Here is a 57,671-nt window from a genome sequence, read left to right as displayed (position 1 = left end):
GGGAACCGGCTGGGACGATCCCCGCCTGGCCGCTCTCGACATCCAATGGGCCGACCTGCGACCGGGACGATCCGTCGTCGACAAGCTCGACGCCGCCGGCAGAATCCACCGGCTGGTCACTGACGCGGAGATCCAGCGTGCGGCCGACACGCCTCCCGAGGGCACGCGCGCCGCCGTCCGGGGAACCGCCATCCGCCGTCACCGGCAGATCGTGGGGGCCTCCTGGACCTGCCTCCTCCTCGACGTGCCGGGCACCCCCGCCCTGGCGCGTCTGCGCCTGCCCGACGACGTGGTCGTCGACCCCGATGAGACGGCGACCATCCTGGAGGAAATTGGTCGCCGGGCAGAACCTGAGAGACACTGAGCCTCACAGTGCGCTCACCAGCGGTGCACCGCTGAGCAGGACGAGTGAAGGAGCAACGCATGACGCCGCAGCACGCCAGTCAGTCCCACGGGCAGGTCCGTCGCGATGGCGTCGAGACCACCTCAGCGGACACTGAGCAGCAGATCAGTGCCGGGAAGTTGTCGGCCGGGCAGACCAGTGAGGTCGACAGCATCCTCGATGAGATCGACTCGGTCATTGAGACCAACGCCGCGGCCTTCGTCCAGGGCTTCGTCCAGAAGGGCGGCCAGTGAGCATGAGCGGCTCACGGCCCTTGGCGCGGCGCATCATCGGGGTGGAGACCGAGTACGGCATCACCTGCGCCCCCACCACCGACGGCCCTCCTCCCATGGACGCCGACCACGCCGCTCGTGAGCTCTTCGAGCCCGTGGTCCAGCGCTCGCGCTCCTCGAACGTCTTCACTCGCGGGGGTGCTCGCCTCTACCTGGATGTGGGCTCCCACCCCGAGTTCGCCACCGCCGAGTGCGATCGCCTTGAAGACGTGCTCGCACAGGACCGCGCCGGTGAGCTCGTCATGGCCGATCTGGCCGAGCAGGCCAATGCGCGCCTGGCCGCAACGGGTGTTCCCGGGCGGATCCACCTGTTGAAGAACAACCGTGATGCCGAGGGCAACGGCTTCGGGTGCCACGAGAACTACCTCGTGCGCCGTCGTGGAGACTTCTGGAACGACGCGCGCACTCTCGTACCCCACCTGGTGACCCGGCAGATCCTCGTCGGCGCCGGCCACATCGCCGCAGATGGGGACAATCGGCGCGCCGCCGACGGGCTGAGGGGCTACGTCTTCTCCCAGCGGGCCGACCAGATGTGGGACGCCGTCTCTTCAGCCACGACCCGCGCCAGGCCGCTCATCAACACCCGGGACGAACCGCATGCCGATGCCGAGCGCTACCGGCGCATGCACGTCATCGTCGGGGACTCCAACATCGCTCAGGGCTCCACCCTGCTCAAGGTGGCGGCCATGGACCTGCTCCTGGACTACCTGGAGCACGGGGGAGAGCTCGGCGACCTGGCCCTGGCCGACCCCATGAAGGCCATCCGCGACACCTGCCACGACATGAGTGGAGGGGTACTCCTGGAACGGTCGGACGGGCGGACCATCACGCCGTTGGAGATGCAGGCAGAGCACCTCGGGCGTCTGCGCGACCACGTCGCGCAGGGCATCGAGATCACTGCTCTCCACGAAGCCGCACTGGACCTGTGGGAACGAGGGCTCCAGGCCCTGCGCCTGCAGCAGCCCGAGCTCGTGGACAAGGAGCTGGACTGGGCGGTCAAGCACCGGCTGCTGACCCGCTACTGCCAGCGGCACGACACCGATCTGACCGATCCCCGGGTGAGTCGCTTGGCCCTGGCCTATCACGACGTCTCTCCCGGTGGGGGACTGCGGCAGCGTCTGGAGGGCGCCGGCCTCCTGCGCCGATTCGTTGACGATGAGACCTGCCGCCGGGCGGTGGACACCCCGCCCGCGACCACGCGTGCACGCCTGCGGGGCGCGGTTGTCGCCAAGGCCGAGGACCTGCGCTGCGACGTGAGTGTCGACTGGGTGGGCATTCGACTCGACGACGGCGTCTGCTCACCTGTTACCCTGAGTGATCCCTTCTGCGCCGTGGACGAGCGCATCGATGCACTCCTGGAGAGCATGGAGCGTTCGGCAACCGATCCTCCCATCGGGGTGTGAACGGTGAGGCTCACGGCACTGGCAGGGCGACTGACGGAAGACGCAACATGAGTACTACCCCCTCCCCGGATCCCGAAGCGGGCATGCCCCTGACGCGGCGTCAGCGCCGTGCGCTCGAACGTGCTCAGCAGGCCCAGCGGGAGGCTGCGATCGGAGACCTGCCGGCACCTTCCCAGCCCGCTGTCCAGGCACGCCCGGCCGATACCGCCTCCCGCAGTGACCGACCCACAACCGGCACATCGGCGCCTCTCACAGTGCCGCAACCGCAGCCACAGCCGCAGTCCCGGCCTCAGTTCGAGCCTCACGTGCCGGGCAGCAGCCACGATCCTCGCAGCGAGTACATGCCGGCCGCACGAGCCGATCGACGCGATCGACGTGATCTCCCACATGGGACCGGGCACCGGCAGGACGAGGTGCTCGCCGAGGCCCGGGAGCCGGAACCGACGCCGCGTCCACGGACCCTGGGCGGCCCGCTGGGGCGTATGCCGCGGGGGCCCCTGGCGGTCGGCCTGATCGGTGTCGTCGTCCTTGCCATGATCCTGGTGCCGCTGGCTGTCAACAAGCTCGTCTCCGGAAGGAACGGAACGGGCGCCAGCACCGCGGCTCAGTCGACCGTGCTGGATGGCAACGCCCCCCTCAGCCAGCTGCTGACGGTCAGCGGGCGGGTCGGATCGGGGGTGGCCCCCTCCGTCGAGCTGAACGGCGACGCCTCCTTGTCAGCCCCCGGCTCGGTGCTGACCGACGTCGTCCAGACCGGGCAGGGGCGCGCTGTCTCCGCGGGGACGCCTGTGATCCTGCAGGTCTCTCAGTTCTCCGGTCTCAACGGGCGCAACACGACGGGTAACGAGGCGGGGTACAAGCTCTGGCAGGGTCTGCTCGGTCCCGAGGTGGGTGACTACATCAACGCGGCGGTCTCCGGCCAGCGCGAAGGCGCCCGCGTCGTTCTTCGCGAGCCGGCTGAGGAGGAGGACGGCTCCAGGACGACGAAGATCACTGTCGTCGACCTCCTGCCCACTACGGCAACGGGGGAGGCGAAGCAGCCGGCGGAAGGCACCCCCACCGTGACTGAGGGACCGGACGGCTCCATCACCGTCAGCAGCGCCGGACTTCCTGCACCGACTCGAGCCTCCACGGAGATCCTCATCAAGGGCACCGGCCCCCAGATCGGTTCCCAGGATCGGCTTATTGCTCGTACCACGATGGTCAGCTGGGCCTCGGGACAACCCCTCGACAAATCGACCTTCGGGCACCAGGAGCCGCCCAAGCAGCTCGACATGAGCAATGCGCTGGTGGGAGTCTCCCAGAACCTGGTTGACATCACGGTCGGCTCCCGGGTGGTCCTCTCGCTGCCCGCTGAGCAGGCGCAGGGGAAGGAACCAGTCGTCGTGGTGATCGACGTCCTGGCCAAGGACCCTGCTCAGCCTTCCGGAGCGTCCGGGGGTCGTGCGGGCAGTGAGTCGAGCGCCATTCCCGGCTCCTCCTTCGGCCCAACATCCAAGGAGCATTCATGAGCGTTGCCATCCGCATCATTCCCTGCCTGGACGTCAAGGACGGTCGGGTCGTCAAAGGTGTCAACTTCCAGGGCCTCAAGGACGCCGGAGACCCCGTGGAGCTGGCCTCCCGCTACTGCGCTCAGGGGGCCGATGAGATCACCTTCCTCGATGTCTCGGCCTCCCATGAGGGGCGTTCCACCATGTTGGACGTGGTCCGCCGTACTGCCGAACAGGTCTTCGTGCCCCTGACCGTCGGCGGGGGAGTGCGCTCAGTCGATGACGTGGACCAGCTGCTGCGGGCAGGGGCGGACAAAGTCGGTATCAACACCGCGGCCATCAACCGTCCCGAGCTGCTGACGGAGGTGGCGCGGCGTTTCGGCAACCAGGTGGTCGTCCTGTCCGTGGATGCGCGTCGGTGCCCCTCCGGCATCTCGACGGCCTCCGGCTTCGAGGTCACGACGCACGGAGGACGGACCTCCACCGGTGTCGATGCCGTCGCCTGGGCAGTGAGAGGAGCCGAGCTCGGCGCCGGGGAGATTCTCCTGAACTCCATGGATGCCGACGGGGTCACTCAAGGATTCGACACCGAGATGATCGACGCCGTTCGTCGACGGGTCCAGGTGCCACTCATCGCCTCCGGCGGCGCTGGACGCCCACAAGACTTCGTCACGGCAGCCGACCATGGTGCCGACGGTGTTCTGGCAGCCTCAGTGTTCCACTACGGAGTGATGACCATCGCTGAGGCCAAGAATGCTCTGCGAGATGCGGACCACCCGGTGCGTTAAAAAGTATGGGAGACTGACTGCGGTTGCGGTGCCGGCGTGGTGCCCCGCACCGACACCCTGATAGCGCCCGTGTGGCCGAGCCCAAGGAGAGTGCGTGAGCCACTTCTATTACAATGAGCCCAGTTACTCAAGTGGTGGGAATGGCTGGAGGAACCCAGACAGCGAGAAGAACTACTTGGGGAACTGGTCTCTTGGGCTGGGGATCGCAAGTATTTTCTGCTGCGGAATCATTTTTGGGGTCATCGCGATCGTTTTAGGGCTGCAGGCCCAGGCAGCGGCAGATCGAGGTGAGGCCACTAATCGGGGTGCGGGAACTGCTGGAATTGTCATAGGGGTCATTGGCTTCTGTGCTACCCTGATTTATCTATTCGTCAGGATGGGGGGTAGGTAAGGGACTTGGGTTCAGGTCGGGCGACAGAGCTGGGTCGGGTTGCTGCTGTAAAGCGGTTCGATTTGCGTGCAGCGTGAGGTCTGTTATACTTCAGCAACATACTGTCACTGTCAACATCACCGACCCCTATCTACATGGAGAGATGCTATGAGCAACATGGGCCCGTACCCCGACGGTCAGTACAATCAGCAGCCCGGAGGATATGTCCCTGGTGGATTCGGTCCTCGTCCTGATGAGAAGAACTCGCTGGGGGTCTGGTCCCTCTGCCTGGGGATCGTCAGCTTCTTCTGCTGTGGTCTCATCACTGGTATCCCTGCGATCATTGTGGGGTATCTGGGTATTCAGGCGGCCAACGAGGGGCGCGCCACCAACAAGGGCATGTCCATTGCCGGCATTGTGCTGTCGGTGGTTGGCACCGTGTTGGCGATCGTGCTCTACTTTACTGGTGTGACCGCGCAGCTCACGAGCGGATTCCAGTCCTAGGTCCTCGTCTGTCGTCTTCGCTCCGCTGCGCGTGGGCTCCACTGGTTCCCTGCACAGCGGAGCGAAGGCGTACGGGGGCGGGATCGGCCGGGCTGATGGGGTGTTCTCCCCCTTGAGGTGAGGTCGTCCTCGGGGTGTGATGTGGATGCCCGCATGGGCCGTGTCCTGAGTGTCGCTTTCGAGAAGGAATAATGAGTGAGTTGAATCCTTACCCGGCGGATCCTTATCGTCAAGGGGTCGCCGGCACCCCTTATCCTTCTGACTCCGATGTTGCCGTCCAGTCCGCTTCGGGCGTGTCGTCGGCCCAGAACGGTTACTACAGTGCGGATGATCTTGGCGATCAGTCGCGCCCCTTCCCGGCTGTATCGGGAGGCCAGATGGTCCCTTATCCGGGGGGTGGTCAGCAACCGTACAGCCAGGCCTACGGGCAGCCCTACAGTCAGCAGTACCCTTATCCGTCCCCTTCTTATGGCCCGTATCCGCCATATGGTCAGGGCGTGTACTGGGGGGCGTTTTACGATCCACGTCGGCATGAGGCCAACGCCCTCGGTGGGTGGGCGCTCGGGCTCGGTATTGCGAGCATCTTTGGCAACTGCGCGTCCCTCGGTATGATCTTGGGCATTCCGGCGATCGTCGTCGGAGTCCTAGGAATGCGCGCCGCCAAAGAAGGGCGTGCCTCGAACAAGGGACTGTCCATAGCCGGAGTGGTGACAGGGGCCATTGGCACTGTCATCAGCGCTCTCTACCTTATTCTGTTCTTGGTGATGTTGTCTCAATGAACTGTATGTCTGAAGACTGCTGCACGAATACCTCGACGAGACTCGAGCGCTCCGATGGGCGCGCGGGACACGGAAGACGGATCGGACTGGGCCTTCTGATGGTTCTGCCCTCCCTTCCCGGTGGTCTCATCGTGCTGCGCGCACTGACTCTGCCCCGCAGCGCTCCGGGGCTTCCCGACCTCTGCCCGCTTCACCGCACCACAGGGCTGTGGTGTCCGCTGTGCGGAGGCACTCGTGCTACTCGTGAGCTCATGCACGGCGACCTGTGGGCCGCCCTGGGGTACAACCCCTTCGCGCTCGCACTGGAGGCGGTGGTCGTTCTTCTGGTGGCGCGCTGGTTGCTCGCATGGCTCCGAGGCCAGCGGCGGCCGCTCGTCACCGGTAGGGAGGGGATCCTTCTCGGGGTGGCGCTGGCCGTTTTCGCGGTGGTGCGCAACCTGCCAGGCATGTGGGTCTACTTCGGCCCTCTGCTCGGTCCTCCGGGCTGAGCAGCACCCGGCGTGCATAATGCGGTTGTGACTCTCGATTCCCAGATCTCTGCGCGCCTGAAGCGCAACGCGGACGGCCTGGTCTGCGCCGTCGTCCAGCAGCACGACTCACGTGAGGTCCTCATGGTGGGGTGGATGGACGATGAGGCGCTTCGGCGCACCCTGGAAGAGGGACGAGTGACCTTCTGGTCGCGGTCGCGGCGTGAGTACTGGCGCAAGGGTGATACGTCCGGACACGCGCAGTACGTCAAGTCCGTTCATCTGGACTGCGACGGCGACGCCCTCCTGATCGAGGTCGATCAGGTCGGAGCCGCCTGCCACACCGGTGAGCGCACCTGCTTCCTGGCCGGCGGTGATCTGGAAGCGCACGTGGGATCGCGACCCAGCTGACCGCTCCGCGGCCAGTACGGTTTGGCGATTTGCAACAGACGGCCTCGGGCCGTCACGATGGATACGAACAGGCGCCCCACCGGAGCGCCGGCAGGTGAGATCGGGGAGGTGTGCGATGACCTCGTTCGAGGCGATGGTGGCTGAGGCCAAGGCGGCCGCCGACCGTCGTGCTTCGCTGGTTCCCCTGACCCGCCTCAAAGAGGCCTCCCGCCTGGTTCCCGGTGCTATCAGCGCCCTGTCCAGCCTGCGCACCGATGACCGGGCGGTCACGGTGATCGCCGAGGTGAAGCGCTCCACAGCCACGTTCGCGGATCTCAGCGGCGTCGGGGATCCGGGGATGCTGGCCTGCTTCTACGCCGCCGGCGGCGCCGCCTGCGTCTCAGTGGTCACCGGGCCGAGCGCTACGCGAGGCTCCCTCAAGGACCTGGACGCCGTCAGGGCCTCAGTGGATCTTCCCGTCCTCGCCAACGACCTGGTGGTCACGCCCTACCAGGTGCACGAGGCCCGGGCTCACGGCGCCGATCTGCTCATGCTCGATGCCCGCCTCGAGACCCTGGTGCTCGAGGGACTCATCGAGAGGGTCCACTCCCTGGGGATGGGCGCCGTCGTCGAGGTCCGTACCCGCCGTGAGGCGCTGACCGCGGTCGATGCGGGGGCCTGCATCGTGGCCATCGACACCCGCGATCCCGACACCCTGGCCGTCGACTGCAGCCTGTTCGATCAGGTCACTGACGTTCTGCCGACGCAGGTCGTACGGATTGCGGCCGGAGGAGTCAGAGGTCCGCACGATGTCATGAGCTTCGCGCGCTGCGGGGCCGATGTCGTCCTCGTCGGTGAGGCCATCATCCGCTCCACCGACCCCCAGCAGTTCGTTGCCGAGCTGGTCGCCGCCGGCGCCCACCCGGCACTGATCCCCTCCGCCCACCGAGAGGTTCTCTGAGTGCCTGTCGCCACCCTTTCCGCCATGATGTCAACGATGCCCGCGATGCCAACGTTGTCGGCGATGTCGTTCACGGCCGCGCTGAGAGCGGGCATACCGAGCCCTTCCTCGGCCGTGTGGTACCTCGGCCCCATCCCGGTGCGGGCCTATGCGTTGTGCATCCTCACCGGAGTCTTCGTGGCCGTGTGGTGGTCGGACCGGCGCTACCGGGCCCGGGGAGGCCGACCGGAGCTGGTCCTCGACGTCGCCATCGTGGCCGTGCCGGCTGGAATCGTGGGAGCTCGTCTCTACCACGTGGTCACCTCGCCCGACGACTACTTCGGCCCCAACGGCGACCTGGCCCGTATCCCACAGACATGGCAGGGGGGCCTGGGCATCTGGGGAGGTATCGCCGGCGGGGTCCTGGCCGGGGTGCTTCTTCTGCGCCATCGTGACCTGCGGGTGGCTCCGCTGGCCGATGCCGTCGCCCCGACGCTGCTGATCGCTCAGGCGATCGGTCGACTGGGGAACTGGTTCAACCAGGAGCTCTACGGCGCCCCGACGACGCTGCCCTGGGGACTGCGGATCGACGACGCCCACCTGCCGGCGGGCTCCACCTACCCGCCCGGCACCCTGTTTCATCCGACCTTCCTCTATGAGGCCCTGTGGAACCTGGCCGGAGCGGTCCTCCTGGTGTGGATCGGCAGAAGGATGGTCGCCCGCAGCGGGGTCACAGGCGGCAGGCTGCTGTGGATCTACCTCATGGTCTACACCGCAGGCCGGGTGTGGATTGAGATGCTGCGCATCGACGAGGCCGAGACGGTCCTCGGCCTGCGACTGAACGTGTGGACCTCCATCGTCATCTTCCTCGTCGGCGCCATTGGACTGTTCCTCTCCTCGCGACGCCCCTTGAGCGACGCCATCGACAGGCCGGGGCACAGGGCGAGGAAGGACGGATCAGCGGCCGATGAGGGCGACTCCGCCGAGGACATCGCCGCCGAGCATGACTCGTCTGAGGACGCCTCACCCGCAGAACCTGCTGCCGCGGAGTCGGCCCGCCCGGACCAGGCGGATTCGTAGCGACCGAATCGGGGACCCGCCCGCCACTCCGGCGGGAGACAAGTGGGTGAGGATGGTCGCAACCTGACGACTGACGAGATTCCTCCTCGTGCGCAGGGCCCGGTGTCCCGTATTCTGAACCCATGCGTAGAGCCAAGATCGTATGTACCCTCGGACCCGCTACCGACTCTCCCGAGCAGGTGCAAGCGCTCGTGGACGCCGGCATGAACGTCGCGCGCATCAACCGCTCCCACGGTCGCGCCGAGGACCAGGAGGAGGTCATCGGCCGTATCCGTGAGGCCGCCGACGCTTCCGGCCGCGCCGTCGCCATCCTCGTCGACCTCCAGGGCCCCAAGATCCGCCTGGGGCGGTTCGTGGACGACCAGAAGGTCATGCTCAACAAGGGCGACGAGTTCACCATCACCATTGACGACGTCCTGGGCACCGTCAAGCGCGCCTCCACCACCTTCAAAGGACTTCCCGGCGACTGCCGCCCCGGTGACCGGCTCCTCATCGACGACGGCAACGTCGCGGTGCGCGTCGTGGCCGTCACCGACACCGACGTCGTCACCAAGGTCGAGGTGCCCGGCTACGTCTCCAACAACAAGGGCATCAACCTGCCCGGCGTCGCCGTCTCCGTGCCGGCCCTCAGCGAGAAGGACCGTGAGGACCTGCGCTGGGCCCTCAAGATCGGTGCCGACCTCATCGCCCTGTCCTTCGTGCGCGACGCCGATGACATCAAGGACGTCCACGAGATCATGGACGAGGTCGGCGTGCGCATCCCGGTCATCGCCAAGATCGAGAAGCCCCAGGCGGTGGAGAACCTCTTCGACATCGTCTCCACCTTCGACGGCATCATGGTGGCCCGTGGCGACCTCGGTGTGGAAATGCCCCTGGAGGCCGTCCCGCTGGTGCAGAAGCGGGCCATCGAGCTGGCCCGCCGCCAGGCCAAGCCGGTCATCGTGGCCACCCAGGTCCTGGAGTCCATGATCCAGAACCCGCGTCCCACACGGGCCGAGGCCTCCGACTGCGCCAACGCCATTCTCGACGGCGCCGACGCCGTCATGCTCTCCGGTGAGACCTCCGTGGGCGCCTACCCCATCGAGGCCGTGCGCACCATGGCCAGCATCATCGAGAACGTCGAGGAGCACGGAGGGGAGCGCATCCCCGGCCTGGGCTCCTACCCGCAGACGCGAGGTGGGGCACTGACCCGCGCCGCTGCGGAGATGGGCGAGCACCTCGACGTCACCTACCTGGTGACCTTCACCCAGTCCGGTGACACCGCCCGGCGCCTGTCTCGTCTGCGCTCGCCGCTTCCGCTGCTGGCCTTCACCCCGCTGCGTGAGACGCGCAACCAGCTCGCCGTCTCCTGGGGCGTGCAGTGCTACGAGGTGCCCGAGGTCCAGCACACTGACGAGATGGTGGCCCAGGTCGATGAGATCCTTCAGGACAAGCATCTGGCCCAGCCCGGGGACACCGTCGTCATCGTGGCCGGAATGCCTCCGGGCACGCCCGGCTCGACCAACTCGATCCGTGTCCACACCGTCGGTGAGACGGGCGACTACAAGGTCTGAGCACCGGTTCTGATCCGTCGAGGGGTCTCCCACCTATCACCGGGAGGCCCCTCGATCCGGTTCAGGGCGACGGGTTCCGGCATCTGCTTCCCGCTGATGAATCGGTGGGGGCAGGACACCGCAGAGTGGAGCTCTGCGGTCACAGCCTCATCGCCGTAGCCACCACTGGGGAGTCAGATCGGCAAGAGTCATGGTCTTCCCGGCAGCGAAGTCGATCATCACCTCGATGTCCCCGAACCGGCTCGGCATCAGCTGCGTCATCATTTCTCGACATGCTCCACACGGCGGACCGGTACGGCCGTCGCGCATGATCGTCAGAACCCGTCGAATCGCATCCTCACCGTTGGTCATCATGTTGAGGATCGCGTTGCGCTCGGCACAGATTCCCAGGGTGCAGGCGGTATCCACGCAGACGCCCGTATAGATTCTTCCCGAGGACGACTCCACTGCAGCTGCGACACCGCCCGCCTCGATGTACGAGGACACGTGACGAGGACGCTGAACAGCTTTGGCCGCTTCGTACAGTGAGGCCCACGTGGTGCCCAAGGTGCTCTCCATCTGACTGGTCTGTCCTGAGGTGGGGCTGGGTAGGGACTTGTTGGTACCTCCGGTGGGACTCGAACCCACAACACTCCGATTTTGAGTCGGATGCCTCTGCCAATTGGGCTACGGAGGCACGCCGTCCGCTCTGCGGGGGCGCTAACAGCGAGATCATACTAGGATCACAGCCGTGAGCAATGAGTCCAGCACCACCAAGTCCCGCCGGGTGCTCGTCGCTGAGGACGAGACCCTCATCCGCCTTGACATCGTCGAGACTCTCACCGACGCCGGCTACGAGATCGTCGCGGAGGCCGCAGATGGTGAGGAGGCCGTCCGCCTGGCTGATGAGCATGATCCCGACCTGTGCGTTCTTGACGTCAAGATGCCGGTGACCGACGGCATCACCGCGGCGGAGAGGATTCTCGAGAAGCACAACTGCGCCGTCATCATGCTGACCGCCTTCTCCCAGACCGAGCTCGTCGAACGAGCCAGCGCCGCCGGCGCCATGGCCTACGTCGTCAAGCCCTTCACCCCGGCGGACCTCATCCCGGCACTTGAGATCGCCATGTCCCGGCACGAGGAGATCCTCTCCCTGGAGAGTGAGATTTCCGACCTCACCGAGCGCTTCGAGACCCGCAAGCGCGTCGACCGGGCCAAGGGGCTGCTCATGGAGCGCATGGGACTGAGCGAGCCGGAGGCCTTCCGCTGGCTGCAGAAGACCTCCATGAACCGGCGTCTGACCATGCGCGAGGTGGCCGACGCCGTCATCGAGCAGGTCGGTTCGGCCAAGAAGGACTAAGCACCCACTGATAGCCCAGGGCGGCGCAGCGCCTCAGGTGAACAGGCTGCGCAGCGTCCCGACGGCGATGGTCCGCTCATCGTCGTCAGTGACCGTCACCTGGTAGACCACGGTACGACGGCCGCGGTGCAGGGGAGTGGCGGTCGCCTTCACCCAGCCCTGGGACACGGAGCGCAGGTGGCTGACCGTCAGCTCCGCCCCGACCGGGACGGCATCGTCGGGCGCGCCCGCGCGCGCGGCCACGGAGGCAGCCGTCTCGATGAGCGCGGCGGTGGCACCGCCGTGCAGGATCCCGACGACCTGTCGGGCCCCGTCGACCGGCATCCGGACCTCGGTCCGATGAGCGTCGCGAGTCACCACCTCCATCCCGAGGGTCTCCATGAGCGTGCCCTCTTCACTGTCCTCCAGCACCGCGTGCAGTGCCGAGGAAGCGGAGACGGCAGAGCCCGCGGGACGCGGATCCGGGAACGGGCGCCTGGCAGGGTCCGGGAAGGCCACGGCTGAGGCGCTCGCTCCGGAGTAGGAGGCCGCAGTGACGCGGCCCACGGGGCCCAGCGGCCCGACGACCGCCGGCGAGCTGGGGGAGTCGGCGGAGACAGGAGAGGCCTGAGAGTCACTGGAGTCCCCTACGCTGGTGGGGGAGACGGGCGAGTCGGACTGTGGATGGCTCATGGGCCTAGGCTGGCACGGTGAGCACCACCGCGACCAGCCCTGCGACGAGTCCAACACCTCAGTCCCCCTCGGACCCGGTTCCCGAGCGGCTTCTTCTCATCGACGGACACTCAATGGCCTTCCGTGCCTTCTACGCCCTGCCCGTCGACAACTTCACCACGTCGACCGGTCAGTCCACCAACGCCGTCCACGGCTTCGTCTCCATGTTCCTGTCGCTGCTGGACAGCGAGCGGCCCACCCACGTGGCCGTCGCCTTCGACCTGCCGGGAGGCACCTTCCGCACCGAGGAGTACGCCGAGTACAAGGGAACCCGCGATGAGACACCGCAGCCCTTCCTCGGGCAGGTCGAGCTCATCCAGGAGGTCCTGGAGGCCATGGGCGTCACAGCGCTCACCGCTCCGGGCTACGAGGCCGACGACATCCTGGCCACCCTGGCGGCCTCCGCCCAGGCCGAGGGCATGGAGGTTCTCATCTGCTCGGGGGACCGCGACTCCTTCCAGACGGTCACCGAGCGGTGCACCGTGCTCTACCCGGTCAAGGGCGTGTCGACATTGCGCCGCATGACGCCTCAGGAGGTGGAGGAGCGCTACGGGGTGACGCCCGAGCGCTACCCGCACCTGGCCGCCCTGGTCGGCGAGACCAGTGACAACCTGCCCGGGGTTCCGGGCGTGGGCCCCAAGACCGCCGCCAAGTGGCTCAACCTCTATGACGGGCTCGACGGCGTCATCGCTCACGCGGACCAGATCAAGGGCAAGGCCGGACAGTCGCTGCGCGATCACCTCGACGACGTCGTGCGCAACCGCCGCCTCAACCGCCTGCTCACCGACCTGGACCTCGGAATCGAACCCCGCACCGACCTGCGCCTCACGGGTGCCGACCGCGCCGGCCTGGCGCGCGTGTTCGAGACCCTGGAGTTCCGCACCCTGCACCAGCGGGCGCTGCGCATCCTGAGCTTCACCGACACCTCCGACCACGCCGAGCCGAGTGAGGCAGACGAAGCCGGCGCACTGAACGCGCTGAGCGATCTGGAGATCGTCTCGCTGGGACACGATCTAGCCGCGGGGCGGCTGGCTGAATGGTTGAAGACCAGCCTGCCGGCGGATGACGACAACGGCACCCGCCTCCTGGGTGTGGATGTCGTCGGTGTCCTCAGGCCCGTGGAAGGCGATGCCGCGCTCGTGTCACTGTCCGACGGCTCTCGGGCGGTCGCCATCGACCTGACCGAGATCCTGCCCGAGGACGAAGCCGTCCTGGCCCGGCTCCTGGCCGACGTGGAGCGTCCCAAGCTCGTCGCCGACGCCAAGGGGAGCTGGCACGCGCTGAGCGCCCGGGGACTCACGCTCGACGGCGTCGTCGCAGACCCCTCGCTGGCCGGCTACCTGTGCCGTCCCGAACAGCGCAGCTACGACGTCGACACCCTCACCCAGCGCTGGCTCGGCATCGACCTGGCCGCAGTCAACGAGGGCGGTGCCGGGGGTGACGGCGGCTCCGGTGAGTCCCAGAGCGCATTCGACCTCGAGGCCCTCACCTCTCAGGAGGCCGTTGCCCCCTCCCACCTGGCCAGTGCACGCCGGGCCGCCGCCCTGCTCCCGCTCCAGGCCGTGCTCGATGAGCAGATGGCGGCTCGTGACGCCGCCGGACTGTTCACCGACCTGGAGATGCCCGTGGCCGCGACCCTGACCGTCATGGAGGACGCCGGCATCGCCGTCGACGACGCCGTGCTCCAAGCCCGCCAGACCGAGCTCGACGCCCGCGTGACTCACGCCGCCGAGGGCGCCTACGCCGCCGCCGGGCGAGAGCTCAACCTCTCCAGCCCCAAGCAGCTCCAGGCCGTCCTGTTCGACGAGCTGAAGATGCCCAAGACCCGCAAGACCAAGACCGGTTACACCACGGACGCCGACGCCTTGGCCGGGCTGTACGCCAAGACCTCGCACCCCTTCCTGGAGCACCTTCTTGAGCACCGCGACGCCATCAAGCTGCGGCAGACGGTTGAGGGACTGCGCAAGGCGATCCAGGCCGACGGGCGCATCCACACCACCTTCCAGCAGACCATCGCCGCCACGGGGCGCCTGTCCTCCACCGACCCCAACCTGCAGAACATCCCGGCACGTCACGAGGAGGGGATGCGCATCCGCGAGGCATTCACCGTCGGCGAGGGCTACGAGTGCCTCATGACCGCCGACTACTCCCAGATCGAGATGCGCATCATGGCGCACCTGTCCGCGGACCAAGCGCTGATCGAGGCCTTCCGCAGCGGGGAGGACCTGCACCGCTACGTCGCCGCCCTGGTCCACGGCATCGAGGTCGAGGACGTGACCGCCCAGCAGCGCAGCCACGTCAAGGCCATGAGCTATGGACTGGCCTACGGCCTGTCGACCTTCGGGCTGGCCCGTCAGCTCGGTATCGACAACGCTGAGGCAGCGGATCTGAGGAACGCCTACTTCGCCAGGTTCGGAAAGGTCCACGACTACCTGGAGTCCGTGGTGGAGCAGGCGCGCCGAGACGGATACACCGAGACGATGTTCGGACGGCGCCGCTACCTGCCCGACCTGACCAGCGACAACCGGCAGCGCCGTGAGATGGCTGAGCGGGCCGCCCTCAACGCCCCCATTCAGGGCAGCGCCGCCGATATCGTCAAGAAGGCCATGATCGATGTCGACAGCGCGCTGCGCGAGCAGGCCCTGACGAGCCGCATTCTTCTGCAGATCCACGACGAGCTCCTCATCGAGGTCGCGCCCGGAGAGGCCGAGGCTGTTGAGAGCCTCCTCAAGGAGCAGATGGGTGGGGCAGCAGAGCTCTCGGTCCCCCTGGACGTCGCCGTCGGACGAGGGCGGACCTGGCGTGAGGCCGCCCACTAAAGAGCCCTTCCGGGACCTCCGCTCATCGGCCGAAGAAGCCGGTGATATACGAATGAGATCGTCACGTCATCCTTTTGACATCAAGTCGTCAGACGACGTGAGCGATTGCACGCATGTACGGGATAATGCTTGAGCATCGTCTAGTTACGGATTCGTCACGTACTGCTAAGGTTCATTCGTGCGCTCCTGGGCGTCTCCTATGAGACTGATCCAACCAGGTCGATGAATTGGTCCGGGCCGATTCGCGTCACTGGGGAGCACGCGGTCCCTATCAACCCGATCCAACTATCCGCATTCGGAGCATCCACTCAATGACAACCACTACGCCCAGCCCCGCCCCGGTCGCCGTCAACGACATCGGTTCGACCGAGGAGATCCTCGCCGCCGTTGACGAGACCATCAAGTACTTCGATGACGGCGATATCGTCGAGGGCACTGTCGTCAAGGTCGACCGTGATGAGGTCCTCCTCGACATCGGCTACAAGACCGAAGGCGTCATCCTCGCTCGCGAGCTGTCCATCAAGCATGACGTCGACCCCGACGAGATCGTCTCCGTCGGCGACGAGATCGAAGCCCTCGTCCTGCAGAAGGAGGACAAGGAAGGGCGTCTGCTCCTGAGCAAGAAGCGCGCGCAGTACGAGCGCGCCTGGGGCACCATCGAGCGCATCAAGGAGGAGGACGGCGTCGTCACCGGCTCCGTCATCGAGGTCGTCAAGGGCGGTCTCATCCTGGACATCGGCCTGCGCGGCTTCCTGCCCGCCTCCCTGGTGGAGATGCGTCGCGTTCGCGACCTCCAGCCCTACGTGGGCCGCGAGCTCGAGGCGAAGATCATTGAGCTGGACAAGAACCGCAACAACGTGGTCCTCTCCCGTCGCGCCTGGCTCGAGCAGACCCAGTCCGAGGTCCGCACCAACTTCCTGCAGACCCTGCAGAAGGGGCAGGTCCGCTCCGGTGTCGTGTCCTCCATCGTCAACTTCGGTGCCTTCGTGGACCTGGGTGGCGTCGATGGTCTGGTCCACGTCTCCGAGCTGTCCTGGAAGCACATCGACCACCCCTCCGAGGTCGTCGAGGTCGGCAACGAGGTCACGGTCGAGGTCCTGGACGTCGACTTCGACCGCGAGCGCGTCTCCCTGTCGCTCAAGGCGACTCAGGAGGACCCGTGGCAGGCCTTCGCCCGGACCCACGCCATCGGCCAGGTCGTTCCCGGCAAGGTCACCAAGCTCGTCCCCTTCGGCGCCTTCGTGCGTGTCGAGGACGGCATCGAGGGCCTGGTCCACATCTCCGAGCTGGCGCAGCGTCACGTCGAGGTCCCCGAGCAGGTGGCCAAGGTCGGCGACGAGGTCTTCGTCAAGGTCATCGACATCGACCTGGAGCGCCGTCGCATCTCCCTGTCGCTGAAGCAGGCCAACGAGGGTGTCGACCCCGCCTCCGAGGACTTCGACCCCAGCCTCTACGGGATGGCGGCCGAGTACGACGAGCAGGGCAACTACAAGTACCCCGAGGGCTTCGACCCGGAGACCAACGAGTGGCTCGAGGGCTACGACGCCCAGCGCGAGGCGTGGGAGGCCGAGTACGCGGCTGCTCACGCCCGCTGGGAGGCCCACAAGGCCCAGGTCGCCAAGGCCCTGGAGGAGGAGCAGGAGTCCGGTGCTCCGGCAGCCCCCGCCGGCGGCACCTCGTACTCCTCGGCGCCGTCGGAGGCCTCCGGCACGCTGGCCTCCGATGAGGCCCTGGCCGCTCTGCGCGAGAAGCTCACCGGTAACTGAGCATCCGCACCTTTTCAGTGGTCAGGACTGATCTCTGACATCATCTGAGGGTCTCTGCCTGCTCCGCAGGCAGAGACCCTCAGACGTTCGGTGCCTTCTCCCCATCGCTCAGGTGACGTGCCTGTGCGAGGCTGTGGTCGGGCCCCGTGCTCCCTGCTTCCTAGAAGCCGGAACCAGAACGTGACGACCGTTGGAGACGATATGAGCTATTGGGGCGACATTGCCCGTGCTCTGGAGGATGTCGACCCCATCTGCCCCAGCCGCGTCGCTGCAGCGGCCCTGTGGAAGGCGGTTGCCGCCGACGACGTCGAGGGGGCGGATGCGGGGAGCGCGCCCGACCAGGTGGTGGAGGCGGTCTGCGCCGTCGACCGGGCGTGGCTGGTTCAGCTGGGCCAGGACCCGGACACGAGCAGAACGAGCCTTGAGCAGGCGACCGCTTTCTGCCAGGGGATTCGGGCGGCTCACAGCCGTTCGACGCTCCCGCTGCGTTACGCCCAGGTGGAGCTCTCCGCCGTCCTCGGCCTCAGGGACGAGGCCCTCGAGCAGCTCCGTGAGGCCAGACTCTTCTCCTTCGGCAAGACCGATACCGGAGCCGTGCTGGCCACCGCCCGTATGCACGATGACTACTCCGGCGTCATCAGTACAACCACGGCCACACCCAAACGCGCCGAGGCCGATCCCGTGGAGAGCGCACGGGGGCTGGGCGCGGTGCTGGTTCCCTACCTGGCCCACCAACGCATCGTCGAGGCCGAGGACGCCTTCGCCTCCTTGAGCCTGCTCCACCTTCCAGATGCCGTGTCACTCCAGAGCCTGGCGGACAGGCTCGAGTACCTGGGACTGTCCTCCCAGTGGCAACGGGCCATCGCACTCATCCGTCACAGCCCTATGAAGGCCGTCTCTGAGGCCTCGGCCTGGCAACTGATGAACACCGCCGTCGGACTGGCCCTCGTCATGAGGGCGGCCAACCGGGCGGACTACGGAAAGCACGCCCTGGGCGCCTCGCTGAACTGGACAACGCCGTGGGGGAACCTGGAGCTCACGGCCTGGGACACCGTCGGCCGCGCCTATGACGTCATGACCGGCTTCGTGCGCGGCGTCGCTCACCGCTTCGACGTCCGCAACGGCAACAACGGCGTGTCGTACCGGGTCGAGATGCGGATGGCCGCTGAGGCCGCAGGTCTGGCCAGCCGGTCCTACGGGACGGTGACGAGCGCCGTACCGGCAGATCGTGCCCGATTGCGTAACCAGGGAGCGCTGCTCAAGGAGGTCCGCGAGCTGCTCACGCTGTCTCGCGGTTATGGCATGGAGTCAGTGCGACAGCGCGCCATGTCGACCGCGGAGACGGTCAGCGCCTCACTGTCGGAGGTGGTGGATGACTCCACCTTGGAGCTGGTCGTCGATCTTCGCCTGGCCTTCGGCCGGCTGCTGGCGGCACTTGGCGCCAATGAGCGCGCGGAGAAGGAGCATCTCGACACCGCGGAGCTGAGCCTGAGCCAGGGGTGGACGGAAACGGCCTGCGCCGCCCTGGCTCTGGCCTCGCACGCCGCTCAGGCCCGCGGGGACCGCGCCTCCAGCGGCCGGGCATGGCACCAGTGCCGTGACGCGATGGAGTCCTGGCCGATGAACCGGCCAGGAGAGCGCTGCGGGATACTCGTCGACGCCGTCGGCGACCCTCTGGTCGCTGTGCAGGTCCTCTCAGCCCTGGCGGAGGTACTGGTCGACGGGGTGGAGGAGGACCACTCTCGCGCACCGATCATCCGCGAGATCATCTCGCGGGCCTCGGAGCAGGCCTCCCGGTGCGTGAGTCCCCCGCAGGGCGCGGTGGAGTCGCTGGCCCGGGTCGAGGAGCGCATCGCGCCCTACGGGCGGGGCCGGGGAGGAAGAAGACGACCCGGTTCGACCACCACGATCACGACTGACGGCCAGGCGGCCGCAGGGGGCAAGTGAGCTGGCACTGACAAGGCGAGGCTGCGCCCGGTGGACACCGCTGTCGGCTGTCTCACCACGCGCTGGCCCGGCCCGGGCAGGTCACGGCATGATGGGACCATGCGCCACACACCTGTACCCCGTTCCACTCGTCGTCCGAAGGACCGAGCCCTGCGCGTGGGGCTCACCGGTGGCATCGGCTCAGGCAAGTCGACGGTGGCCTGCCTGCTCGAGGAGCGCGGCGCGGTCGTGACCAGCGCTGATGAGGTCGCTCGCGACGTCGTCAGCCCGGGCAGTGACGGTCTTGCGGCAGTGGTGGCCGAGTTCGGGGAAGGGATTTTAGCCCCGGACGGCTCCCTGGACCGCAGTGCGCTGGGGCGCCTGGTCTTCTCCGACGACCTACGCCGTGCCCGCCTGGAGGAGCTCCTCCTGCCCCTCATCGCAGCAGAGGCGTGGGCTCGGATGGATACGGTTCCGGCCGGGCAGGTGGCGGTCTACGACGTTCCTCTCCTCGTCGAAGGACAGATGCAGGACCTGTTCGATCTCGTCATCGTCGTCGAGGCCCAGCTTGAGATGCGTCTGGAGCGGCTCGCTGCGCGGGGGATGACCCGTGACGAGGCGTTCGCTCGTATCGCTGTGCAGGCCACCGACGAGGAACGCCGAGCCGTCGCCGACGTCGTCGTGTCCAACTCCGGGGCGCTGGAGGACCTGAGCGCCGAGGTCGACAGGCTCTGGAGCACCCGGATCCTGGAGCCGGGAGCCATCGTCTGACGGCGGGGGAGACCTTCCCATCGGCGGACACCGCGCCCACTCCTACAGTGGGACGAAGAGCCATGGTGCCCCGGACTCCGTCAGGCCGGACGCATCAGTCCTACGAAAGGAACCGTCATGCCGCCTTCACGGATGGAGACCCCCGCTCGTCGGCACCTCCTGCTGCTCGGCGGCCTTGCTGCGGGTGGGATGCTCGCGGGCTGCGGGATGTGGCCGGAGGAGCAGAAGGACAAGAAACCGGTCCTGTATCTCTACCCCACCACGACGATGGACCTGTTGGTCTCCCTGGACTATGAGGGGACACTGACCTACACCTATCCGACGCCGCAGACGCAGGTTGACGGCAGTATCACGTGGCACGTGACGGCAGCACCCGACGGGGATCTGACCGACGCCGTGGGGCGGCACTACCCGTCATTGTTCTGGGAAGGGGAGGGGGCGGCCACCCTCGTTCAGAACGAGGGCTTCGTCGTCGAGGCGGATGCGGCCACCGGCTTCCTGGAGGACAAGCTCTCCATGCTGGGACTCAGTGACCGCGAGGCGGCCGAGTTCATCACCTTCTGGGGGCCTCGGATCGCCGAGCGGGGCAGGGCCCTGGTCACCTTCGCCTCTGAGGAGTTCGCGCGCCAGGCCGTCTACCGCTTGACGGACCCCTCCTCGGGTGCCGGGATTGTCCCAGATACCTTCATCAGGGTCTACATCGTCGTCGGGGATGTCCCGCAGACAGCGGTTCCGGAGCAGAAGCTGGAGCCTGGGCCGACCCGGAGCGGGTTCACCGTCGTCGAGTGGGGCGGAACCGAGAGGTAGATCCGGAAGGCAGACTCAGCCCGAGCAGCTGTTGCGTCGAGAGGTGGTGCGGGCGGGGCCGAGGGCTCCGACGATGGTGGCGGAGACGGCGACGATGAAGGCCATGAGGGATCCTTGGACTCAGGGGATGAAGACAGGGCGCAGGGGCGGGCCTCATGAGCATCCACATGAACGTGGAACGGGACGACCCGGCGTCCTGCGAGAACCACCGTAATAGGTGAACTCGATTGAAAGGTCCCTTCCTGGATACAAAGACGTATCTGTGTGGTGACGGCCGGATCGCAGGATGGTGAAGGAGGTGACTGCGCGGTCTGAGGTGTCCATGGTGTCGGTCGGACCGCGTAGCCTGAGGGTATGCGTCCCGTTACCGAGCTCCAGCGCGCAGCCAAACCCTTTGAGGTCGTCAGCCCCTACTCACCCAGCGGGGACCAGCCCACGGCGATCGCCGAGCTGACTGAGCGTCTGCGGGCGGGGGAGAAGGACATCGTCCTGCTTGGCGCCACGGGAACCGGCAAGTCCGCGACGACCGCCTGGCTCGTCGAGCAGGTCCAGCGCCCCACCCTCATCCTGGAGCCGAACAAGACCCTGGCCGCCCAGATGGCCGCCGAGTTCCGTGAGCTGCTGCCGAACAACGCGGTGGAGTACTTCGTCTCCTACTACGACTACTACCAGCCCGAGGCCTACGTCCCGCAGACGGACACCTTCATCGAGAAGGACTCCTCCATCAATGACGAGGTCGAGCGCCTGCGCCACAGCGCCACCAACTCCCTGCTCACCCGCCGGGACGTCGTCGTGGTCTCCTCGGTCTCCTGCATCTACGGCCTGGGCACCCCCCAGGAGTACGTGGACCGGATGACGCCCCTGGAAGTGGGCCAGCAGATCGACCGGGACGATCTTCTGCGGCGCTTCGTGACGATGCAGTACACCCGCAACGACATCGACTTCACCCGGGGCACCTTCCGCGTGCGTGGCGACACGGTGGAGATCATCCCGATGTACGAGGAGCTCGCCATCCGCATCGAGTTCTTCGGGGACGAGATCGAGGCCCTGGCCACGCTGCACCCCGTGACCGGGGACGTCATCGACACTGTCGAGCAGGTCTTCGTCTTCCCCGCCTCCCACTACGTGGCCGGCCCCGAACGCATGCAGAAGGCCATCGAGGGCATTGAGGCCGAGCTCGCCGAGCGTCTGGCCCAGCTCGAGCACGACGGCCGTCTCCTGGAGGCCCAGCGCCTGCGCATGCGCACCACCTACGACCTGGAGATGCTTCAGCAGATCGGCATGTGCTCGGGGATCGAGAACTACTCGCTGCACATCGACGGGCGCGAGACCGGCACCCCGCCCAACACCCTCCTGGACTACTTCCCCGAGGACTTCCTCCTCGTCATCGATGAGTCCCACGTGACCGTTCCCCAGATCGGCGCCATGCACGAGGGGGACGCCTCCCGCAAGCGCACCCTGGTCGAGCACGGATTCCGTCTGCCCTCCGCACTGGACAACCGCCCCCTGACCTTCGCCGAGTTCGAGGACCGCGTCGGCCAGACCGTCTACCTGTCGGCCACCCCGGGTGACTACGAGACCCAGCGCTCCGACGGTGTTGTCGAGCAGATCATCCGGCCCACGGGACTGGTGGACCCCAAGGTCGTCGTCAAGCCCACGCAGGGACAGATCGACGACTTGCTCGAGGAGGTGCGCGCCCGTGTGGAGCGCCAGGAGCGGATCCTGGTGACCACCCTGACCAAGCGCATGGCCGAGGACCTGACCACCTACCTCGCCGAGAGGGGCGTGCGCGTGGAGTACCTCCACTCCGACGTCGACACGCTGCGGCGCGTCGAGCTCCTGCGCGAGCTGCGGCTGGGGCGCTTCGACGTCCTGGTGGGCATCAACCTGCTGCGTGAGGGCCTGGACCTGCCGGAGGTCTCGCTCGTGTCCATCCTGGACGCGGACAAGGAGGGCTTCCTGCGCTCGACCCGCTCCCTGGTGCAGACCATCGGACGTGCCGCCCGCAACGTCTCCGGCGAGGTCCACATGTACGCCGACACCATCACCCCGGCCATGGCTGAGGCCATCGAGGAGACTGAGCGCCGCCGCACCAAGCAGCTGGCCTACAACGCCGAGCACGGCATCGACCCGCAACCGCTGCGCAAGAAGATCGCCGACGTCACCGACATGCTCGCCCGCGAGGACGTCGACACCGCCGACCTTCTGGCCGGAGGCTACCGGGGCCACGAGGACTCCTCGGTGCGGGCCCGGCGCAAGCACGCCGCCGAGGCCACGGTGCGTGAGAAGCTCGCCGGCGCGGCACAGGGTGACCTCGCCGAGCTCATCAACGAGCTCACCCAGCAGATGCACGCCGCCGCCGAGGATCTCCACTTCGAGCTCGCCGCCCGGCTGCGCGACGAGATCCAGGATCTCAAGAAGGAGCTGCGCGCCATGCGGGCCGCCGACTGATCTCACAGCCATGAGTGACTCGGCGTGGCTACGTCGAGAGGAAGCGTCCCGTTAGACTCTCAGGCGTTATACACGGAGGGGAGTACTCCCAACCAACGGCGACGTCGTCATCACGGCGGTGCGGGCACCCATCAGTCCTGCGTTCCCGGCGTCGCGGCCAGAGCGGTACATGCCTTGAGCGCCTGTGCACGTGGCGGGAGGAGACCTCCGGTACCAGTTCCGTACCGGAGGAGAACACGTGGACGTCCACATCCTGGGGTGGATCGGCCTGGCGGCCATCATCCTGACCCTCATCGTGATCGACATCGTCGGTCACGTGCGCACCCCCCACGAGCCCACCATGAAGGAGGCCGCCGTCTGGTCGGTGGCCTATATCGGCATGGCCCTGGTCTTCGGCGGCATCGTCTGGTTCGTGTGGGGCGGGGGCTTCGCCCAGGAGTACCTGGCCGGCTACATCACCGAGAAGGCGCTGAGCATCGACAACCTCTTCGTCTTCGTCATCATGATGTCCTCCTTCAAGGTGCCCCGGAAGTACCAGCAGGAGGTGCTGCTCGCCGGCATCGTCATCGCCCTTATTCTCCGGCTCATCTTCATCCTCGCCGGCGCCGCGCTCATCGAGAACTTCTCCTGGGTGTTCTACTTCTTCGGGGCCTGGCTCCTGTGGACCGCCTTCTCCCAGGCCCGGGAGGGCGTCCAGGAGCCCGACGACGATGATGAGGAGTACAGGCCCAGCGGCTTCGTCAAGCTCATCGCCCGCGTCATCCCCATGACCGACGGCTTCGTGGGCGGCAAGGTCATTCACCGCCACGCCGGGCGCACCATGATCACCCCCATGATGCTGTGCATCATCGCCATCGGTACCGCCGACGTCATGTTCGCCGTCGACTCCATCCCCGCGATCTACTCCCTGACCAGCGAGCCCTTCCTGGTCTTCTCCGCCAACGCCTTCTCCCTGCTGGGCCTGCGCCAGCTCTACTTCCTCATCGACGGGCTGCTCGACCGACTCGTCTACCTCCACTACGGCCTGGCGGTCATCCTCGGCTTCATCGGCTTCAAGCTCATCGTTCACGCCCTGCACACCAATGAGGTCCCCTTCATCAACGGGGGCCAGGAGTGGCACGCCATCCCCGAGGCGTCGATCGGAGTGTCCCTGAGCGTCATCATCAGCACCGTCCTGGTCACGGTCATCGCCTCGGTCCTCAAGTCGCGGGCAGATGCCCGGCGCTTGGAGGCCGCATCCTGAGGTCTCGGCCCCCAGGAGGAGGGGCACTCTTTGACCGATTCACTACTGTGTGACTCGTGAGCACCACGCATCCCCCTGAGTCCTCGGTCAGCGGGCTCAGCGCCGCCCAGGTCGCCGAGCGCGTCAGCGCCGGACAGACCAACGAGTACCGCGAGCGGACCTCCCGCAGCGCCGCGCAGATTCTGCGAGCCAATGTCTTCACGATCTTCAACGGCATCCTCGGCGCCGCACTGGTCCTTGTCCTGGCGCTGGGGCACTGGGCGGATGCACTGTTCGGTTTCGTCCTTGTGCTCAACACCGCCACCGGAACCCTGGCGGAGATCCGCGCCAAGCGTGCCCTGGACCGTCTGTCCGTGCTGGAGACCCCCCGCGCCATCGTCGTCAGGGACGGGGCCGAGACCGAGGTGGCCGTCGGCCAGGTCGTCCTCGACGACGTCGTACGGCTCGCAGCCGGCCAACAGGTGCCGGCCGACGGGGAGGTTCTGACCAGCGACGGCCTGGAGATCGATGAGTCGATCCTCACCGGCGAGTCCCGGCCGGTGCGCCCCGTGAGCGGAGCGAAGGTCATGTCCGGGACCACGGTGACGGCCGGGACCGGGCTGTTCCGCACCACCGCGGTCGGCGGGAACGCCTACGCCCACCGGCTGGCCCGGGAGGCCCGCAAGTACTCACTCGTCGTCAGCGAGCTGCAGGCGGGGACCAACCGGGTGCTGCACTGGATCAGCTGGGTCATCGTGCCCGTGGCCCTGGTCCTGGTGTGGTCCCAGCTGCGGTTGAGCGGAAGCGTCGCCGAGGCCTGGAGCAGCGGCGCCTGGCGCCACGCGGTCGTCGCCGGCATCGCGGGCGTGGTCAGCATGGTGCCCCAGGGTCTGGTGCTCCTGACCTCGGTCAACTTCGCCACCGCCTCCCTGGCCCTGGCCAGGCGCAACGTCCTGGTTCAGGAGCTACCCGCCGTCGAGGTCCTGGCCCGGGTCGACACCCTGTGCCTGGACAAGACCGGCACCATCACCACCGGACGCATCCGCCTCGGTGAGATCCAGGGGCCCGACGGCGGTGAGGCTCCACCCGAGGTGCTCTCGGCGCTCGCACTTCTCAGTACGGTGGGGGAGGCCAACGCCACCGCCGACGCCATCAGGGACGGGCTCGCTGATTCCGAGTGGCTCGGTGCACCAGGACTTCAAGAGGCGCTGTCGTCGGCCGGCGCCGGCAGCAGGGCCGGTGTGGAGTCAGTGCCCTTCTCCTCGCGCCGCAAGTGGTCCGCGGTTCGCGACAGCTTCGGCACCACCTGGGTGCTCGGCGCCCCCGAGATCGTCCTGGCCGGATACAACGCGTCAGTGCTGGATCGTGCCCGTCAGATCGCCGCACAGGGGATGCGCGTCGTGGCCCTGGCCCGCTCGCGCTCGCCCTGGAGCTTGGCTCCGGGGGAGGAGGACCCGCGGCTTCCCGATGACCTTGAGGCCGCAGGGATCGTGATCCTCACCGAGGAGATCCGCCCCGACGCCGCGGAGACCCTGGCCTACTTCCGCCAGCAGGGGGTCGACGCCAAGGTCATCTCCGGGGACAGCCCCGAGACCGTGTCCGCGGTCGCCCGTCAGGCCGGAGTCACCGCGCCCGACGGCGGCGAGCTCGTCGTCCTGGACGCACGTACCCTGCCTGCCGGAGCGGGCAGCGGGCAGGAGACGGAGGAGGACCTGGAGCGCCTGGCCGACGCGGTTGAGCGCGCCAGTGTCCTGGGACGCGTCACGCCCGAGCAGAAACGGGCACTGGTACGGGCGCTGAAGTCCCAAGGGCACGTCGTCGCGATGACCGGGGACGGCGTCAACGACGCCCTGGCGCTCAAGGACGCCGACCTCGGCATCGCCATGGGCAACGGAGCGCCGGCCACCAAGGCGGTGGCGCGCCTGGTGCTGCTCAAGGGAGAGTTCTCGGCCCTTCCCGGGGTCGTGGCCCAGGGGCGCCGCGTCATGGCCAACACCGAGCGCATCGCCTCGCTGTTCCTGGCCAAGACCATCTACGCCTCGCTCATCGCCGTCGTCGTGTCGGCCATGGCGGTCGCCTACCCGTTCCTGCCCCGCCAGTTCACGGTCGTCTCCTCACTGACGATCGGGATCCCCGCCTTCGTCCTGGCCCTGGCCCCCAGCAACCAGCGCTACCGGGAGGGCTTCCTCGGGCGGGTGCTCAGCCTGTGCGTTCCGGCCGGGCTCATGGCGGGCACCGTCACGCTGTCCACCTACCTCTGGTTGACACTCACCCACGCCCCGCGCGCCCAGGTGACCACGGCGACGACCCTGGTCCTCATCACCTGCGGGCTGTGGCTGCTCACGCTCACCGCCAGACCATTGACGAGCTGGCGGCTGGGACTGGTCGCTCTCATGGGGACGATCGCGGTCCTCGGCGTCGTCGCCCCGCCAGTGCGCGCCTTCTTCCTGCTGGCCTGGCCCACCCCCGGGGTGTGGTGGGTCATCGCACTCATGGCGGGCCTGGCCGTTGGCGGCATCGAGCTGGTCCACCTGGTGCGGCGCCGGATCGTGCGCGGCCGCGGCTAAGAGACCTGCTGCCTCGTCGGCATTCCTATCTTGTGGTGAGGAGGCGAAGCCATCCGTGCCGGGGGTGGAGGCTGATATCGGCCGTGAGGAAGCCGGCCTCGTGGGCCAGGCCGGCAAGGCTGCGGCCATCAGGCACATTCATACCCAGGCGCTCCGCCCAGTGCCCCGCTGCTTCCCGGTCGGCGACCTCGTTGGTGATCACGAGCCGACCGCCGGGACTCAGGACACGGCGTATCTCAACGAGGCCTGCCTGCAGGTCGGGCCAGAAGTAGGTGGTCTCGAAGGCCGTCACCACGTCGAAGAATCCATCGCGGAAGGGCAGGTGGTCCACCGAGCCCTCCAGGACCCGAAGACGGCCCGAGGCAATGGCGGAGCGGTTGAGACGGCGGGTCGTCTCAACCGCCTCGGGGGAGTGGTCGACACCGGCCACCTCACGACGAGTCCGCTCAAGAATCCGGGCGATGGCCCGGCCTCCGCCGCAGCCGACGTCGAGCACCTTGTCACGGGGGTGGATTCCCGCCGCCTCCAGCCCCCACCGGTGCAGGCGGGAGTGCCCCATGTTCATGCCGCGCAGCAGCAGACGCCCGGTCAGGGAGGAGGGACGGGCGAACTGCGAGCCGGTCGGTGAGGCCTCCTGCCGGCTCAGGCCAGGACTCCGATGACGGGGTTCCACTCACGTGGGATGCGCTCGGCGATGTAGCCGGCCTGCTGGAAGGGATCGTCCTCGAGGAGGGCCAGTGCGCCGGCCTCGTCCTCGGCCCGCACGACGATGAGGGCGTCGTGGGTGCCCACATAGGGGCCGGCGGCCAGCAGCCGGCCCTCATCGGCCAGGCGGCCGTTGAAAGCGCGGTGCGAGGGGCGGACAGCGGCCATCTCCTCGTCCTTGTCAGTGACGTAGCGGTACTCGACGGCGTAGATCTTGCTCATGGCCTCAGCATAGGGGCGCCGACCCCGACCATGGTGGGAACTCGGGAGCACGGTCATTCTTCCGGTGTCCCGACCATGAGACGTGTCGAACACATGTGCGACGCACGGGATGTGCGCTCACCCCTTAGACTCGAATCCCGTGAACGACTCTCTCATCATCCGTGGGGCCCGCGAGCACAATCTCAAGGGCGTCGACCTGGACCTGCCGCGCGACACGATGATCGTCTTCACCGGACTGTCGGGCTCGGGCAAGTCCTCCCTGGCCTTCGACACGATCTTCGCCGAGGGACAGCGCCGCTACGTGGAGTCCCTGTCCTCCTACGCCCGCCAGTTCCTCGGGCAGATGGACAAGCCCGACGTCGAGCTCATCGAGGGACTGAGCCCGGCGGTGTCCATCGACCAGAAGTCCACCTCGCGCAACCCCCGGTCCACGGTGGGCACCGTGACGGAGATCTACGACTACCTGCGTCTGCTCTACGCGCGCGCCGGCGTCCAGCACTGCCCGGTCTGTGACGCCGTCATCTCCTCCCAGACCCCGCAGCAGATCGTCGACCAGGTCCGCGCCCTGCCCGATGGCACTCGCTTCCAGGTTCTCGCCCCCGTGGTGCGGGGCCGCAAGGGCGAGTACTCCGAGCTCTTCGGCGAGCTGCGCGGACGCGGCTTCAACCGGGTGCGCGTCGACGGCGCCGCCGAGCGCCTCGACAACCCCCCGACCCTCAACAAGCGCCTCAAGCACGATATCGAGGTCATCGTCGACCGGCTCGTCGTCCGCGAGGGCATCCGCCAGCGCCTCACCGACTCCGTCGAGACGGCGCTGGGGCTGGCGGAGGGGCTGGTCATCATCGAGCAGGTCGACCTGCCCGAGGACGACCCCGACCGGGAGCGGCGCTACTCCGAGAAGCGCGCCTGCCCCAACGAGCACCCCCTGGCCTTGGACGAGATGGAGCCGCGCACCTTCTCCTTCAACGCCCCCTACGGCGCCTGCCCCGCCTGCACCGGAATCGGCACCCGGCTCGAGGTGGACCCCGAGCTCGTCGTCCCCGACGAGGAGCTCACCCTGGCCGAGGGAGCCGTCGCCCCCTGGTCGAGCCACCAGAAGTACTTCACCCGCCAGCTTGAGGCCCTGGGCAAGGAGCTCTCCTTCGACGTCGACACCCCCTGGCGCGCCCTGCCCGCGCGGGCCCGAGAGGCGATCCTGCGCGGTAAGGACTACGAGGTCAAGGTCACCTACCGCAACCGTTGGGGGCGCGAGCGCATCTACTCCACCGGCTTCGAGGGGGTTCTCGACTACGTCATGCGCAAGCACGACGAGACCGAGTCCGACTGGTCCCGGGAGCGCTACCAGGCCTACATGCGTGAGATCCCCTGCCCCGTCTGCGACGGGGCCCGGCTCAAGCCCGAGGTGCTGGCCGTGCGCGTGGGCGAGCTGTCCATCGCTCAGCTGTGCGAGCTTCCGATCAACGAGGCCCGCGACTTCCTGGCCGACCTCAACCTCACCGGCCAGGCCGCCCAGATCGCCGGCAGCGTCCTGACCGAGATCAACGCGCGCCTCGGCTTCCTCGTGGACGTGGGTCTGGACTACCTCAGCCTGGCCCGTGGTGCGGCCACGCTCTCCGGGGGCGAGGCTCAGCGCATCCGCCTGGCCACCCAGATCGGCTCAGGCCTGGTGGGCGTCCTCTACGTCCTGGACGAGCCCAGTATCGGTCTGCACCAGCGCGACAACACCCGACTCATCGAGACCCTCCAGCGACTGCGGGACCTGGGCAACACGCTCATCGTCGTCGAGCATGACGAGGACACCATCCGCTCGGCCGACTGGATCGTTGACATCGGGCCCGGAGCCGGCGAGCTGGGCGGTGAGGTCGTCTACTCCGGCGACGTCGCGGGCCTGGCCGGAGCCGAGGGTTCGATCACCGGCGACTACCTGGCACGGCGGCGTCAGATCGAGATCCCATCCACTCGGCGCAAGCGGGACAAGAACCGTGAGGTCACCGTCGTCGGGGCCCGGGAGAACAACCTCAAAGACATCACCGTCTCCTTCCCGCTCGGTGTGCTCACCGCCGTCACGGGGGTATCCGGCTCGGGGAAGTCCTCCCTGGTCAACTCCATCCTCTACCAGGTGCTCGCCAACCGGCTCAACCGCGCCCGCGGTGTGCCCGGCAGGCACAAGACGGTGCGGGGCGTGGAGCACCTGGACAAGGTGGTCCACGTCGACCAGTCACCGATCGGACGCACTCCCCGGTCCAATCCCGCCACCTACACCGGGGTATGGGACCACATCCGCAAGATCTTCGCGGCCGTGCCCGAGTCGAAGGTCCGGGGATATGGGCCCGGGCGCTTCTCCTTCAACGTCAAGGGCGGGCGCTGCGAGTCCTGCAAGGGCGACGGCACGCTCAAGATCGAGATGAACTTCCTGCCCGACGTCTACGTCCCCTGCGAGGTCTGCCACGGCGCCCGCTACAACCGGGAGACCCTGGAGATCCGTTACAAGGACAAGACGGTCGCCGACGTCCTAGACATGACCATCCACCAGGCGGCCGACTTCTTCTCCGCCTCCTCCGTCATCTCCCGCCACCTCAACACCCTGGTCGAGGTGGGACTGGGGTACGTGCGCCTGGGGCAGTCGGCCACCACGCTCTCCGGCGGTGAGGCCCAGCGCGTCAAGCTCGCCACCGAGCTGCAGCGCCGCTCCACCGGCCGGACCATCTACGTCCTGGATGAACCGACCACCGGGTTGCACTTCGAGGACATCCGCAAGCTGCTCGGGGTGCTTCAGGGACTGGTCGACAAGGGCAACTCCGTGGTCGTCATCGAGCACAACCTCGACGTCATCGCCAACGCCGACTGGGTCATCGACATGGGACCCGAGGGCGGCAAGGGTGGGGGAACCGTCGTCGTGGCCGGTACGCCGGAGAAGGTCGCGGCCACCGAGTCGTCCTACACCGGTCAGTTCCTGGCCCCAGTGCTGGAGGCCGCCCGCGGCTGACGCCCTCGCCCGCTCCGGCGAGGCTCGACGTCGGGCCGCCGCCCTCAGAAGCTCCCGGGCCCCATGGGGGCCTGGTTGCTCTCGCGACGCTGCTCCTGCGCGAAGCGGTTGTAGAGCAGGGAGAGGACGAAGCAGACGACGCCCGCGGCCGCCAGTGAGATGACTCGAATGATCGAGTTCTGCGAGGCCACGTCCATAACAGCGAGCTTGAGCACGGACAGGAGCACCAAGGTCAGGCCGTAGTGGCGCAGGATCGTCAGGCGTGCCCTGAAGCCGAACACGATGCAGGCTCCGCCCGTCAGCAGGACCAGCACCGACATGAGGACTGAGCCCGGGCCGACGTCGGTGGCCACCATCACGGAGATCCACATGAGCAACGAGTTTCCGATCGCAAGACTCAGACACACTTCCGCGTGCCGCCGCCAGGGAAGCAGGAGCCACGTGGCGCTGGCTCCCAGCCCCAGGGCGACGGCGACCAGTAGCAGCATCCAGGCCGTTGAGGACGCGGCATCAGCCCACGACAGCGTCACCAGTGCCAGCACGGCGGCCATCACCGAGACGATCCAGGATGGTGCCGGTGCTCCCGTCTGCCTCCCTGAAGGGTCGGGCAGGGCCTCGCCGTGGGGCCCCACCCGGTAACGGGCTCCTCGGCACTGGCCACTGAGCACTCGCAGAGGCGTGGCACCGGGTGAGACCGTCCCCAGTGCGATGAGCGCGATAGCCACCAGGCCCGGAACCATGCGCAGCGCCTCCCAAGCACCCCGGTTGTTCTCCACAAGGCCGGTTCCCAGGAACGGAACGAGGACGGTCATGTTGAAGGCGACTGCCGCCAGAGCCACCCGCAGCGCCTGCACCCGTGGCTGAACGCGTGAAGGCGCGGCATACGGAGCCGGGACCGCAGAGCTGCGGGCCACTCGGTCACCGAGTCCCTCGGCCACGCACACCATGAGCGCAGAGATCACCACGGAGATGATGAGCGACCAGGAGTCGCTGCGGGAGTAGACAGATCCCGGGGGCACGAGAATCGGCACCGTTCCGAGCAGGGCCAGGATCGGGGCCGGCTCCACTCGTGCGTTCAGGATGGCCGGAATGAGGCACAGCATCGCAGCCACGATGACGAAGAGATGGACTCGAGGATCACCCACAACCGCCATTCCGGCCAAGGCGAGGGGGAAGAACGCGGCCTCGTGCCCGATCGCCATGGCACGGCGCCAACCAGCGGGGCAGTAGCCCGGGAGTATCGCGAGCGCCGCCGCGGCCAGCAGGAGGAGCTCGAGGAGATAGGTGATGACGACGACGGTATGTGCCAGGTGGAGGGCCATCTGCCCCGTCAACAGGTTGATGAACCCCACCATGAGCACCGCCGCGGTCAGGCCCCAGTCCCAGCCCGAGGTCTTGATGCCGATGCTCCACAGTCGTGTGCTTGCGTGCATCGTCTGAGACACCAGCAGCGCGCACAGGATGAGAGTGATGCTGGTACCGCCGACGGTGGAAACACGCAGCATCGGCTGGATCGGTGCGGCGATGAGGGCGGTCGCCGTCGCCACCATCGATGTCACCGGATACCAGGCGGCCGACGTCATCCGTCTGGTGTTGCGCGACAGGGCGGTGCAGGTCAGCGCCAGCACCGTGACGTGGATACCGATCATCAACCATGTGATGAGCGCGGCCTGTGGCTGGCGTGACACGTGGCTGACTGCGAACCCGATGGTCACCAGAGCGCCGAGGGTGGAGACGACCGCGGTGAACAGCACCCGTGTCATGTGCGACACGGCCAGGAGTACGAGGCCCCAGCAGGCCATGAGGATCAGCGCGGGCTCCGGACGGAGCATCCCTCCGAGAAGAACGGCCCCCACGATGGCGACGAAACCGAGCCCCCCGCCAGTTCCCGTGATCGTCGCGGCGGCGACACGGTGCCGGGGATGAGTGAGGCCCAGCCGAGCCCCGGCTGCTGTCATTGTGACCGCGATGAGTGCCAGTCCCAGGATCTTGACGGGGTTGGGAATGTAGTCCCAGACGAGAGCCAGCAGACTGACCCCGGCGGACAGGACGAGCACAGCTGCGGCACCGGAGAGCAGATAGCGTCCGAGGTTGCCCTCCCGCATCGCCCGCTGAGCCCAGCCCGGGACCGCCTGGGCCTCAGCGCCGAGTGCCTGACCGGCGCCGGCCGGACCCACCTGATTGGCCGCCTGCATATGAGGGGCGTTGCCCGCTACGGGGGCATACTGCATCGGAGCCGGGCCCGCCTGGGACGCGAAGGATCGCGCGGGCTCCACGGGGACGGGGGCCTGGTAGTGCTGGGCCTGCGGCGCCTCAGTCTGGGAGGCTCGGGGAGCGTCAGCGGCCGGGGTCGTCGTGGGGTGGGCGTTCCTGTCCTCCGGGAGGGACTCGTTGACCGGGGCCTGAACGGGGGACTCGTTGAGACGCTGCCAGGAGCGCTCCGAGGCAGACCTCGTCTGCGGGGCGATCGAGGGCGGAGCCGTCTCCGGACGGGAGGGGCTGTCGCTCCTCGCTGTGGCGGGGGAGTCGCTGCTCTCCTGCGTCGAGGCGGCGGAGGAGTAGGTCAGCCAGGTGACGCGCTCGGCGAGCCAGTCGATCTTCCTCTCAATGAGATCCAGCCGCTGCAGGACCAGGGCGACATTCGGGCCGACAGTTGGCGGCATGGACATGACGGTTCTCCTCGTCACTCGGTGCTCGGCGGTGAGCACGTGTCACTCAACCGGTTCATCTGAGAGTAAGGGGAGTCGTCGATGGCGTGAAGGGGGTACAAGTGCCCTGTGGATAACTCGAGAGGAGGGAGAGAACCAATCCTTCAAGAACGAACAGAGTCGAACAAAGTTCCACAAGAACGGTCAGGCTGGGATAGGCTTGCATCATGAGCGAGAACGGACTCACTTCAGCCCAGCACAAGATGCGCGACGCCGGTGTCGCAGAGCAGGCCATCACGGTTTTCACCCATTACTACCAGTCCCTGGAGGCGGGGGCCACAGGGCTCATTCCCGAGGAGACCATCGAGCCCCTCACGCAGATCGACTCCCTGGCTGACGTCGAGGTCAGCGAGGAGCAGGCCCGCGAGGCGCTGAGCAGGACGGTCCTCATCCGGCTCAACGGGGGACTGGGCACCTCGATGGGCCTGGATCGCGCCAAGTCCCTCCTGCCGGTCCGTGATGGCAAGACCTTCCTGGACCTGCTGGTCGATCAGGTCCTGGCGGCACGTCGGCGTTATGGTGTGAGCCTGCCGCTGATCCTCATGAACTCCTTCCGCACCCGGGAGGACTCCCTTGAAGTGCTGGCCCGGCACCCCGAGATCCAGGTCGACGGCCTGCCCCTGGACTTCCTGCAGAACCGCGAGCCCAAGCTGCGCGCCGACGATCTGACTCCCGTGGAATGGGAGGCCGACCCTGAGCTCGAGTGGTGTCCTCCGGGCCACGGCGACATCTACACCGCCCTGCTCGCCTCCGGGCTGCTGGACGCCCTGCTGGACAAGGGTTACCGATACGCCATGACCGCCAACTCCGACAACCTCGGTGCGGCGCCCTCGGCCAGGATCGCCGGCTGGTTCGCCGCCTCCGGCGCCCCCTACGCCCCGGAGATGTGCCGGCGCACGCCGGCCGACGTCAAGGGCGGCCACCTGGCGGTGCGCAAGGGCGACGGGCGCATCATCCTGCGCGACACGGCGCAGACCCCCGAGGATCAGATGCACTACTTCACCGACCAGTTCCGCCACCCCTTCTTCCACACGAACAACCTCTGGTTCGACCTCAAGGTGCTGCGTGACACCCTCGCCGATCGGGGCGGGATCCTCGGGCTTCCACTCATCAGGAACAGCAAGACGGTGGACCCCGCCGACTCCTCCTCGACGCCTGTCATCCAGCTCGAGACGGCCATGGGTGCCGCCGTTGAGGCCTTCGAGGGAGCCACCGCCATCGAGGTGCCGCGCTCCCGCTTCCTGCCGGTCAAGACCACCAACGACCTGCTGCTGGTGCGCTCGGACGTCTATGAGGTCGACGACGACGGACTGCTGCAGATGGTCCCGGACCAGGCCTGCACCGTGAGTCTCGACCCGCGCTTCTACAAGAAGATCCAGGACTTCGAGGCTCGGTTCCCGAACGGCGTCCCCTCCATCAAGGACGCGCAGTCGCTGACGGTGGAGGGCGACTGGACCTTCGGTGCCGACGTCGTCGCCACCGGTGAGGCGCACGTGGAGGCGGAGGGCTCACCCGGACGGATCGCCGACGGCACCCGGATCTGAATGAGCAGGTGGTCGCGGCCCCGCCGGTCGCGGCCGGTCGCTACGCGGTGGCGCCGGACAGTCAGTCATGAGGTCCGGCGCCACCGCGCGTAGCGGGAACGAAAAACGCTTGCCCTCCCAGAGGAGGGCAAGCGTGAGGGAACTGCTATCCGGTGGGCGATACTGGAATCGAACCAGTGACCTCCTCGGTGTGAACGAGGCGCTCTAACCCCTGAGCCAATCGCCCGGTGCGGCGCCAACCATAGCCAGCCGGGTGCCTCCGGAGCAAACGGCTGCCCGGTGAGGTGAATCACCGCGGTGCCATTTGCCTGCCACTGCGATCCTGGTGCTATGGTTTTCCAGCACCGAGCGGTTCGGACGAACCGTGAGGATTCATGCGGATGTGGCTCAGTTGGTAGAGCATCACCTTGCCAAGGTGAGGGTCGCGGGTTCGAGTCCCGTCATCCGCTCCGAGGAGCCGGGAGCGCCCAGCCCCAGCATCTCATGGTGGGTTGGCCGAGAGGTTAGGCACCGGCCTGCAAAGCCGTTTACACCGGTTCGAATCCGGTACCCACCTCGGGCGATTGGCGCAGCGGGAGCGCGCTTCCCTGACACGGAAGAGGTCACTGGTTCGATCCCAGTATCGCCCACCACCATGACGAGGACCCGAGCCCTACCGGCTCGGGTCCTTCGTTGTTACCGGGCTAGAGGCACCGGCGGCCGGCTGCCGGGCCGCGGGTCGTGGACGAGGATGATAGGCGTCTACGCTTGCGGGCATGGCCGACCCCTCGACGTACCGTCCTGCACCGGGCGAGATCCCCACGTCCCCGGGGGTCTACCGGTTCCTGGACGGGCAGGGACGGGTCATCTACGTCGGCAAGGCCAAGAACCTGCGTCAGCGCCTGTCCAACTACTTCCAGGACCTCGCCGCACTGCACCCGCGCACCCAGAAGATGGTCACCACCGCATGCGCGGTGGAATGGACGGTCGTGTCCACCGAGGTGGAGTCCCTGGCCCTGGAGTACTCCTGGATCAAGGAGTTCAACCCCCGTTTCAACGTCATGTACAAGGACGACAAGTCCTACCCCTACCTGGCGGTGACGATGGGGGAGACCTACCCCCGCGTCCAGGTGGTCCGGGGAGCCCGCAAACCGGGAACCCGCTACTTCGGTCCCTTCGTCCAGGCCTGGTCCATCCGCGAGACCGTCGAGCAGCTGCTACGGGTGTTCCCGGTGCGTTCCTGCTCGGCCGGCGTCTTCCGCCGTGCCCAGGCCTCGGGGCGTCCCTGCCTGCTGGGGTACATCGACAAGTGCTCGGCCCCCTGCGTGGGCCGCATCAGCCCGCAGGACCATCGGGCGCTGGCTGAGGACTTCTGCGCCTTCATGGCCGGTCGCACCGGCCCCTACCTGCGCCAGGTCGAGGCTGAGATGAAGGCGGCGGCTGCCGCCCTCGACTTCGAGAAGGCCGCCCGCCTGCGTGACGACGCCGCCGCACTGCGCAAGGTCATCGAGGGCAACGCCGTTGTCCTTCCCGACGCGACCGATGCCGACGTCTTCGCCCTGGTCCGCGACGAGCTCGAGGCCGCCGTCCAGGTCTTCCACGTCCGCGGCGGCCGGGTGCGAGGGCAGCGCGGCTGGGTCGTGGACCTCATCGACGACGCCGGGGACGCCGAGCTCATCGAGCGCCTCCTCGAACAGGTCTACGCCTCCCTCGTTGATCCGGCCGACGCCGGCGCCGTCCACCACAGTGGTGCCCCCACCGCCTCGGGCACCACCACATCCGTCGGGGTGGGGGACCGTGCCCCCTCCAGCCCCCAGCCCCGCAGCGTCCCCCACGGTTCCAACGGTGACGCCTCCCGGCGCAAGGGAGAGTCGGCGGCCACGAGCGTCGACGACGTCGCCCATACGGCCACCACGGCGGTGCCCAAGGAGATCCTGGTTCCCGAGCTGCCCAGCAACGCCGCCACCGTGCGCACCTGGTTGTCCGGCCTGCGCGGAGCGAAGGTCGACCTGCGCGTCCCACAGCGCGGCGACAAGGCCGCCCTCATGGATACGGTGCGCAGGAACGCGCAGGAGGCTCTGCGGCTGCACAAGACCCGGAGGGCGGGAGATCTCACCCAGCGCGCCCTTGCCCTTGATGAGCTCGCCGAGGCCCTCGATCTGCCCGAGGCGCCCCTGCGCGTCGAGTGCTACGACATCTCCCACACCCAGGGCACCTACCAGGTGGGCTCGATGGTCGTCTTCGAGGACGGTGCGCCGCGCAAGTCCGACTACCGACGCTTCACCGTGCGCGGCCAGGACGGCAGCGGCGCGGCCGACGACACCGCCGCCATGCACGAGGTCCTCACCCGCCGGTTCAAACGCCTCATCGCCGAGCAGGGGCGCGGTGAGGCCGCTGCCCTGGCGGCGCAGGAGATCGAGGACGTCGAGGGCATCGCCGTCGTCTCCGGGCCCATCGATCCTGAGACCGGCAAGGCCCGGCGCTTCTCGTACGCGCCCGGACTGGTTGTCGTCGACGGCGGTTTGCCGCAGGTCAATGCCGCACGCACCGTCCTCGACGAGCTCGGCATCGACGTGCCGCTCATCGGCCTGGCCAAGCGTCTGGAGGAGGTGTGGGTGCCGGGGGAGGAGTTCCCCGTCATCCTGCCGCGCACGTCGCCCGCCCTCTACCTGCTTCAGCACCTGCGCGACGAGTCCCACCGCTTCGCCATCACCCACCACCGCAAGAAGCGCTCGGCCGGCATGACCCGCTCCGTCCTGGATGGTATCCCCGGCCTGGGACCGGCGCGTCAGGCGGCCCTCCTGCGGGAGTTCGGCTCAGTCACGCGCATCCGGCAGGCCGACGTGGATGACATCACCCGAGTCAAGGGCATCGGACCGGCTCTGGCGGGTACGATTCTGGCTCACCTCAATAGTCCAGACACTGACCAGTAGTGCGATTCCGTGACGTGCTGGACTGACGCCAACTCGAAAGGACACCCCGTATGAGGATCTCCGCCCGCAACCAGCTGCCCGGCACCGTCGTCTCCATCGAGAAGGGCGCCGTCAACGGCGTCGTCAAGATCGAGGTCGCCCCCGGCGTCATCATCACCTCCTCCATCACCAACGCGGCCATCGAGGAGCTCGAGCTGGCAGAGGGCAAGAAGGCGGTTGCCGTCGTCAAGGCCTCCTCCGTCATGGTGGGCCTCCAGGACTGAGGACGGACGCCGCCATGAGGCGCAGGTAGGCCTCCGTCAGCGCGATCTGATCGTGGCGGTCACTGGCCCGGAACCTTCTGAAACCTGCACCTGACAGAACACACGGAGGATGAGGAGCAATGACCACACCATCGCCCGCCCCTGATCTGCGCTTCCCCGGCGGCTTCCTGTGGGGCGGAGCCACCGCCGCCAACCAGATCGAGGGCGCCTACAACGAGGACGGCAAGGGCCTGTCCGTTCAGGACGTCATGCCCCGGGGCATCCTGGCCCCGCCCACCCAGGCCCCCACACCCGACAACCTCAAGCTTGAGGCCATCGACTTCTACCACCGCTACGCCGAGGACATCGCCCTGCTGGCGGAGATGGGCTTCAAGGTCTTCCGCTTCTCCATCGCCTGGAGCCGTATCTTCCCGCTCGGTGACGAGACCGAGCCCAACGAGGAGGGGCTCGCCTTCTACGACCGGGTCCTCGACGAGCTCGAGAAGCACGGCATCGAGCCGCTGGTCACCATCAGCCACTACGAGACCCCGCTCCACCTGGCCCGCACCTATGACGGCTGGACCGACCGCCGCCTCATCGGCTTCTTCTTGCGCTACGCCCGCACCCTGTTCGAGCGATACGGCAAGCGGGTCAGGTACTGGCTCACCTTCAACGAGATCAACTCCGTCCTCCACGAGCCCTTCCTGTCCGGCGGCATCGCCACCCCCAAGGACAGGCTCAGCGAGCAGGACCTCTACCAGGCCATCCACCACGAGCTCGTCGCCTCCGCGGCCGCCACGAGGATCGCCCACGAGGTCAACCCCGACATCCAGGTCGGCTGCATGATCCTGGCCGTGCCCACCTACCCGCTGACCCCCGATCCCCGAGACGTCTGGGCCGCCAAGCAGGCCGAGCGCGCCAACTACGCCTTCGGGGACCTCCACGTGCGCGGCGAGTACCCCGGCTACCTGCTGCGTTCCCTGCGAGACAAGGGCATCAAGCTGGAGATCACCGAGGAGGACCGCGCGCTGCTGCGGGAGCACACCGTCGACTTCGTCTCCTTCTCCTACTACATGTCCGTGTGCGAGACCGTTACCCAGCCGGCCGAGGCCGGCCGGGGCAACCTCATGGGCGGCGTGTCCAACCCGACTCTCGAGGCCTCCGAGTGGGGGTGGCAGATCGACCCGACGGGCCTGCGCACCATCCTCAACGACTACTGGGACCGCTGGGGCAAGCCCCTGTTCATCGTCGAGAACGGGCTGGGAGCCAAAGACGTCCTGGTGGAGGGCCCCGACGGTCCCACGGTTGAGGACGACTATCGCATCGCCTACATGAACGACCACCTGGTCCAGGTCGCCGAGGCCATCGCCGACGGCGTCGAGGTCCTGGGCTACGCCTCCTGGGGCTGTATCGACCTGGTCTCGGCCTCCACCGCCCAGATGTCCAAGCGCTACGGCTTCATCTACGTGGACCGCGACGACGACGGCAACGGCACCCTGGCCCGCTACCGCAAGAAGTCCTTCGGCTGGTACCGCGACGCCATCGCCTCCAACGGCGCCTGCCTCATTCCCTCGCCACAGAATGCGGCACAGGGGTAGCCGCTGAGACGGTGCGGCGCCCGGGCGATCTGACTCAGACGCTGGGATGGATCGCCTGGGCGGCGGACCGCGCCCGATCTCGGGCGACCTGCACGTCGTCGGCGTAGGCCACGACAACGCCCAGACGCCGCCCCGGGTGGGCCTCAGGCTTACCGAAGAGCCGCAGATCCACCCCCTCCTGAGCGAGCGCCTCATCAAGACCGGCGAAGCGCACGCCCTCACCCGGTGCGGACTCTCCCGTCGCCTTGATAGTCACCGAGGCGCCGGGGGAGCGCAGCGAGGTATCCACGGGCAGACCCAGCAGGGCGCGGGCGTGCAGCTCGAACTCGCTCAGGCGCTGGCTCGCCAGTGTCACCAGGCCGGTGTCATGGGGGCGCGGGGAGACCTCGGAGAAGAGAACCTCCTCCCCGCAGATGAACAGCTCCACCCCGAACAGGCCCCAGCCGCCCAGCGCCGCGGTCACGCGCTCGGCCACCTGCTGGGCCCGTTCCAGGGCCACCGGGCTCAGGGGCTGCGGCTGCCAGGACTCCACATAGTCCCCATCGACCTGCCGGTGCCCGATCGGCTCGCAGAAGCTCGTCACCGTCTCCCCGGTGCCGGGATGACGCCAGCGCACCGTGAGCAGCGTGATCTCGGTGTCGAAACGCACGAATCCCTCCACGATGACCCGGCCTCGGTCCACCCTGCCGTCGGCCGCCGCGTAGCGCCAGGCCGCCTCCAGGTCCTGCGGCCCGCGCACCACGGACTGGCCGTGCCCCGATGAGGACATGACCGGTTTGACCACGCACGGAAAGCCCACTTGCTGAGCACCCGCGCGCAGCTCATCCAAGGACGAGGCGAAGGTGTAGGGACTGGTCGCCAGCCCCAGCTCCTCAGCCGCTAGGCGTCGGATGCCCTCACGATTCATCGTCAGCTGCACTGCACGGGCGGTCGGTACCACCTGCACCTCGCCGGCGCTCTCCAGCGCCGCCAGGGCGTCGGTGGCCAGCGCCTCGATCTCCGGGATCACGACGGCGGCACCGCTGGCGCGGATGGCGGCCGTCAGCGCCTCGGGGTCGCTCATGTCCACCGTCATGGCGTTGTGCGCCACCTGCTGGGCCGGAGCCCCCTCATAGCGGTCGATCGCCGTGACCTCCACCCCCAGGCGGGTCAGAGCGATCGCCACCTCCTTGCCGATCTCACCGGCGCCCAGCAGCGCCACCTTCGTCGCGGAGCTGGTCCAGGGCGTACCCAGCACCGGGGCGGTGGGCCGACGCATCGGCGTCTCCTGGGGCGTGCACTGGCATGAGGGAGTCTGGTCGGACATGGGGGAGGAGCTCATGGGGCCTCCTGGTGTCTGGCGCCGGGAACCGGCGGCAGTGAGTACTGGCAACGGTGAAACGCTACCGGTAAACCGGCGTCGGCGATGGGCGGAGCGAGCTGGGCATGCGATGCTTGGTGCATGCATGACGAGCGCCGCCCTCAGTCCTCCTCCGGCAAGCGCCAGCGGCTTCAGGACACGGTTCCCATTGAGATCCCCGCCCTCGATGAGGCGACTCCTCCGGTTCCCCCGGCGGAACGCCCCGAGATGATTATTGTCACGGGTATGTCCGGGGCGGGGCGCTCGCGCGCGGCCAACGCGCTGGAGGACCTCGACTGGTACGTCGTGGACAACCTGCCGCCCCAGCTGCTGCCGGCTCTGTCGGGAATGATGACGACGGTCGGCGCCGGTGTGCACCGGCTGGCCGCGGTGGTCGATGTGCGCAGTCGCGAGTTCTTCTCCCACTTCATGGACTATCTGCGCAAGGTCCGCAACAACGGCACCGACGTGAGGCTCATCTTCCTGGATGCCTCCGACGCCGTGCTGGTCAGACGCTTTGAGTCCTCTCGCCGACCCCACCCGTTGCAGGGCAGCGGCTCCGTCCTGGACGGGATTGAGCACGAGCGCACTCTCCTGGGGGGCTTGCGGGGCGTGGCCGACAGCGTCATCGACACCTCCAACTACTCCGTCCACGACCTCGCCCGGCGGGTGCGCGAGCTCGTGGCGCACGAGTCCGACCTGGCCCTGCGTATCAACGTCATGTCCTTCGGGTTCAAGTACGGCATTCCCCTGGACGCCGACCACGTCCTGGACGTGCGCTTCATCCCCAACCCCTACTGGGTCTCCGAGCTGCGCCACCTCACCGGACGTGACGCACCGGTGGCCGACTACGTCTTCGCCCAGAAGGGAGCTGCTGCCTTCGTCGACGGGTACGCCGACCTGCTCATCCCCGCGCTCCCGCAGTACGTCGATGAGCTCAAGCCCCACGTCACCCTGGCTGTGGGCTGCACCGGTGGCAAGCACCGTTCCGTGGCCTCGGCGGAGCGGCTCGGGGCCAGGTTGAGGCGCGGGGGCTTCGAGGTCGTTGTCCAGCACCGCGATCTGGGACGGGAGTAGGCAGTGGGAACCACGATCGATGCGGCGGGCTGGCCCCGCCGCGGTGAGGAGGGACCCGCCGTCGTCGCCCTGGGAGGCGGGCACGGACTGTCCGCCACGCTGCGGGCGCTGCGCCACGTCACCCACCGGCTCACCGCCGTCGTCACCGTCGCCGACGACGGAGGCTCCTCGGGACGCCTGCGCCGAGAGTTCGACTGTCTGCCGCCAGGAGACCTGAGAATGGCGCTGGCATCGCTCTGCGAGGACTCCGAGTGGGGCCTGACCTGGCGAGACGTGCTCCAGCACCGCTTCGAGGGGCAGGGCGAGCTCGACAATCACGCCCTGGGGAACCTGCTCATCCTGGCGCTGTGGCAGCTGCTGGGGGACGAGGTTGCCGGGCTCGACTGGGTGGGGCGCCTGCTGACGATCCACGGCCGCGTCGTTCCCATGTCCTCCTCACCCCTGGTCATTGAAGCCGACATCGTCTCCGGGGGGAGTCGACGCCGGGTCAGTGGTCAGGTGGCAGTGGCCTCGGCCCGCGGACGTCTGGAGAACGTGGGGATGGTTCCTCAGGACGCCGAGGCCCATCCCGAGGCGCTGCGCGCCATCGATGAGGCCGAATGGGTGGTCCTGGGGCCCGGCTCCTGGTACACCTCGGTGCTCCCGCACCTCATCCTGCCGTCCATGCGCCGCGCGCTGGTGAACACCTCGGCCCGCAAGGTCGTGGTCCTCAACCTCTCCGCTCAGCAGGGCGAGACCGACGGGATGACCAGTGCCGATCATCTTCGGGTCCTGAGCCAGTACGCGCCCGACCTGCGCCTGGACGTGGTGCTGGCCGACCCCTCCACCGTTGAGGACGTCGAGGATCTTGCAGTGGTGGCCGCCGCCATGGGGGCCACCGTCGTCCTGCGCCAGGTGCGCACCGGCGAGGCCCTGTGCCACCACGATCCGCTTCGCCTGGCAGCCGCCTTCCGGGACGCCTTCGAGGGGGCTCTGGGGGACGTCACCGATCTCAGTGGACGTGATGACATGTGATGCTGGACTCATTGAAGAGTCCCGCTGTGCATGATCGTTCATAATTCTCGGCGGCCGCTTCCAGCCGGCTGCCGGGTGCTGCGGCTAAAAATTCTCCATTGATACGCCTCGGGCGCCGTATGACATCGCCCTGACGTCTTGAGTCGCTTCGCCCGCGCATGTTCGAGCTGCGCCTCGCCAGCACCCGGGACGCCCTGGCAACGGCCGCAGCGTCAACCATGTTTGCCAGTCCCGAATCACGAACCCCGACCACGAGGAGCCCGCCCATGTCGCTGACGGTCACCGTCAAGGATGAGCTCGCGCTCGTCGCTACTGAGAACGCCGCCCAACGACGGGCGGAGGTCTCCGCGATGCTGCGCTTCGCCGGAGGGCTCCATATCGTCTCCGGGCGCATCGTCGTCGAGGCCGAGCTCGATCACGGCGGAGCGGTGCGGCGCCTGCACCAGCACCTCAAGGAGCTCTACGGGATGGAGCCCGAGGTCATGGTGGTTCAGGGCGGTTCCCTGCACCGAGGGTCCCGCTACGTGCTGCGAGTGACCAAGCGCGGCAAGGACCTGGCCCGGCTGTCGGGGCTGGTCGACGACCGGGGCCGGCCGGTGCGGGGCATGCCGGTGTCCGTCATTCAAGGAGGGCGCAACGCCGCCGCTGCCGCCTGGCGTGGGGCCTTCCTGGCCCGCGGATCCCTGACCGAGCCCGGCCGGTCCTCCTCCTTGGAGGTCACCTGTCCCGGCTCCGAGGCCGCACTGGCCCTGGTCGGGGCCGCCCGGCGCTTCGACATCTCCGCCAAGGCCCGAGAGGTGCGCGGGGCCGACCGCGTCGTCGTTCGCGATGGTGAGGCCATTGGTGTTCTCCTGGAGCGGATGGGGGCGCCGGAGGCCTTCAAGGTGTGGGCCGAGCGCCGATCTCGGCGCGAGTCGCGGGGCACCGCCAACCGCCTGGCCAACTTCGACGACGCCAACCTGCGCCGTTCGGCCCGCGCCGCCGTCGCCTCGGGTGCCCGCGTCGAGCGAGCCTTCGAGATCCTGGGGGACGATGTCCCCGCCCACCTGCTTCAGGCCGGTCGCCTGCGCATCGCGCACAAGCAGGCGTCCCTGGAGGAGCTCGGGCAGCTCTCCGACCCACAGCTGACCAAGGACGCCGTCGCTGGACGTATCCGCCGCCTCCTGGCCATGGCGGACAAGCAGGCCCACGAGCTGGGCATCCCCGACACGGAGTCGGTTCTCACCCAGGAGATGCTCGAGCCCTGAGGTGAGATGGGACCTCGGTCCTTGCCTTGGGGGCGCCTGATGGTCTTTGGTCCCCTCGGCTTGGCTTGTGCATCACAGTGTTCGCCCGTGGCGTGGTCGGCGACTCCCAGCGCCTGCCCAGTGTGACTAGACTCGGCCGTACCGGAGCTGAATCGGATGTGAGCTGAAGAGGAGGTTCCGGAGCACACGCCATGTGTGAAAAGAGCCCCAGCAACCGTGCGCCGCCAACCGGCGCACTAGGAGGACACAAAGTGACCACCCGCGTTGGTATTAACGGCTTCGGCCGGATCGGCCGCAACTTCTTCCGTGCCGCCCTCGAGCAGGGCGCCGACATCGAGGTTGTCGCCGTCAACGACCTGACGGACAACAAGACCCTGGCCCACCTGCTCAAGTACGACTCGATCCTCGGTCGTTTCGACGGCGAGGTCTCCTACGACGAGGATGGCATCACCGTCAACGGCAAGCACATCAAGGTGCTCGCTCAGCGCAACCCCGCCGACCTGCCCTGGGGCGACCTGGGCGTCGAGGTCGTCGTGGAGTCCACCGGCTTCTTCACCGACGGCGAGAAGGCCAAGGCTCACCTCGACGGTGGCGCCAAGAAGGTCGTCATCTCCGCTCCCGCCAAGAACGTCGACGGCACCTTCGTCATGGGTGTCAACGAGGGCGACTACGACAACGCCACGATGAACATCGTGTCCAACGCCTCGTGCACCACCAACTGCCTCGCCCCCCTGGCCAAGGTTCTCCACGAGAACTTCGGCATCGAGCGCGGCATCATGACCACCATCCACTCCTACACGGGTGACCAGCGCGTCCTCGACGCCCCGCACAGCGACCTGCGCCGTGCTCGCGCCGCCGCGCTGAACATGATCCCCACCAAGACCGGTGCCGCCCAGGCCGTGGCCCTCGTTCTGCCCGCCCTCAAGGGCAAGTTCGACGGTCTGGCCGTGCGTGTCCCCACCCCGACCGGCTCGCTGACCGACCTGACCTTCATCGCTGAGAAGGAGGTCTCCGTCGAGGCCGTCAAGGCTGCCGTCAAGGCCGCCGCCGAGGGCGAGCTCAAGGGCGTTCTCGAGTACACCGAGGACCCGATCGTCTCCACCGACATCGTGGGCAACCCGCACACCTCGATCTTCGACGCCACCGAGACCAAGGTCATCGGCAACCTCGTCAAGGTCCTCTCCTGGTACGACAACGAGTGGGGCTACTCCAACGCCCTGGTCCGCCTGACCTCCCTGGTCGGCTCCAAGCTCGCCTGAGACCAGACCGAGAGCATGACTCTCTAGAAGACGGCGCCCGCGCCACGCTATGCGTGCGCGGGCGCCGTCCGTCCCACACCCACACCATCACCCACAACCGATGAGAGGCTTCATGAAGACCATCGAGTCCCTGGGCGACCTCAAGGGCAAGCGTGTCCTGGTCCGCTCCGACTTCAACGTGCCGCTGGACGCCGACAAGAACATCACCGACGACGGCCGCATCCAGGCCGCTCTGCCCACCCTGCGCACCCTGCTCGACGCCGGCGCCAAGGTAATCATCACCGCCCACCTGGGGCGCCCCAAGGGGCAGGTCAACCCCGACTACTCCCTGGCCCCTGTCGCCAAGCGCCTCGCCGAGGTCACCGGTGTCAAGGTGACCCTCGCCGAGGACACCGTGGGCGACTCCGCCAAGGCCGCCGTCGCCGCAGCCGGTGACGGTGAGATCGTCCTGCTGGAGAACGTGCGCTTCAACGCTGCCGAGACCTCCAAGGACGACGCCGAGCGCGAGGCCTTCGCCGCCGAGCTCGCCGCCCTGGCCGACGTCTTCGTCTCCGACGGCTTCGGCGTCGTGCACCGCAAGCAGGCCTCCGTCTACGACGTCGCCAAGCTGCTGCCCTCCGCCGCCGGCCTGCTTGTCGTCAAGGAGATCGAGTCCCTGGGGCGCGCCGTCAATGACCCCGAGCGCCCCTACACCGTGGTGCTCGGCGGCTCCAAGGTCTCCGACAAGCTCGGCGTCATCTCCAACCTGCTGAGCAAGGCCGACCGTCTCCTCATCGGTGGCGGCATGGCCTACACCTTCCTGGCCGCCCAGGGCTACGAGGTGGGTACCTCTCTGCTGGAGAAGGACCAGATCGACACCGTCAAGGGCTACCTGGAGACCGCCAAGGCCAACGGCGTCGAGCTGCTGCTGCCCGTCGACACCGTCGTGGCCCCGACCTTCGCCGCGGACGCCCCCGCCACCGTGGTGCCCGCTGACGCCCTGCCCGCCGACCAGATGGGCCTGGACATCGGCCCTGAGACGCGAAAGCTCTTCGCCGATGCCATCGCCACCTCCAAGACCGTGGTGTGGAACGGCCCCATGGGCGTCTTTGAGTTCCCGGCCTTCGCCGAGGGCACCAAGGCCGTGGCCAAGGCGATCTCCGAGTCCGACGCCTTCTCCGTCATCGGCGGTGGCGACTCCGCCGCGGCCGTGCGCACGCTCGGCTTCGACGAGGCCACGTTCTCCCACATCTCCACCGGCGGCGGCGCCTCCCTCGAGCTCCTCGAGGGCAAGACCCTGCCCGGTATCGCCGTGCTCAACGACTGAAGGAAGGCAACCCAGATGAGTAACCGCACCCCGCTCATGGCGGGCAACTGGAAGATGAACCTCGACCACCTCGAGGCCAACCACCTCGTCCAGGGCCTGGCCATGGAGCTCAAGGACCACGACCACGACTACACCAAGTGCGAGGTCCTCGTGATCCCGCCCTTCACGGACATCCGCACCGTGCAGACCGTCGTCGAGGCCGACTCCCTGGACATCAAGTACGGCGCCCAGGACGTCTCCATCCACGACAACGGCGCCTACACCGGCGAGATCTCCACCGAGATGCTCACCAAGCTCGGTGTCAGCTACGTCGTCATGGGCCACTCCGAGCGCCGCGAGTACCACGGCGAGTCCGACGCCCTCGTGGGCGCCAAGGCCCGCAAGGTGCTCGACGCCGGCATGACCCCCATCCTGTGCTGCGGTGAGGCCCTGGAGATCCGCAAGGCCGGCACCCACGTCGACTTCGTCCTGGGGCAGATCCGCGCCGCCCTGGAGGGATGGAGCGGCGAGGACGTCGCCAAGATCGTCATCGCCTACGAGCCCATCTGGGCCATCGGCACCGGCGAGACCGCCACCGCCGAGGACGCTCAGGAGGTGTGCGGAGCGATCCGCGAGGCCCTGCGTGCCGACTACGGCGACGCCACCGCTGACGCCACCCGCATCCTCTACGGCGGCTCCGCCAAGCCCGGCAACATCAAGGAGCTCATGGCCCAGCCCGACGTCGACGGTGCACTCGTCGGCGGAGCCTCCCTCAAGGCGGACTCCTTCGCCGCCATGGCCGGCTTCTACGCCTGAGCGACCCGAGCCGCGGCGGAGGAGCTGAGCGATCACTTCTCCGCAGCGTCCCACCGCTCGCTGACAGGGTCCCGGACACCTCACACCCCGAGGTGTCCGGGACCCTGTGCGTTGCGGGTAGACTGCCACGCGGACAGGTGGGGGCGCGGACCCTGTCGGGAGTCGCGCCGGACCCATGCCGGAGCGTGAGGCCCCCGCAGCAAGACGGAACCAACAACGAAGGGAACGTGACGTGAACGTAGTGCGTATCGTCCTTCAGGTGCTGCTCGTCCTCTCGAGCTTCTTCCTCATCATGTCGATCCTCCTGCACAAGGGCAAGGGCGGCGGTCTGTCGGACATGTTCGGCGGCGGTATCTCCTCCTCCGCAGGGTCCTCCGGCGTGGCCGAGCGCAACCTCGACCGCATCACGGTGGCGGTGGCCATCATCTGGACGATCACGATCGTCGGGCTCGGCCTGGTCGCCAAGCTCGGCTGAGCCTCGGCGGACTCCTACGAGCACAGCGCACACGACGGATCCGACCGTCGATACCACCCCCGATCCGCGTGGAGACGATCTGGACCGAGGGCTGCGCGGCTACCTCGCCCACCTGCGTGTCGAGCGCGGGCTGAGCCCTCACACCCTGAGCGCCTACGAGCGCGACCTCGGCCGCTACCTGCGCTACCTGAGGAGCGCCGGCATCTCAGCACCGCAGGACGTCAGCCGCAACGACGTGGCCGGCTTCCTCGAGGTCCTGCGCACCGGATCCGACGGCGCCCGTCCGCTGGCGTCGTCCTCCGCATCCAGAACCGTCACGGCCGTGCGCGGCTGGCACAAGTTCCTCCTGGCCGAGGGCACCACCTCAGAGGATCCCTCGGCCACCGTGCGCCCGCCCCAGCCCGGAAGGCGCCTGCCCAAGGCCTTAGGGGTCGATGAGGTCCGCCGTCTCCTGGAGGCAGCAGGCGTTGACGACTCCCCGGTGAGCCTGCGCGACCGAGCGCTGCTGGAGGTCCTCTACGCCACCGGCGCCCGCATCTCCGAGGCGGTGGGGCTCGTCGTCGACGACCTTGACACCGACTCCAGGCTGCTGAGGCTGTTCGGCAAGGGACGCAAGGAACGCGTGGTCCCCATGGGGGCCTACGCCTGGGAGGCGCTGGACGCCTACCTGGTGCGAGGGCGGCCGGTCCTGGCCGAGAAGGGCAGGGGAGTGCCACAGGTCTTCCTCAACACCCTGGGCAGGCCCCTGAGTCGGCAGAGCGCCTGGGCGGTCCTCCAACAGGCCGCTGAACGGGCCGGTCTCATCGGGACGGACGGCGCCGACGAGCGGCGCATCTCCCCCCACACCCTGCGCCACTCCTTCGCCACGCATCTGCTGGCGGGAGGGGCGGACGTGCGTGTCGTCCAGGAGATGCTCGGACACGCCTCGGTCACCACCACCCAGATCTACACGAAGGTCACCGTCGACCACCTGCGGGAGGTCTACGCCACCAGTCACCCGCGGGCTCTGGCCTGATCGATGAGCCCGCAGGTGAGGGCCGTACCCCAGGCTTTGGTGGGGGAAGCCTGAGTGCGCACCGGGCCGCGCCTGAAAGGAGAGTCCTGTCTGCGTTGTTCTCTGGCGTGTCCTATCTGAACTGGGCGATGTCGGTCGGCTTTCGACTAGGCTGGATGACGTGAATGACTCCATCCAGCCAGGCCTGATCGACAACCCCGGCACCGACGAGAGCGAGGAGAAGGACTTCCCCGTTCCCGCGCCGCTGGAGTCGCACGGACCCGCTCGGGTCATCTCCATGTGCAACCAGAAGGGCGGCGTCGGAAAGACCACGACGACGATCAACCTCGGCGCCGCACTGGCCGAGCTGGGGCGCAAGGTCCTCATCGTCGACTTCGACCCCCAGGGAGCGGCCTCGGCCGGCCTGGGCATCAACGCTCACGAGCTCGACTCCACCATCTACGACCTGCTCGTCGCCAGCCGTCCGGACATCCGCACGGTCATCCACGAGACCACGGTGGAGGGACTGGACATCGTCCCGGCCAACATCGACCTGTCCGCCGCCGAGGTCCAGCTCGTCAACGAGGTCGCCCGCGAACAGGCCCTCAAGCGGGTGCTGCGTCCGGTGCTCGACGAGTACGACGTGATCCTCGTGGACTGCCAGCCCTCACTCGGACTGCTGACCATCAACGCCCTGACCGCCTCCCACGGCGTCATCATCCCGCTGGAGACCGAGTTCTTCGCCCTGCGTGGTGTGGCGCTCCTGGTGGAGACCGTCGAGCGGGTCAAGGACCGCCTCAACGCCACCCTGGAGATCGACGGCATCCTCGCCACCATGGTGGACTCCCGCACCCTGCACTCCCGGGAGGTGCTCGAGCGCCTGGAGCAGGCCTTCGGCGAGCAGCTCTTCGACACGCGCATCCGGCGCACGATCAAGTTCCCGGACGCCTCCGTGGCCAATGAGCCGATCACCAGCTACGCGCCTTCCCACCCCGGCGCGGACGCCTACCGCCGGCTGGCCCGCGAGGTCATCGCCCGCGGCGATGTCGCCTGAGTCGGAGGAGCAGGGGCCGCCCCGGCTGCCCGGATTCAGCGTCACGCTGCCCCAGTTCGAAGGCCCCTTCGACCTGCTACTGAGTCTCATCGCCCGCAAGCGGCTCGACGTCACCGAGCTGGCGCTGGCCGAGGTGACCGACGACTTCATCGCCCACATGCGCTCGGACTGGGACCTGGGGCGCGCATCTGAGTTCATCGTCGTGGCCTCCACCCTCCTGGCGCTCAAGGCCCACCGCCTTCTGCCCCATGACGAGAACGAGGAGGAGCCCGACCTCGAGCTGCTCGAGGCCCGTGACCTGCTCTTCGCCCGGCTCCTGCAGTACCGGGCCTTCAAGGAGGCCGCAGCTGCCTTCCGCCACCGGGCGGAGACCTCTGCGCGCAGCTACCCGCGCATCGTCGCCCTGGAACCGCATCTGGCGGCGCTGCTGCCCAAGCTCGTGGCCACCATCACCCCCGAGGAGCTGACGCGGCTGGCGGTGGGCGCCTTCACCCGGCCCACGGATCCAGGCGTCCAGACCGTCCACCTGCACGAGCGGGTACCGGTCGGTGAGCAGCTGAGCCTCATCGCCAGCAGGCTGCGCAGTCACGGAACCCTGACCTTCGCCCAGATCATTGAGGACGCCGAGCGCACCGCCGTCGTGGTGGCCCGCTTCCTGGCGCTGCTCATCCTCCACCGCCAGGGCAGTGCCGAGCTGGACCAGACGGAGGCCATGGGCGAGATCACCGTGACCTGGTGCGGCGGCCAGGACGACCTGACCGGCATGATGACCTCTGAGAACCTTACTGAGCTCGAGGAGGAATTCGCATGAGCGAGGCTGTGGGGTCTGAGCTGCGCAGTGCTGCTGAGGCCATCCTCATCGTCGCCGACGAGCCGGTGACCACCTCTGCGATCGCCGAGGCCCTCGGTATGGAGGAGAGCGTCTGCGAGGAGCTGCTCGAGAGTCTGGCAGCCGAGTACCGTGGAGAGGCGCCCGGCAGCCGTGCTCATGGATTCCTCCTGCGACGTGCGGCAGGTGGGTGGCGTTTCGCCTCCGTGCCTGAGCACGCCGACCTCGTCGAGCAGTTCATCATTGGCGGCGCCACCGCACGCCTGAGTCAGGCCGCGCTGGAGACCTTGGCCGTCGTCGCCTACCGGCAGCCGGTCACCCGGGGGCGGGTCGCACAGATCCGCGGGGTCAATGTCGACGGCGTCATGCGCACCCTGCACGCCCGCGGCCTCATCGAGGAGGCCGGTGCCGAGACCTCCGGTGCGATTCTGTACAGGACCACGGGAGACTTCCTGGAGTACCTGGGAATCGACTCCCTGGACGAGCTGCCACCCCTGGCTCCCTACCTCCCCCGCGTCGAGGCGCTGGGGGAGATCGTCGAACAGGCCGATGAGATGGCCGGTAGGAGGACCCCATGACCCCGAGAAACCGCCACACCCGAACCGAGTCCGTGCCCCACAGCGACTTCGGGGCCCAGGAGTTCTACGACGAGGATGACCTCGAGGAGCTGGACGAGCAGGCCGACGCCGGCGACCTGGCCGCCTTCGACGCCGAGGCCATTGATGAGGATGAGGAAGCCCGTCTGCTCCAGATGCGTGAGCGCGCCACCAAGGGCGGCCAGGACGACCCGCACGTCGCCTCCGGGCAACGGCTGCAGAAGGTCCTGGCCCACGCAGGGGTTGCCTCGCGCCGCGCCTGCGAGCAGCTCATCGCCGACGGCCGCGTCAGCGTCGACGGCATCTCCGTCACCGAGGCGGGCGTCAGAGTGGACCCGCTGACCCAGGAGATCCGCGTTGACGGCAGCCGAATCCTCACCAACCCCGAGCTCATCACCCTCATGCTCCACAAGCCGGCAGGCATCGTCACCACCATGGAGGACCCTGAGGGCCGTCCCACCGTGGCCCAGTACGGACGCGACTACCTGGCTGAGCACCCCGAGCTGCCCGACTCGCTGCGCCTAGTGCATGTCGGGCGCCTCGACACCGAGACCGAGGGGCTGCTCCTGCTGTCCAACGACGGCGAGCTCTCCCACCGGCTCATGCACCCCAGCTTCGAGATCGCCAAGACCTATGTCGCCATCGTCGAGGGACAGGTTGAGCCCTGGGTCCCGCGTAAGCTGCGGCGCGGCATCGAGCTGGAGGACGGTGAGGCCAAGGCGGACCGGGTCACTGTCAAGGACTCCGGGCCGCGCGGTTCCATCGTTGAGATCACCCTCCACTCCGGCAAGAACCGCATCGTGCGGCGCATGCTGGACGCCGTCGGCCACCCTGTGACGCGTCTGGCGCGCACCCGGCTCGGACCGCTGCGGCTGGGCAACCTGCGCCCCGGCCAGACCCGCCCCCTCAGCGGCGAGGAGATCGCCGCACTGCAGCAGGAGGTCGGGCTGTGAGCGCCCCCGAGCCGCGGGCGTCAGTGTCCACGCGCGGCCCGGTGCTCATCGTCGGCACGGGGCTGCTGGGAACCTCACTCGCTCTGGCGCTGCGGGCGGCAGGTATCGAGGTCCTGCTCTCCGACACCTCGCCGACCTCGCTGGCCCTGGCTCGAGACATGGGAGCGGGAACGCTTCATGGCAAGGACAGCCCTGAGCCGCAGATCGTCGTCGTGGCCACGCCCCCCGACGTCACCGCCGACGTCGTCGTCGCGCAGCTGAGCGCCCACCCCAGTGCCGTGGTCACTGACGTCGCCTCCGTCAAGGAACGGGTCGTCGCCGAGGTCCGGGCCCGGGCGGGAGACGAGGCCCGCAGGTACGTCGGCTCCCACCCGATGGCCGGCCGGGAGCGCTCGGGCGCCGGCGCCGCCGACTGCGACCTCTTCGCAGGGCGCCCCTGGGTGGTGGTCGGCCAGGACGCCGATCCACAGGCGGAGCTGGTCATCAGGAACCTGGCGGTCGATGTGGGCGCCACCCCGGTGCGCATGGGTGCGGCGGAGCACGACGCTGCCGTCGCCGCCGTCTCCCACGTGCCCCAGCTCGTCTCCTCACTCGTGGCCGCCCGCCTGGAGGAGCTGGGGGAGGGGGCCCTGGCTCTGTCAGGGCAGGGGCTTCGTGACGTCACCAGGATCGCGGCCTCGGACCCCAGGCTGTGGTCGGCCATCATCGTGGGCAACGCCGGGCCCGTGGTCGACCTGCTGCGCCGGATCAGTGATGACCTGGCTGCGCTGGTGACGGGGATCGAGGCGGCAGTCTGCGATCCGGACAGTGCGGAGCACACGGCCCCGGGAGCGGCACGTGTGGTTGCTCCCGGGGCCGTCGGCGCGGTCACCGATGTCATGACTCGGGGAAACCTCGGTCGGGCACGTATCCCCGGAAAGCACGGCGGGGCGCCGCGCCGCTACACCGAGGTCCAGGTCCTGGTACCCGACGCCGCCGGCGAGCTGGGCAGGCTCTTCTCGGACGTCGGCGCCGCCGGCGTCAACATTGAGGACTTCTCCCTGGAGCACTCGGCCGGGCAGAGCGCGGGCATCGCCCTCATCTCCGTCCTTCCTGCGGCCGCCCAACGGCTGGAGGAGGCGCTGGACGCCCAGGGCTGGCGCGTCGTCGCGGGCTGAAGCCGGTTCAATCCGTCACCGAGGTCCGCCTGTGTCAGTGCTCATGGGGACCTGATCCGCGGTACCGCGCCGGAGTGTGGGACGCTTGGCCCAGTTCATGACCGTCAATCGGACCCTGATGGAGGGCACCATGGGAATCGTCGTTGCGATCGACGGACCGAGCGGATCGGGCAAGTCCACCGTCTCGCGGCGCGTCGCCGCCGAGCTGGGACTGGCCTACTTGGACACCGGTGCCATGTACCGGGCCGCCGCCTGGTGGTGCGAGCACGAGGGCATCGACCTGGAGGACGGGGCCGCCGTCGCCGAGGCCGTCGCCGCGATGCCCCTGCACATGGGGCTGAATCCTGAGCACCCCACCTTCACCGTGGACGGCACGGACGTATCGACCGCGATCCGCGACCCGCACATCGCCACCGTCGTCTCGAAGGTCGCCACCAACCTCGAGGTGCGCGCCGAGCTGGCGCGCCGCCAGCGCGAGATCATCCGCTTCGAGGCGACCGGGCACACCGGCTCCTTCTCCGCCGGTGCCGGCATCGTGGCCGAGGGACGTGACATCACCACCGTCATCGCGCCCGACGCCGACGCCCGCCTACTGGTGACCGCCTCGGAGGAGGCCCGTCTGGCCCGCCGCGCCGGGGACCTGGAGGCCGCCGGCAAGCAGGTCGACGCCGACGCCCTGCGCGACCAGGTGGTGCGCCGCGACCGCGACGACGCCACGGTCTCCCAGTTCCTCACCGCACCCGAAGGCGTCACCTTGGTGGACACCTCCGAGCTGACCCTGGAGCAGTCCGTTGAACGGGTCCTGGACCTGGTGGAGGAGGCCGCCGACGCCGCCGCCCAGCGGGACGCCGAGGAGGACCTGCGGGCCCAGGCCATGCGCGCGGGCCTGGCCGACTACGAGCTCGATGAGGAGGACCTCGCCCTCCTGGAGGCCGACGGCGGCCTGCCCACCGGCGACAGCGTCGAGCCCGGGCTGCCGGTCCTGGCCGTCGTCGGCCGCCCCAACGTGGGCAAGTCGACGCTGGTCAACCGGGTCCTGGGCCGTCGCGAGGCCGTTGTCCAGGACACCCCCGGTGTCACCCGCGACCGGGTCTCCTACCCGGCCGAGTGGGCCGGGCGCCGCTTCACCATCGTCGACACCGGCGGATGGGAGGTGGACGTGGCCGGCCTCGACGCCGCCGTGGCCACCCAGGCCGAGATCGCCGTGGAGATGGCCGACGCCGTCCTGCTGGTCGTCGACGCCCAGGTCGGCATCACCGAGACCGACGCCCGCGTGGTGCGGATGCTGCGCCGCAGCGGCAAGCCGGTGGTCCTGGCCGCCAACAAGGTCGACTCCCCGGCCCAGGAGGGGGACGCCGCCACCCTGTGGAACCTGGGGCTGGGCGAGCCCTTCCCGGTCTCGGCCCTGCACGGCCGGGGCAGCGGCGAGGTCCTCGACGCCGTCATGGAGGTCCTTCCGGAGGTCTCCGCCGTGGCCACCGCAGCGCCGGAGGGGGACCTGCACCGCATCGCTCTCGTGGGGCGTCCTAACGTCGGCAAGTCCTCTCTGCTGAACTCCATCGCGGGCCAGGAGCGCGTCGTCGTCAACGAGACCGCGGGCACGACCCGTGACCCAGTCGACGAGATCATCGAGCTCGACGGGCGCCAGTGGGTCTTCGTCGACACCGCGGGGATCCGCCGGCGGGTCAAGCAGTCACGGGGCGCCGACTACTACGCGGTGCTGCGCACGCAGGGCGCCATCGACAAGGCCGAGGTCGCCGTCGTCCTGCTGGACGCCTCCGAGCCGATCAGCGAGCAGGACGTGCGCGTGGTCCAGCAGGCCGTTGATGCCGGCCGAGCCCTGGTCCTGGTCAACAACAAGTGGGACCTGGTGGACGAGGAGCGCCAGAAGATGCTCCTGTGGGAGGTCGAGCACGACCTGGCCCACGTCTCCTGGGCCCCCCACATCAACCTGGCCGCCCGGACCGGCTGGCACACCAACCGGCTTGTGCGCGCCCTCGACGCCGCCCTGGAGGGCTGGACCACGCGCGTTCCCACGGGCCGACTCAACGGCTTCCTGGGCCAGCTGCAGTCCGCCACCCCGCACCCGGTGCGCGGCGGCAAGCAGCCCCGCATCCTCTTCGCCACCCAGGTCCAGGTGGCCCCGCCCCGGATCGTCATCTTCACCACCGGTTTCCTCGACGCCGGATACCGGCGCTTCATCGAGCGCCGCCTGCGTGAGGAGTTCGGCTTCACCGGCACCCCCATCCAGATCGGGGTGCGCGTGCGCGAGAAGCGCCAGCGGCGCTGAGCCCCGGAAGGGCTCAGCTGTCGGAAACGGCCTGCTTCTGGGCCCACGCGGCAACACGTGCGGAACTCTCCTCCTCGGACAAGTCCTCGACCCGGGTCATGACCGACCACCGCACGCCGAAGGGATCGCGGATGGAGGCGAACCTGTCCCCGGACACGAAGGTGTCGGGCGGTTCCAGCAAGGTCGCACCGGCGGCAGTAGCCCGCTCAACGGCGGCGTCGACATCCGGGCAGTACAGGCGGATCGAGTAGCAGACCGGCTCATCCGACGGAGTCGCAACCAGACCGGACAAGGCTGAGGGCTCACCGATCTGGATCCTGCCGTGACCGAAGTCGAGCTCTGCGTGGACGACCGCACCCTCGATCTCCACACTGTCCACGATGCGCGCACCGAAGACGTCACGGTAGAACCTGAGCGCTCGGTCGGCGCCGTCAACCGCCAGAAACGGTGTGATGCTGGTGAAGCCGTGCGGAGTCCCATCAGTCGTGTAGTGACCAGTGGCCCCGGATAGGTTGCGTGTACTCATGCCAACGACTGTAGGAACGATGGAGGTGCCTTCGCTTGAAGATCTGCGACAGCTCCGGAAAGGTGAGGAGCCGTGCCCGAGACGACCGCTGATCGACGGGGGATCCTCTATCCCTCCAGGCTTCCGACCTTTCACCGCCAGCCTGTCCCCGAGGCACTGGCCGATCGGGTCCGCTGGATCTGGATCCCACGCTGGGACTTGCCCGCAGGACAACGGGACCGCCAGGAGGTGCTCCCGTTCCCCGCCTGCAACCTCGTTGTCGAGCCCGATGGCATGGCTCTGCACGGCCCGACGACGAGCATCTCCTATCGTGAGCTGGAAGGCCGAGGATGGGCCGTCGGAGCCCTTCTCAGGCCTGCGGCAGCGGGTGCGCTGTGCTCCCCGTCCCTGATCCGGAACTCCCATCGGCCGCTCGAGGACCCTGACCTGGGCGCTGCGGTTGCTGACGCCATGGCGGATACCAACACGATGAGGGGTGGACAACGTGCCGCCAGTGCGCTGGCAGACTGGGTGGCCCAACATGCCGGGCCGCCACAAGCGATGGCGCTCATCGCCAACAAGATGGAGGACGTCGTCGCCTCCGACAGAAGCGTCCTGCGCGTCGATCAGCTGGCGCGACGCCTCGATCTTTCTGTCCGCAGTCTCCAACGCCTCTGTGAGAAGTACATCGGCCTGCCCCCACTCGCAGTGATCCGACGCTGCCGGCTCCAAGAGGCAGCACAGCGGCTCCGGGAGGATTCGTCCGTCACCGTTGCGCAGGTGGCCGCCGAACTCGACTACGCTGACCACGCCCACCTGACCGCCGACTTCCGACGCGTCCTGGGGCTCTCACCGAGCCAGTACCGACAGCAGACCATCAGCGATCGTCAGGCTCTCAGCGACCGGTAACGGGTTCAAACCTCGGGCAAGTGCCGCCCGATCAATAGACCAGGGAACGGAAGCTCCACCATGCCGTCAGGGTGTTGAGAGACAGTATCGTCGTCAGTGCCAGCAATGCGCCGGAGAATTGCACCCAGAACGTCGTG

The 57,671-nt window shown here is 68.0% G+C and carries 50 protein-coding genes and 5 tRNA genes (2 of these 55 running past the window's edge); 45 read left to right on the top strand and 10 right to left on the bottom strand.

The window, feature by feature from the left end; genetic code table 11:
* From AB7V09_RS03225 to pyk, 13 genes are all read left to right on the top strand, one after another.
* Positions 1-364, top strand: partial view of a proteasome accessory factor PafA2 family protein gene (locus tag AB7V09_RS03225; protein WP_419142906.1) — the final stretch only. 1,316 nt of this gene lie to the left of the window's left edge; 364 of the gene's 1,680 nt are visible here — the last part of the coding sequence; its start codon lies off the left edge, out of view; its stop codon occupies positions 362-364.
* Positions 365-423: 59 nt separating this feature from the next.
* Positions 424-636: a ubiquitin-like protein Pup gene (locus tag AB7V09_RS03220; protein WP_419142905.1), complete on the top strand. Its 213-nt coding sequence runs from the start codon at positions 424-426 to the stop codon at positions 634-636.
* Positions 637-638: 2 nt separating this feature from the next.
* Entirely contained in the window at positions 639-2,078 is a 1,440-nt protein-coding gene (gene pafA / locus AB7V09_RS03215) for a Pup--protein ligase (RefSeq protein WP_419142904.1), read from the top strand.
* A 413-nt stretch (positions 2,079-2,491) separates the two neighbouring features.
* Positions 2,492-3,589: a hypothetical protein gene (locus AB7V09_RS03210; protein WP_419142903.1), complete on the top strand. Its 1,098-nt coding sequence runs from the start codon at positions 2,492-2,494 to the stop codon at positions 3,587-3,589.
* Entirely contained in the window at positions 3,586-4,356 is a 771-nt protein-coding gene (gene hisF, locus AB7V09_RS03205) for an imidazole glycerol phosphate synthase subunit HisF (RefSeq protein ID WP_419142902.1), read from the top strand. Before AB7V09_RS03210 ends, hisF begins: the two co-directional genes overlap by 4 nt.
* Before the next feature lie 94 nt (positions 4,357-4,450).
* The gene (locus AB7V09_RS03200; RefSeq protein WP_419142901.1) at positions 4,451-4,747 is read left to right on the top strand and encodes a DUF4190 domain-containing protein; all 297 of its coding nucleotides are present in this window, start codon (positions 4,451-4,453) and stop codon (positions 4,745-4,747) included.
* 147 nt (positions 4,748-4,894) lie between these two features.
* Positions 4,895-5,230, top strand: a complete 336-nt coding sequence (locus AB7V09_RS03195) for a DUF4190 domain-containing protein (protein WP_419142900.1) — start codon at positions 4,895-4,897, stop codon at positions 5,228-5,230.
* Positions 5,231-5,421: 191 nt separating this feature from the next.
* The gene (locus AB7V09_RS03190) at positions 5,422-6,009 is read left to right on the top strand and encodes a DUF4190 domain-containing protein (protein WP_279013232.1); all 588 of its coding nucleotides are present in this window, start codon (positions 5,422-5,424) and stop codon (positions 6,007-6,009) included.
* A gap of 98 nt (positions 6,010-6,107) precedes the next feature.
* On the top strand, positions 6,108-6,497 hold the full coding sequence (locus AB7V09_RS03185) for a DUF2752 domain-containing protein (RefSeq protein WP_419142899.1): 390 nt from the start codon (positions 6,108-6,110) through the stop codon (positions 6,495-6,497).
* 27 nt (positions 6,498-6,524) lie between these two features.
* Positions 6,525-6,887, top strand: a complete 363-nt coding sequence (gene hisI / locus AB7V09_RS03180; protein ID WP_178388699.1) for a phosphoribosyl-AMP cyclohydrolase — start codon at positions 6,525-6,527, stop codon at positions 6,885-6,887.
* Positions 6,888-7,002: 115 nt separating this feature from the next.
* Positions 7,003-7,827 carry an indole-3-glycerol phosphate synthase TrpC gene (locus AB7V09_RS03175; RefSeq protein ID WP_075374122.1) on the top strand — a complete coding sequence of 275 codons (825 nt, stop codon included), beginning with the start codon at positions 7,003-7,005 and terminating at the stop codon, positions 7,825-7,827.
* 45 nt (positions 7,828-7,872) lie between these two features.
* Positions 7,873-8,886: a prolipoprotein diacylglyceryl transferase gene (gene lgt / locus AB7V09_RS03170; protein ID WP_419142898.1), complete on the top strand. Its 1,014-nt coding sequence runs from the start codon at positions 7,873-7,875 to the stop codon at positions 8,884-8,886.
* 122 nt (positions 8,887-9,008) lie between these two features.
* Positions 9,009-10,439, top strand: a complete 1,431-nt coding sequence (gene pyk, locus AB7V09_RS03165; protein WP_009405774.1) for a pyruvate kinase — start codon at positions 9,009-9,011, stop codon at positions 10,437-10,439.
* Positions 10,440-10,586: 147 nt separating this feature from the next.
* On the opposite strand, the gene AB7V09_RS03160 is transcribed toward pyk, so the two are convergent.
* Positions 10,587-10,985 (bottom strand): cytidine deaminase family protein, encoded by a 399-nt coding sequence (locus tag AB7V09_RS03160; protein ID WP_256694832.1) that lies wholly within the window; start codon positions 10,983-10,985, stop codon positions 10,587-10,589.
* 53 nt (positions 10,986-11,038) lie between these two features.
* Positions 11,039-11,115: transfer RNA gene (locus AB7V09_RS03155), tRNA-Leu, on the bottom strand.
* A 54-nt stretch (positions 11,116-11,169) separates the two neighbouring features.
* On the opposite strand from AB7V09_RS03155, the gene AB7V09_RS03150 reads away from it, so the two are divergent.
* The gene (locus tag AB7V09_RS03150; RefSeq protein ID WP_070511473.1) at positions 11,170-11,778 is read left to right on the top strand and encodes an ANTAR domain-containing response regulator; all 609 of its coding nucleotides are present in this window, start codon (positions 11,170-11,172) and stop codon (positions 11,776-11,778) included.
* A gap of 33 nt (positions 11,779-11,811) precedes the next feature.
* On the opposite strand, the gene AB7V09_RS03145 is transcribed toward AB7V09_RS03150, so the two are convergent.
* Positions 11,812-12,450, bottom strand: coding sequence for a PaaI family thioesterase (locus AB7V09_RS03145; RefSeq protein WP_271287871.1), 639 nt, complete (start codon positions 12,448-12,450; stop codon positions 11,812-11,814).
* 17 nt (positions 12,451-12,467) lie between these two features.
* Between AB7V09_RS03145 and polA the strand changes: the two genes are divergently transcribed.
* The 8 genes from polA to AB7V09_RS03105 all read left to right on the top strand — a co-directional run bounded on the left by polA (position 12,468) and on the right by AB7V09_RS03105 (position 26,818).
* A complete protein-coding gene (gene polA / locus AB7V09_RS03140; RefSeq protein WP_419142897.1) occupies positions 12,468-15,308 on the top strand; it encodes a DNA polymerase I in 2,841 nt (946 codons plus the stop codon).
* A gap of 311 nt (positions 15,309-15,619) precedes the next feature.
* Positions 15,620-17,074, top strand: a complete 1,455-nt coding sequence (gene rpsA / locus AB7V09_RS03135) for a 30S ribosomal protein S1 (RefSeq protein WP_004564961.1) — start codon at positions 15,620-15,622, stop codon at positions 17,072-17,074.
* 201 nt (positions 17,075-17,275) lie between these two features.
* Positions 17,276-19,021 carry a hypothetical protein gene (locus AB7V09_RS03130; RefSeq protein ID WP_419142896.1) on the top strand — a complete coding sequence of 582 codons (1,746 nt, stop codon included), beginning with the start codon at positions 17,276-17,278 and terminating at the stop codon, positions 19,019-19,021.
* Between the two features lie 99 nt (positions 19,022-19,120).
* A complete protein-coding gene (gene coaE, locus AB7V09_RS03125) occupies positions 19,121-19,771 on the top strand; it encodes a dephospho-CoA kinase (protein ID WP_419142895.1) in 651 nt (216 codons plus the stop codon).
* A gap of 117 nt (positions 19,772-19,888) precedes the next feature.
* Entirely contained in the window at positions 19,889-20,578 is a 690-nt protein-coding gene (locus AB7V09_RS03120) for a transcriptional initiation protein Tat (protein ID WP_419142894.1), read from the top strand.
* Between the two features lie 354 nt (positions 20,579-20,932).
* Positions 20,933-23,029: an excinuclease ABC subunit UvrB gene (gene uvrB, locus AB7V09_RS03115; protein ID WP_419142893.1), complete on the top strand. Its 2,097-nt coding sequence runs from the start codon at positions 20,933-20,935 to the stop codon at positions 23,027-23,029.
* Positions 23,030-23,267: 238 nt separating this feature from the next.
* Entirely contained in the window at positions 23,268-24,272 is a 1,005-nt protein-coding gene (locus AB7V09_RS03110) for a TerC family protein (RefSeq protein ID WP_075415378.1), read from the top strand.
* A 56-nt stretch (positions 24,273-24,328) separates the two neighbouring features.
* Complete coding sequence (locus tag AB7V09_RS03105) at positions 24,329-26,818, top strand: HAD-IC family P-type ATPase (RefSeq protein ID WP_419142892.1); 2,490 nt, start codon at positions 24,329-24,331, stop codon at positions 26,816-26,818.
* A 25-nt stretch (positions 26,819-26,843) separates the two neighbouring features.
* On the opposite strand, the gene AB7V09_RS03100 is transcribed toward AB7V09_RS03105, so the two are convergent.
* Positions 26,844-27,491 carry a class I SAM-dependent methyltransferase gene (locus AB7V09_RS03100; protein ID WP_419142891.1) on the bottom strand — a complete coding sequence of 216 codons (648 nt, stop codon included), beginning with the start codon at positions 27,489-27,491 and terminating at the stop codon, positions 26,844-26,846.
* Positions 27,461-27,745 carry a YciI family protein gene (locus AB7V09_RS03095; protein WP_020991526.1) on the bottom strand — a complete coding sequence of 95 codons (285 nt, stop codon included), beginning with the start codon at positions 27,743-27,745 and terminating at the stop codon, positions 27,461-27,463. Before AB7V09_RS03095 ends, AB7V09_RS03100 begins: the two co-directional genes overlap by 31 nt.
* A gap of 139 nt (positions 27,746-27,884) precedes the next feature.
* Between AB7V09_RS03095 and uvrA the strand changes: the two genes are divergently transcribed.
* The gene (uvrA, locus tag AB7V09_RS03090; RefSeq protein ID WP_419142890.1) at positions 27,885-30,731 is read left to right on the top strand and encodes an excinuclease ABC subunit UvrA; all 2,847 of its coding nucleotides are present in this window, start codon (positions 27,885-27,887) and stop codon (positions 30,729-30,731) included.
* A gap of 44 nt (positions 30,732-30,775) precedes the next feature.
* Here the strand turns inward: uvrA and AB7V09_RS03085 are convergent, their stop codons facing one another.
* Positions 30,776-33,400, bottom strand: coding sequence for a DUF2339 domain-containing protein (locus AB7V09_RS03085; RefSeq protein WP_419142889.1), 2,625 nt, complete (start codon positions 33,398-33,400; stop codon positions 30,776-30,778).
* 206 nt (positions 33,401-33,606) lie between these two features.
* On the opposite strand from AB7V09_RS03085, the gene AB7V09_RS03080 reads away from it, so the two are divergent.
* Positions 33,607-34,983, top strand: a complete 1,377-nt coding sequence (locus tag AB7V09_RS03080; RefSeq protein WP_419142888.1) for a UTP--glucose-1-phosphate uridylyltransferase — start codon at positions 33,607-33,609, stop codon at positions 34,981-34,983.
* Positions 34,984-35,136: 153 nt separating this feature from the next.
* Here the strand turns inward: AB7V09_RS03080 and AB7V09_RS03075 are convergent.
* Positions 35,137-35,209, bottom strand: a tRNA-Val gene (locus tag AB7V09_RS03075).
* A gap of 150 nt (positions 35,210-35,359) precedes the next feature.
* On the opposite strand from AB7V09_RS03075, the gene AB7V09_RS03070 reads away from it, so the two are divergent.
* The 6 genes from AB7V09_RS03070 (at position 35,360) to AB7V09_RS03045 (ending at position 39,735) form a co-directional block, all read left to right on the top strand.
* Positions 35,360-35,432 (top strand) — tRNA-Gly (locus AB7V09_RS03070).
* A 36-nt stretch (positions 35,433-35,468) separates the two neighbouring features.
* Positions 35,469-35,539, top strand: a tRNA-Cys gene (locus AB7V09_RS03065).
* 1 nt (position 35,540) lies between these two features.
* Positions 35,541-35,615: transfer RNA gene (locus tag AB7V09_RS03060), tRNA-Val, on the top strand.
* Between the two features lie 123 nt (positions 35,616-35,738).
* Positions 35,739-37,895, top strand: coding sequence for an excinuclease ABC subunit UvrC (uvrC, locus tag AB7V09_RS03055; protein WP_419142887.1), 2,157 nt, complete (start codon positions 35,739-35,741; stop codon positions 37,893-37,895).
* Between the two features lie 50 nt (positions 37,896-37,945).
* Positions 37,946-38,158, top strand: a complete 213-nt coding sequence (locus tag AB7V09_RS03050) for a TOBE domain-containing protein (RefSeq protein ID WP_003780741.1) — start codon at positions 37,946-37,948, stop codon at positions 38,156-38,158.
* Positions 38,159-38,277: 119 nt separating this feature from the next.
* A complete protein-coding gene (locus tag AB7V09_RS03045; protein WP_419142886.1) occupies positions 38,278-39,735 on the top strand; it encodes a glycoside hydrolase family 1 protein in 1,458 nt (485 codons plus the stop codon).
* A gap of 34 nt (positions 39,736-39,769) precedes the next feature.
* On the opposite strand, the gene purT is transcribed toward AB7V09_RS03045, so the two are convergent.
* Positions 39,770-41,056 carry a formate-dependent phosphoribosylglycinamide formyltransferase gene (gene purT, locus AB7V09_RS03040; RefSeq protein ID WP_419142885.1) on the bottom strand — a complete coding sequence of 429 codons (1,287 nt, stop codon included), beginning with the start codon at positions 41,054-41,056 and terminating at the stop codon, positions 39,770-39,772.
* Between the two features lie 120 nt (positions 41,057-41,176).
* Between purT and rapZ the strand changes: the two genes are divergently transcribed.
* From rapZ to der, 14 genes are all read left to right on the top strand, one after another.
* Positions 41,177-42,151, top strand: a complete 975-nt coding sequence (gene rapZ, locus AB7V09_RS03035) for an RNase adapter RapZ (RefSeq protein ID WP_060957942.1) — start codon at positions 41,177-41,179, stop codon at positions 42,149-42,151.
* Positions 42,152-42,154: 3 nt separating this feature from the next.
* Positions 42,155-43,165 (top strand): gluconeogenesis factor YvcK family protein, encoded by a 1,011-nt coding sequence (locus tag AB7V09_RS03030; protein WP_419142884.1) that lies wholly within the window; start codon positions 42,155-42,157, stop codon positions 43,163-43,165.
* A gap of 266 nt (positions 43,166-43,431) precedes the next feature.
* The gene (whiA, locus tag AB7V09_RS03025; RefSeq protein ID WP_004564945.1) at positions 43,432-44,412 is read left to right on the top strand and encodes a DNA-binding protein WhiA; all 981 of its coding nucleotides are present in this window, start codon (positions 43,432-43,434) and stop codon (positions 44,410-44,412) included.
* Positions 44,413-44,663: 251 nt separating this feature from the next.
* Positions 44,664-45,671, top strand: a complete 1,008-nt coding sequence (gene gap / locus AB7V09_RS03020; RefSeq protein ID WP_004564944.1) for a type I glyceraldehyde-3-phosphate dehydrogenase — start codon at positions 44,664-44,666, stop codon at positions 45,669-45,671.
* A 112-nt stretch (positions 45,672-45,783) separates the two neighbouring features.
* Complete coding sequence (locus AB7V09_RS03015; RefSeq protein ID WP_278698841.1) at positions 45,784-46,977, top strand: phosphoglycerate kinase; 1,194 nt, start codon at positions 45,784-45,786, stop codon at positions 46,975-46,977.
* 15 nt (positions 46,978-46,992) lie between these two features.
* Entirely contained in the window at positions 46,993-47,772 is a 780-nt protein-coding gene (gene tpiA / locus AB7V09_RS03010) for a triose-phosphate isomerase (protein ID WP_004564942.1), read from the top strand.
* A gap of 232 nt (positions 47,773-48,004) precedes the next feature.
* Positions 48,005-48,247, top strand: coding sequence for a preprotein translocase subunit SecG (gene secG / locus AB7V09_RS03005; RefSeq protein ID WP_009406441.1), 243 nt, complete (start codon positions 48,005-48,007; stop codon positions 48,245-48,247).
* Positions 48,248-48,338: 91 nt separating this feature from the next.
* Entirely contained in the window at positions 48,339-49,262 is a 924-nt protein-coding gene (gene xerD, locus AB7V09_RS03000) for a site-specific tyrosine recombinase XerD (protein ID WP_043537648.1), read from the top strand.
* A gap of 160 nt (positions 49,263-49,422) precedes the next feature.
* Complete coding sequence (locus tag AB7V09_RS02995) at positions 49,423-50,295, top strand: ParA family protein (protein ID WP_009406376.1); 873 nt, start codon at positions 49,423-49,425, stop codon at positions 50,293-50,295.
* Positions 50,285-51,106, top strand: a complete 822-nt coding sequence (locus AB7V09_RS02990) for a ScpA family protein (protein ID WP_314132904.1) — start codon at positions 50,285-50,287, stop codon at positions 51,104-51,106. Before AB7V09_RS02995 ends, AB7V09_RS02990 begins: the two co-directional genes overlap by 11 nt.
* Entirely contained in the window at positions 51,103-51,702 is a 600-nt protein-coding gene (gene scpB, locus AB7V09_RS02985) for an SMC-Scp complex subunit ScpB (protein ID WP_419142883.1), read from the top strand. The genes AB7V09_RS02990 and scpB overlap by 4 nt, the downstream gene beginning before the upstream one ends.
* Complete coding sequence (locus AB7V09_RS02980) at positions 51,699-52,673, top strand: pseudouridine synthase (RefSeq protein ID WP_009747235.1); 975 nt, start codon at positions 51,699-51,701, stop codon at positions 52,671-52,673. The genes scpB and AB7V09_RS02980 overlap by 4 nt, the downstream gene beginning before the upstream one ends.
* A complete protein-coding gene (locus AB7V09_RS02975; RefSeq protein WP_419142882.1) occupies positions 52,670-53,830 on the top strand; it encodes a prephenate dehydrogenase in 1,161 nt (386 codons plus the stop codon). Before AB7V09_RS02980 ends, AB7V09_RS02975 begins: the two co-directional genes overlap by 4 nt.
* A gap of 130 nt (positions 53,831-53,960) precedes the next feature.
* Positions 53,961-56,120 (top strand): bifunctional cytidylate kinase/GTPase Der, encoded by a 2,160-nt coding sequence (gene der, locus AB7V09_RS02970; protein ID WP_419142881.1) that lies wholly within the window; start codon positions 53,961-53,963, stop codon positions 56,118-56,120.
* Between the two features lie 13 nt (positions 56,121-56,133).
* On the opposite strand, the gene AB7V09_RS02965 is transcribed toward der, so the two are convergent.
* Entirely contained in the window at positions 56,134-56,646 is a 513-nt protein-coding gene (locus AB7V09_RS02965; protein ID WP_009747605.1) for a VOC family protein, read from the bottom strand.
* Positions 56,647-56,718: 72 nt separating this feature from the next.
* On the opposite strand from AB7V09_RS02965, the gene AB7V09_RS02960 reads away from it, so the two are divergent.
* Positions 56,719-57,534 (top strand): helix-turn-helix domain-containing protein, encoded by an 816-nt coding sequence (locus tag AB7V09_RS02960; protein ID WP_419142880.1) that lies wholly within the window; start codon positions 56,719-56,721, stop codon positions 57,532-57,534.
* Positions 57,535-57,565: 31 nt separating this feature from the next.
* Here AB7V09_RS02960 and AB7V09_RS02955 read toward each other — a convergent pair whose 3' ends face one another.
* A protein-coding gene (locus AB7V09_RS02955; protein ID WP_009747536.1) for a hypothetical protein crosses the window boundary here: on the bottom strand, positions 57,566-57,671 show its end. It continues 284 nt past the right edge of the window; the window shows 106 of its 390 coding nt (coding positions 285-390); its start codon lies off the right edge, out of view; the stop codon is at positions 57,566-57,568.

It is taken from the genome of Actinomyces sp. SKVG-SVH-4(1) (assembly GCF_048514265.1).
GTDB lineage: Bacteria > Actinomycetota > Actinomycetes > Actinomycetales > Actinomycetaceae > Actinomyces > Actinomyces oris.
This window is presented reverse-complemented; position numbering and strand designations above follow the sequence as displayed.

Coding starts and splice junctions, on each gene's coding strand:
- AB7V09_RS03220 (WP_419142905.1), top strand. CDS start 424: ATGACGCCGCAGCACGCCAGTCAGTCCCACGGGCAGGTCCGTCGCGAT.
- pafA (WP_419142904.1), top strand. CDS start 639: ATGAGCGGCTCACGGCCCTTGGCGCGGCGCATCATCGGGGTGGAGACC.
- hisF (WP_419142902.1), top strand. CDS start 3,586: ATGAGCGTTGCCATCCGCATCATTCCCTGCCTGGACGTCAAGGACGGT.
- AB7V09_RS03195 (WP_419142900.1), top strand. CDS start 4,895: ATGAGCAACATGGGCCCGTACCCCGACGGTCAGTACAATCAGCAGCCC.
- AB7V09_RS03190 (WP_279013232.1), top strand. CDS start 5,422: ATGAGTGAGTTGAATCCTTACCCGGCGGATCCTTATCGTCAAGGGGTC.
- AB7V09_RS03185 (WP_419142899.1), top strand. CDS start 6,108: ATGGTTCTGCCCTCCCTTCCCGGTGGTCTCATCGTGCTGCGCGCACTG.
- AB7V09_RS03175 (WP_075374122.1), top strand. CDS start 7,003: ATGACCTCGTTCGAGGCGATGGTGGCTGAGGCCAAGGCGGCCGCCGAC.
- lgt (WP_419142898.1), top strand. CDS start 7,873: ATGCCAACGTTGTCGGCGATGTCGTTCACGGCCGCGCTGAGAGCGGGC.
- pyk (WP_009405774.1), top strand. CDS start 9,009: ATGCGTAGAGCCAAGATCGTATGTACCCTCGGACCCGCTACCGACTCT.
- AB7V09_RS03145 (WP_271287871.1), bottom strand. CDS start 12,450: ATGAGCCATCCACAGTCCGACTCGCCCGTCTCCCCCACCAGCGTAGGG.
- rpsA (WP_004564961.1), top strand. CDS start 15,620: ATGACAACCACTACGCCCAGCCCCGCCCCGGTCGCCGTCAACGACATC.
- AB7V09_RS03130 (WP_419142896.1), top strand. CDS start 17,276: ATGAGCTATTGGGGCGACATTGCCCGTGCTCTGGAGGATGTCGACCCC.
- coaE (WP_419142895.1), top strand. CDS start 19,121: ATGCGCCACACACCTGTACCCCGTTCCACTCGTCGTCCGAAGGACCGA.
- AB7V09_RS03120 (WP_419142894.1), top strand. CDS start 19,889: ATGCCGCCTTCACGGATGGAGACCCCCGCTCGTCGGCACCTCCTGCTG.
- uvrB (WP_419142893.1), top strand. CDS start 20,933: ATGCGTCCCGTTACCGAGCTCCAGCGCGCAGCCAAACCCTTTGAGGTC.
- AB7V09_RS03095 (WP_020991526.1), bottom strand. CDS start 27,745: ATGAGCAAGATCTACGCCGTCGAGTACCGCTACGTCACTGACAAGGAC.
- AB7V09_RS03085 (WP_419142889.1), bottom strand. CDS start 33,400: ATGTCCATGCCGCCAACTGTCGGCCCGAATGTCGCCCTGGTCCTGCAG.
- AB7V09_RS03080 (WP_419142888.1), top strand. CDS start 33,607: ATGAGCGAGAACGGACTCACTTCAGCCCAGCACAAGATGCGCGACGCC.
- uvrC (WP_419142887.1), top strand. CDS start 35,739: ATGGCCGACCCCTCGACGTACCGTCCTGCACCGGGCGAGATCCCCACG.
- AB7V09_RS03050 (WP_003780741.1), top strand. CDS start 37,946: ATGAGGATCTCCGCCCGCAACCAGCTGCCCGGCACCGTCGTCTCCATC.
- AB7V09_RS03045 (WP_419142886.1), top strand. CDS start 38,278: ATGACCACACCATCGCCCGCCCCTGATCTGCGCTTCCCCGGCGGCTTC.
- purT (WP_419142885.1), bottom strand. CDS start 41,056: ATGAGCTCCTCCCCCATGTCCGACCAGACTCCCTCATGCCAGTGCACG.
- rapZ (WP_060957942.1), top strand. CDS start 41,177: ATGCATGACGAGCGCCGCCCTCAGTCCTCCTCCGGCAAGCGCCAGCGG.
- whiA (WP_004564945.1), top strand. CDS start 43,432: ATGTCGCTGACGGTCACCGTCAAGGATGAGCTCGCGCTCGTCGCTACT.
- AB7V09_RS03015 (WP_278698841.1), top strand. CDS start 45,784: ATGAAGACCATCGAGTCCCTGGGCGACCTCAAGGGCAAGCGTGTCCTG.
- tpiA (WP_004564942.1), top strand. CDS start 46,993: ATGAGTAACCGCACCCCGCTCATGGCGGGCAACTGGAAGATGAACCTC.
- AB7V09_RS02990 (WP_314132904.1), top strand. CDS start 50,285: ATGTCGCCTGAGTCGGAGGAGCAGGGGCCGCCCCGGCTGCCCGGATTC.
- scpB (WP_419142883.1), top strand. CDS start 51,103: ATGAGCGAGGCTGTGGGGTCTGAGCTGCGCAGTGCTGCTGAGGCCATC.
- AB7V09_RS02980 (WP_009747235.1), top strand. CDS start 51,699: ATGACCCCGAGAAACCGCCACACCCGAACCGAGTCCGTGCCCCACAGC.
- der (WP_419142881.1), top strand. CDS start 53,961: ATGGGAATCGTCGTTGCGATCGACGGACCGAGCGGATCGGGCAAGTCC.
- AB7V09_RS02965 (WP_009747605.1), bottom strand. CDS start 56,646: ATGAGTACACGCAACCTATCCGGGGCCACTGGTCACTACACGACTGAT.